Origin of the sequence: Streptoalloteichus tenebrarius, from assembly GCF_024171885.1 — a bacterium.
Classification (GTDB): Bacteria; Actinomycetota; Actinomycetes; order Mycobacteriales; family Pseudonocardiaceae; genus Streptoalloteichus; species Streptoalloteichus tenebrarius.
The window spans coordinates 1-57,671 of record NZ_JAMTCP010000017.1 but is presented as its reverse complement, the minus strand read 5'-3'; the positions used below and the strand labels follow the sequence as shown (position 1 = coordinate 57,671).

46 protein-coding genes (1 of these 46 running past the window's edge) are annotated in these 57,671 nt (G+C 73.8%); 22 read left to right on the top strand and 24 right to left on the bottom strand.

Features of this window, described 5'->3' with window-relative positions:
* The 4 genes from LX15_RS16035 to LX15_RS16020 form a co-directional block, all read right to left on the bottom strand.
* Positions 1 to 967 carry the 5' portion of a globin domain-containing protein gene (locus tag LX15_RS16035; protein ID WP_253670395.1) on the bottom strand. Its footprint begins 281 nt before the window's first position, so 967 of the gene's 1,248 nt are visible here — the first part of the coding sequence; its start codon is at positions 965 to 967; its stop codon lies beyond the left edge, outside the window.
* A gap of 339 nt (positions 968 to 1,306) precedes the next feature.
* Complete coding sequence (locus tag LX15_RS16030; RefSeq protein WP_253670394.1) at positions 1,307 to 1,741, bottom strand: RrF2 family transcriptional regulator; 435 nt, start codon at positions 1,739 to 1,741, stop codon at positions 1,307 to 1,309.
* A 106-nt stretch (positions 1,742 to 1,847) separates the two neighbouring features.
* Complete coding sequence (locus LX15_RS16025) at positions 1,848 to 3,236, bottom strand: NAD-dependent malic enzyme (protein WP_253670393.1); 1,389 nt, start codon at positions 3,234 to 3,236, stop codon at positions 1,848 to 1,850.
* A gap of 123 nt (positions 3,237 to 3,359) precedes the next feature.
* Positions 3,360 to 3,545, bottom strand: a complete 186-nt coding sequence (locus LX15_RS16020) for a hypothetical protein (RefSeq protein WP_253670392.1) — start codon at positions 3,543 to 3,545, stop codon at positions 3,360 to 3,362.
* A 153-nt stretch (positions 3,546 to 3,698) separates the two neighbouring features.
* Between LX15_RS16020 and LX15_RS16015 the strand changes: the two genes are divergently transcribed.
* Positions 3,699 to 5,990, top strand: coding sequence for a helicase-associated domain-containing protein (locus LX15_RS16015; protein ID WP_253670391.1), 2,292 nt, complete (start codon positions 3,699 to 3,701; stop codon positions 5,988 to 5,990).
* Positions 5,991 to 6,717: 727 nt separating this feature from the next.
* Here the strand turns inward: LX15_RS16015 and LX15_RS16010 are convergent.
* Genes LX15_RS16010 through LX15_RS15995 form a run of 4 tightly spaced genes read right to left on the bottom strand, consistent with a single transcriptional unit; the run spans position 6,718 to position 11,826 of the window.
* On the bottom strand, positions 6,718 to 7,314 hold the full coding sequence (locus tag LX15_RS16010; protein WP_253670390.1) for a GTP-binding protein: 597 nt from the start codon (positions 7,312 to 7,314) through the stop codon (positions 6,718 to 6,720).
* Positions 7,295 to 7,942, bottom strand: a complete 648-nt coding sequence (locus LX15_RS16005) for a DUF742 domain-containing protein (protein WP_253670389.1) — start codon at positions 7,940 to 7,942, stop codon at positions 7,295 to 7,297. The genes LX15_RS16010 and LX15_RS16005 overlap by 20 nt, the downstream gene beginning before the upstream one ends.
* A gap of 27 nt (positions 7,943 to 7,969) precedes the next feature.
* Complete coding sequence (locus tag LX15_RS16000; protein WP_073480102.1) at positions 7,970 to 8,392, bottom strand: roadblock/LC7 domain-containing protein; 423 nt, start codon at positions 8,390 to 8,392, stop codon at positions 7,970 to 7,972.
* Positions 8,389 to 11,826 (bottom strand): sensor histidine kinase, encoded by a 3,438-nt coding sequence (locus tag LX15_RS15995; protein ID WP_253670388.1) that lies wholly within the window; start codon positions 11,824 to 11,826, stop codon positions 8,389 to 8,391. Before LX15_RS15995 ends, LX15_RS16000 begins: the two co-directional genes overlap by 4 nt.
* Positions 11,827 to 12,264: 438 nt before the next feature.
* On the opposite strand from LX15_RS15995, the gene LX15_RS15990 reads away from it, so the two are divergent.
* Positions 12,265 to 13,299, top strand: a complete 1,035-nt coding sequence (locus tag LX15_RS15990; protein WP_253670387.1) for an ABC transporter substrate-binding protein — start codon at positions 12,265 to 12,267, stop codon at positions 13,297 to 13,299.
* A gap of 264 nt (positions 13,300 to 13,563) precedes the next feature.
* On the opposite strand, the gene LX15_RS15985 is transcribed toward LX15_RS15990, so the two are convergent.
* Entirely contained in the window at positions 13,564 to 14,730 is a 1,167-nt protein-coding gene (locus LX15_RS15985) for a 4-hydroxybenzoate 3-monooxygenase (protein WP_308213475.1), read from the bottom strand.
* A gap of 221 nt (positions 14,731 to 14,951) precedes the next feature.
* On the opposite strand from LX15_RS15985, the gene LX15_RS15980 reads away from it, so the two are divergent.
* Genes LX15_RS15980 through LX15_RS15965 form a run of 4 tightly spaced genes read left to right on the top strand, consistent with a single transcriptional unit; the run spans position 14,952 to position 18,547 of the window.
* Entirely contained in the window at positions 14,952 to 15,974 is a 1,023-nt protein-coding gene (locus LX15_RS15980; protein ID WP_253670386.1) for an ABC transporter substrate-binding protein, read from the top strand.
* A gap of 11 nt (positions 15,975 to 15,985) precedes the next feature.
* Complete coding sequence (locus tag LX15_RS15975) at positions 15,986 to 16,753, top strand: ABC transporter permease (RefSeq protein ID WP_253670385.1); 768 nt, start codon at positions 15,986 to 15,988, stop codon at positions 16,751 to 16,753.
* Positions 16,750 to 17,538 (top strand): ABC transporter permease, encoded by a 789-nt coding sequence (locus LX15_RS15970; RefSeq protein WP_253670384.1) that lies wholly within the window; start codon positions 16,750 to 16,752, stop codon positions 17,536 to 17,538. Before LX15_RS15975 ends, LX15_RS15970 begins: the two co-directional genes overlap by 4 nt.
* 10 nt (positions 17,539 to 17,548) lie before the next feature.
* Positions 17,549 to 18,547: an ABC transporter ATP-binding protein gene (locus LX15_RS15965; protein WP_301304697.1), complete on the top strand. Its 999-nt coding sequence runs from the start codon at positions 17,549 to 17,551 to the stop codon at positions 18,545 to 18,547.
* Positions 18,548 to 18,775: 228 nt separating this feature from the next.
* Here LX15_RS15965 and LX15_RS15960 read toward each other — a convergent pair whose 3' ends face one another.
* Both LX15_RS15960 and LX15_RS33145 read right to left on the bottom strand, forming a co-directional pair.
* Positions 18,776 to 19,381 carry a response regulator transcription factor gene (locus LX15_RS15960; RefSeq protein WP_253670382.1) on the bottom strand — a complete coding sequence of 202 codons (606 nt, stop codon included), beginning with the start codon at positions 19,379 to 19,381 and terminating at the stop codon, positions 18,776 to 18,778.
* A complete protein-coding gene (locus tag LX15_RS33145) occupies positions 19,378 to 20,538 on the bottom strand; it encodes a sensor histidine kinase (protein ID WP_253670381.1) in 1,161 nt (386 codons plus the stop codon). The genes LX15_RS15960 and LX15_RS33145 overlap by 4 nt, the downstream gene beginning before the upstream one ends.
* Before the next feature lie 140 nt (positions 20,539 to 20,678).
* On the opposite strand from LX15_RS33145, the gene LX15_RS15950 reads away from it, so the two are divergent.
* Together LX15_RS15950 and LX15_RS15945 are read left to right on the top strand one after the other, a co-directional pair.
* A complete protein-coding gene (locus LX15_RS15950; protein WP_253670380.1) occupies positions 20,679 to 21,617 on the top strand; it encodes an ABC transporter ATP-binding protein in 939 nt (312 codons plus the stop codon).
* The gene (locus LX15_RS15945) at positions 21,614 to 22,378 is read left to right on the top strand and encodes an ABC transporter permease (protein ID WP_253670379.1); all 765 of its coding nucleotides are present in this window, start codon (positions 21,614 to 21,616) and stop codon (positions 22,376 to 22,378) included. The genes LX15_RS15950 and LX15_RS15945 overlap by 4 nt, the downstream gene beginning before the upstream one ends.
* Before the next feature lie 461 nt (positions 22,379 to 22,839).
* On the opposite strand, the gene LX15_RS15940 is transcribed toward LX15_RS15945, so the two are convergent.
* The 3 genes from LX15_RS15940 to LX15_RS15930 form a co-directional block, all read right to left on the bottom strand.
* Positions 22,840 to 25,668, bottom strand: a complete 2,829-nt coding sequence (locus LX15_RS15940) for an FAD-binding and (Fe-S)-binding domain-containing protein (RefSeq protein WP_253670378.1) — start codon at positions 25,666 to 25,668, stop codon at positions 22,840 to 22,842.
* 144 nt (positions 25,669 to 25,812) lie between these two features.
* Positions 25,813 to 26,421: an LppU/SCO3897 family protein gene (locus LX15_RS15935; protein ID WP_443729319.1), complete on the bottom strand. Its 609-nt coding sequence runs from the start codon at positions 26,419 to 26,421 to the stop codon at positions 25,813 to 25,815.
* Positions 26,422 to 26,669: 248 nt separating this feature from the next.
* Positions 26,670 to 27,170, bottom strand: coding sequence for an LppU/SCO3897 family protein (locus LX15_RS15930; RefSeq protein ID WP_253670376.1), 501 nt, complete (start codon positions 27,168 to 27,170; stop codon positions 26,670 to 26,672).
* Positions 27,171 to 27,424: 254 nt separating this feature from the next.
* Between LX15_RS15930 and LX15_RS15925 the strand changes: the two genes are divergently transcribed.
* Entirely contained in the window at positions 27,425 to 29,086 is a 1,662-nt protein-coding gene (locus LX15_RS15925; protein ID WP_253670375.1) for a DNA repair helicase XPB, read from the top strand.
* 195 nt (positions 29,087 to 29,281) lie between these two features.
* Complete coding sequence (locus LX15_RS15920; protein WP_372502733.1) at positions 29,282 to 29,572, top strand: PspC domain-containing protein; 291 nt, start codon at positions 29,282 to 29,284, stop codon at positions 29,570 to 29,572.
* Here LX15_RS15920 and LX15_RS15915 read toward each other — a convergent pair.
* From LX15_RS15915 to LX15_RS15885, 6 genes are all read right to left on the bottom strand, one after another.
* The gene (locus LX15_RS15915; protein WP_253670374.1) at positions 29,533 to 31,161 is read right to left on the bottom strand and encodes a beta-N-acetylhexosaminidase; all 1,629 of its coding nucleotides are present in this window, start codon (positions 31,159 to 31,161) and stop codon (positions 29,533 to 29,535) included. The genes LX15_RS15920 and LX15_RS15915 overlap by 40 nt on opposite strands.
* A gap of 1 nt (position 31,162) precedes the next feature.
* Positions 31,163 to 32,011, bottom strand: a complete 849-nt coding sequence (locus tag LX15_RS15910) for a carbohydrate ABC transporter permease (protein ID WP_253670373.1) — start codon at positions 32,009 to 32,011, stop codon at positions 31,163 to 31,165.
* Positions 32,008 to 32,937, bottom strand: coding sequence for a carbohydrate ABC transporter permease (locus LX15_RS15905; RefSeq protein WP_253670372.1), 930 nt, complete (start codon positions 32,935 to 32,937; stop codon positions 32,008 to 32,010). Before LX15_RS15905 ends, LX15_RS15910 begins: the two co-directional genes overlap by 4 nt.
* Positions 32,934 to 34,241 (bottom strand): extracellular solute-binding protein, encoded by a 1,308-nt coding sequence (locus LX15_RS15900; RefSeq protein WP_253670371.1) that lies wholly within the window; start codon positions 34,239 to 34,241, stop codon positions 32,934 to 32,936. The genes LX15_RS15905 and LX15_RS15900 overlap by 4 nt, the downstream gene beginning before the upstream one ends.
* An 814-nt stretch (positions 34,242 to 35,055) precedes the next feature.
* On the bottom strand, positions 35,056 to 35,715 hold the full coding sequence (locus LX15_RS15890) for an O-methyltransferase (RefSeq protein WP_253670370.1): 660 nt from the start codon (positions 35,713 to 35,715) through the stop codon (positions 35,056 to 35,058).
* Positions 35,716 to 35,724: 9 nt separating this feature from the next.
* The gene (locus tag LX15_RS15885; RefSeq protein WP_253670369.1) at positions 35,725 to 36,423 is read right to left on the bottom strand and encodes a copper homeostasis protein CutC; all 699 of its coding nucleotides are present in this window, start codon (positions 36,421 to 36,423) and stop codon (positions 35,725 to 35,727) included.
* Between the two features lie 281 nt (positions 36,424 to 36,704).
* Here LX15_RS15885 and LX15_RS15880 point away from each other — a divergent pair, with 281 nt between their 5' ends.
* From LX15_RS15880 to LX15_RS15855, 6 genes are all read left to right on the top strand, one after another.
* Positions 36,705 to 37,859, top strand: a complete 1,155-nt coding sequence (locus LX15_RS15880) for a C1 family peptidase (RefSeq protein ID WP_253670368.1) — start codon at positions 36,705 to 36,707, stop codon at positions 37,857 to 37,859.
* An 86-nt stretch (positions 37,860 to 37,945) separates the two neighbouring features.
* Entirely contained in the window at positions 37,946 to 38,449 is a 504-nt protein-coding gene (locus LX15_RS15875) for a hypothetical protein (RefSeq protein ID WP_253670367.1), read from the top strand.
* A gap of 473 nt (positions 38,450 to 38,922) precedes the next feature.
* Positions 38,923 to 39,555, top strand: coding sequence for an NADH-quinone oxidoreductase subunit E (locus LX15_RS15870; RefSeq protein ID WP_253670366.1), 633 nt, complete (start codon positions 38,923 to 38,925; stop codon positions 39,553 to 39,555).
* A 14-nt stretch (positions 39,556 to 39,569) separates the two neighbouring features.
* Positions 39,570 to 40,181, top strand: a complete 612-nt coding sequence (locus LX15_RS15865; protein ID WP_253670365.1) for an RNA polymerase sigma factor — start codon at positions 39,570 to 39,572, stop codon at positions 40,179 to 40,181.
* Positions 40,178 to 40,639, top strand: coding sequence for a carboxypeptidase regulatory-like domain-containing protein (locus LX15_RS15860; RefSeq protein WP_253670364.1), 462 nt, complete (start codon positions 40,178 to 40,180; stop codon positions 40,637 to 40,639). Before LX15_RS15865 ends, LX15_RS15860 begins: the two co-directional genes overlap by 4 nt.
* A gap of 185 nt (positions 40,640 to 40,824) precedes the next feature.
* Positions 40,825 to 43,536 (top strand): CHAT domain-containing protein, encoded by a 2,712-nt coding sequence (locus LX15_RS15855; RefSeq protein ID WP_253670363.1) that lies wholly within the window; start codon positions 40,825 to 40,827, stop codon positions 43,534 to 43,536.
* Positions 43,537 to 43,750: 214 nt separating this feature from the next.
* On the opposite strand, the gene groL is transcribed toward LX15_RS15855, so the two are convergent.
* The 4 genes from groL to LX15_RS15835 form a co-directional block, all read right to left on the bottom strand.
* Positions 43,751 to 45,370 (bottom strand): chaperonin GroEL, encoded by a 1,620-nt coding sequence (groL, locus tag LX15_RS15850; protein ID WP_253670362.1) that lies wholly within the window; start codon positions 45,368 to 45,370, stop codon positions 43,751 to 43,753.
* 171 nt (positions 45,371 to 45,541) lie between these two features.
* A complete protein-coding gene (locus LX15_RS15845) occupies positions 45,542 to 46,810 on the bottom strand; it encodes a serine/threonine-protein kinase (RefSeq protein WP_253670361.1) in 1,269 nt (422 codons plus the stop codon).
* Between the two features lie 340 nt (positions 46,811 to 47,150).
* A complete protein-coding gene (locus tag LX15_RS15840; protein WP_253670360.1) occupies positions 47,151 to 47,354 on the bottom strand; it encodes a cold-shock protein in 204 nt (67 codons plus the stop codon).
* 111 nt (positions 47,355 to 47,465) lie between these two features.
* The gene (locus tag LX15_RS15835) at positions 47,466 to 48,149 is read right to left on the bottom strand and encodes a TIGR00266 family protein (RefSeq protein ID WP_253670359.1); all 684 of its coding nucleotides are present in this window, start codon (positions 48,147 to 48,149) and stop codon (positions 47,466 to 47,468) included.
* A gap of 89 nt (positions 48,150 to 48,238) precedes the next feature.
* On the opposite strand from LX15_RS15835, the gene moeA reads away from it, so the two are divergent.
* The 6 genes from moeA (at position 48,239) to LX15_RS15805 (ending at position 56,456) form a co-directional block, all read left to right on the top strand.
* The gene (gene moeA / locus LX15_RS15830) at positions 48,239 to 49,468 is read left to right on the top strand and encodes a molybdopterin molybdotransferase MoeA (protein WP_253670358.1); all 1,230 of its coding nucleotides are present in this window, start codon (positions 48,239 to 48,241) and stop codon (positions 49,466 to 49,468) included.
* 253 nt (positions 49,469 to 49,721) lie between these two features.
* Entirely contained in the window at positions 49,722 to 51,602 is a 1,881-nt protein-coding gene (locus LX15_RS15825; protein ID WP_253670357.1) for a M48 family metalloprotease, read from the top strand.
* 96 nt (positions 51,603 to 51,698) lie between these two features.
* Entirely contained in the window at positions 51,699 to 51,971 is a 273-nt protein-coding gene (locus LX15_RS15820) for a GlsB/YeaQ/YmgE family stress response membrane protein (RefSeq protein WP_253670356.1), read from the top strand.
* A 465-nt stretch (positions 51,972 to 52,436) separates the two neighbouring features.
* Positions 52,437 to 53,192, top strand: a complete 756-nt coding sequence (locus tag LX15_RS15815; protein WP_253670355.1) for a phosphatidylserine decarboxylase — start codon at positions 52,437 to 52,439, stop codon at positions 53,190 to 53,192.
* Positions 53,193 to 53,195: 3 nt separating this feature from the next.
* The gene (locus LX15_RS15810) at positions 53,196 to 54,110 is read left to right on the top strand and encodes a CDP-alcohol phosphatidyltransferase family protein (RefSeq protein ID WP_253670354.1); all 915 of its coding nucleotides are present in this window, start codon (positions 53,196 to 53,198) and stop codon (positions 54,108 to 54,110) included.
* 93 nt (positions 54,111 to 54,203) lie between these two features.
* A complete protein-coding gene (locus LX15_RS15805) occupies positions 54,204 to 56,456 on the top strand; it encodes an AAA family ATPase (protein ID WP_253670353.1) in 2,253 nt (750 codons plus the stop codon).
* Positions 56,457 to 57,671: the final 1,215 nt, after the last annotated feature.

The following is a 57,671-nucleotide window of genomic DNA, read 5'->3' as shown; positions in this document are numbered from 1 at the left end:
GCCGGGAGAGCCCGGTCGCGGTGGCGAGCAGTTCGGCCGCGAGCGGGTGGCTGGCCGGGGACCGGTCGGCGTGGGCCACGACGATCTCGCGGGCACTGCCGTGGGTGGCCAGCTCGTCGAGGACGGCCGCGGCGGGCGTGATCCCGATGCCGGCCGTGACCAGCAGGAGCGGGCTGTCGTCCTGGGGCAGGACGACGTCACCGAAGGGAGGTGAGACCAGGAGTCGGTCCCCGACGCGCACGTGGTCGTGCAGGTGGGTCGAGACGAGCCCCGCCGGGCGCTGGCCGTCCTCGCGGTGCCGCTTGACCGTGATCCGCAGCGGACCACGGCCGGGCGCGGAGCTGACCGTGTACTGCCGGATCTGACGGCTGTTGTCCGGCAACCGCACGGCGACGCTCACGTACTGGCCCGTCCGGTGCTGGATCGGCCGCCCGTCCTCGGGCTCCAGCCAGAACGACTCGACGTCGGCCGTCTCCGCCTGGCGGCGCACCACGCGGTGCGGGTGGAAGGGGCGTTCGAAGCCACTGCCGGCACGCTCGTACAGCCGGGCCTCCTCGGCGACCAGCATGCAGGCGAACGCCCAGTACACCTCGTCCCACGCGGCGGCGACCTCGGGGGTGACGGCGTCGCCGAGCACCTCGGCGACGGCGGCCATCAGGTGCCGGCCGACGACGACGTACTGGTTGGGGGCGATGCCGACGGAGGCGTGCTTGTGGGCGATCCGGGACAGCAGGGCGCCGAGCGGCAGCGGCCGCAGCCCGGCGATGTGCCCGGCGAAGGCCACGACCGCGCCGGCCAGTGCCTGCCGCTGCTCGCCGTTGGCCTGGCTCCCCCGGTTGAACAGGTCGAGCAGCTCGGGGTGCGCGGCGAACATGCGCTCGTAGAACCGCGCGGTGATCTCCTCACCGTGCGCCGCGACGACGTCGGCCGTGGCCCGCACGACGCGGGCGGACTCCTCGGACAGCAACGGAACTCCTCACATCTCAACGTTGTCGATCAACTGGTGTTCGCATCAGCACATGCGACACCACAAGCACAGTTCCGGGGGCGGGGCGGGGCGGGGCGGGGGTGGGGGGAGGGGGAGGGGGGAGCCCCCCGGGGGGAGGGAGGGAAAGGGTGACGGGGTGCTGCGGGACAGGAGAAGGGGGGCGGCGGGGCCGTGTCCTCAGTGGACTTTGGGCGGGGTCGGCGCCGGCGGTGGTTCGGGGGCGGTTGATCGGCGGGGCGGGGCGCGCGGGTGGTGTGGTTGGCCGCCGGCGCGAAGAGCGGGGCCGGGTGGCGGGGTGGGTTCTCGCGGGGCGGGCGCTCATCGCGGTGGTGGTGGGGCGAGCTGGAGCGGGACGCTCGTGCCGGCGATGAGGTCGGAGATCGTGACCGCGTCGAGTGCGGCGAGGAACGCGTTCTGGGCGGCGCGGAGGGCGCGGCGGAGGCGGCAGTCGCCGCGGAACGGGCAGGGTGGCTGGTCGCAGTCGACCAGTTCGCCCGTGCCTTCGAGTTCGCGGACCAGCCAGCCGACCGTGGTGGCGCCCGCGCCGGCCGCCAGTTCGAGTCCGCCGGCGCGGCCGCGCACGGTCTCCAGGACGCCGAGTTGCCCCAAGCGGTGCACGGCCTTGGCGACGTGGTGGCGGGGGGCGTGCACCGCCTGGGCGACGTCGTCGACGGTGAGGCGGGGGCCTTCGCTTCGTGCGCCGAGCAGGACGACCGCGCGGAGCGCCAGATCGGTGAAGCGGGCCAGGTGCACAGCCGGAGCCTACGAAAAGCTGACTCGGCGATGCATCTTTATGGCCGTGTGAGAACGCCCACCGAGGGGTGGGCGTTCTCAGCGTTCTCGGCGTTCTCGGCGGGGGTCAGGCCTCGCGGACCGCCGCGGCGCGGACCGCCTCCGCGACCGCGCTGGCCACGTGCGGGTCGAAGACGCTGGGCACGATGAACGAGGCGTTGAGCTTCTCGGTGTCGACGACGTCGGCGATGGCGTTCGCGGCGGCGACGAGCATGTCGTCGGTGATCCGGTGGGCGTGCGCGTCGAGCAGGCCGCGGAAGACGCCGGGGAAGGCCAGGACGTTGTTGATCTGGTTCGGGTAGTCGCTGCGCCCGGTGGCGACGACCGCGGCGTGCTTCTGCGCCTCGAGCGGGTCGATCTCCGGGTCCGGGTTGGCCAGCGCGAACACGATCGACCGCTCGGCCATGGTGGCGACCTGGTCGGCTCCGAAGAGGTTCGGGGCCGAGACACCGATGAAGACGTCCGCGCCGACGAGCGCCTTGTGCAGGTCGCCGGTCAGGCCCTGCTTGTTGGTGTTGGCGGCGATCCACTGGCGGTTGGGGTCGAGGTCGTCCCGCCCGCCGTGCACGACGCCGCCGATGTCGACCGCGACCACGTCGCCCGGCTGCTGCTTGAGCAGCAGCCGGATGATGGCCGAGCCGGCCGCGCCGACGCCGCAGACGACGATGCGGCAGTCGGCGATGTCCTTGCCGACCACGCGCAGGGCGTTGCGGAGGGCGGCGACCACGACGATCGCGGTGCCGTGCTGGTCGTCGTGGAAGACCGGGATGTCGAGCTTCTCCCGGAGCCGGGCCTCGATCTCGAAGCAGCGGGGCGCCGCGATGTCCTCGAGGTTGATGCCGCCGTAGCCGGGGGCGATCAGCTCCACGGCGCGGATGATCTCCTCGGTGTCCTGGGTGTCCAGGACCACCGGCCACGCGTCGACGCCGGCGAACTTCTTGAACAGCGCGGCCTTGCCCTCCATCACGGGCAGGGCGGCGGCCGGGCCGATGTTGCCCAGGCCGAGGACGGCGGAGCCGTCGGTGACCACGGCCACGGTGTTGCGCTTGATGGTGAGGCGGCGGGCGTCCTCGGGGTTGGCCGCGATGGCCTGGCAGACGCGCGCCACGCCGGGTGTGTAGGCGCGGGACAGGTCGTCCCGGTTCCGGAGCGCGACCTTGGAGTTGACCTCGATCTTGCCGCCGAGGTGCATCAGGAAGGTGCGGTCGGAGACCTTGCGCACCCGGACGCCGGGCAGGGCGACCAGGGCGTCCTGGATGTCCTGGGCGTGGTTGGCCGACAGGGCGTTGCAGGTGATGTCGACCACGATGCGGTCGCTGTGCGACTCGACGACGTCGAAGGCGGTGAGGACGCCGCCCACCCGCCCCACCGCGCTGGCCAGCTCACCCGCCGCGCTCGCGGACGGGGCCGCCTCCAGTCGAATGGTGATGGAGTACCCGGGGCCGGGGACCGGCATCGCACCCTCCTACGCGTCCTTGCTGCTCAGGCGTGGGAAGAGCCTAGTCCCCGACCTCGGGTGGATCGAACCCGACTCCGCGGTTCCCGATACGGAACGGAAGAGTTCTTCCGCGAAGCGGATTCAGCGGTTGATCTTGGTGACCGGGTGCCGGTAGGGCAGCTTGTCGCTGGGCAACGGGAAGGTGACCTCCCCGAACGGGGACAGCGCGCCCTGGAGCGGGCTGGCCAGCTCGGTGACCGGGTGCTCGCCGTTGGGCAGGTCCGGCCAGGACGGGTCGGTGCGCTCGGTGCGCCGGGCCTTCGCCACGCGTTCCTCCTCGAAGCGTTCGGGCCTCGTCGGACGGGCCCAATCCTCACTCGGCGCGAACCACGGCGAACCCGCCGGTCGCGCCCCGTCCAGTGTGCCTGACGCCCGGGCGTGGACCCGACCGGAGGTGACGGCGGATACCGTGGTGGGGATATGCCCGGCATCTCACTCGCCGACTGGCTGCGCGCGCGGGACGACTCCGCGCTCGCGGCCATGCTCCGCGCACGCCCCGACCTGGCCACTCCTCCCCCGGCCGACACCTCCGTGCTGGCCACCCGCGCCGGGATCCGCAGTTCGGTCGCCAGGGCCTGCGAGGGCCTCGACGCGTTCACGCTGGCGGTCCTCGACGCGCTGCTCGTGCTCGACGCCGACCAGGAGCCGACCACGCTGTTGTCGGTGGGCCGCCTCCTCGGCAGGGGCGTGCCCGCGGCCCGGGTCCGGCAGGCCCTGGCGACGCTGCGGGAGCACGCGCTCGTCTGGGGCCCGGACTCGGAGTTGTCCGTGGTGCCGGCGGCGCGGGAGGCTGCGGGGCCGTTCCCCGGCGGTCTCGGCCGGCCCGATCCCCGTCTCGACGAGGTGGACCTCGACGCGGCGCTGGCCGAGCTGGACGAGGCGGAGCGCCGGCTGGTGGACAAGCTCGCCGCGGGGCCGCCCGTGGGCAGGACGAGGGACGCCGGCCAGGTCGTGTCGCTGGAGCGGGCGGCCACTCCCGTGCAGCGGCTGCTGGCCAGGGGCCTGTTGCTGCGCAGGGACAACGAGACCGTGGAGTTGCCCAGACAGGTCGCGCTCGCCGTGCGCGGCGACCGTCCACTGGGGACGGTCGAGGTGGAACCGCCCTCACCGGGGCCGGTCTCCCATGATCCGTCCACAGTGGATTCGACGGCCGCGCACGCGGCGCTGGACCTGGTGCGGGACGTGGAGAACCTGCTCCGCCTGTGGTCCGAGGACCCTCCTCCCGTGCTGCGCTCCGGCGGGCTCGGCGTCCGCGACCTCCGTCGCCTGGCCAGGGACCTCGACGTCGACGAGCGCCGCGCCGCGCTGCTGGTCGAGGTGGTGGTGGGCGCGGGCCTGGTGGCCGACAGCGACGGGGTGGAGCCGCGGTGGACGCCGACCACGCTGGCCGACTCCTGGGAGGTGGCCGTGCCGGAGCAGCGCTGGGTCGCGCTCGCCACGGCCTGGCTCGACCTGCCCCGGCTGCCCGGCCTGGTGGGGCTGCGCGACGAGCGCGAGCGGCTGATCAACCCGTTGTCGGACGAGCTGCGCCGTCCGCCGGCGCCCAGGGAGCGGCGTCGGGTCCTCGCGGTGCTCGCCGAGCTGCCGCCCGGCACCGCGACCGCCGGTCCGGACGCGCTGGCCGCCGTCCTGGCCTGGCGGGCGCCGCGCCGGGGCGGTCGCCTGCGGGACGACCTGGTGCGCTGGACCCTCGACGAGGGCGCCGCGCTCGGCGTGGTGGCGCTCGGGGCGCTGACGACGGCCGGGCGCGCCCTGGTGGCCGAGGACGGGGGCGACGGGCAGGGCGGCGCCGTCGAGGCGGCGCGGCGGATGGCGGAGGCGTTGCCGGCGCCCGTCGACCACGTGCTGGTGCAGCCCGACCTGACCGTGGTGGCGCCCGGACCGCTGGAGCCGGAGCTGGCGAGCGAGATCTCGCTGGTCGCGGACGTGGAGTCCACCGGGGGCGCCACGGTCTACCGGATCGGCGAGGCGAGCGTGCGCCGGGCGCTGGACGCCGGCCGGACCGCGGCCGAGCTGCACGAGTTGTTCCGCACCCGGTCCAGGACCCCGGTGCCGCAGTCGCTGAGCTACCTCGTCGACGACGTCGCCCGCCGGCACGGCCGACTCAGGGGCGGCGCCGCCGGCTCGTTCCTCCGGTGCGACGACCCGGTGTTGCTCACCGAGGTGCTGGCGCACCCGGTGGCCGCCTCGCTGGAGCTGCGCAGGATCGCCCCGACGGTCGTGGTCAGCCCGCTGGCCCTCGTCGAGGTCCTCGACGGCCTCCGGGGGGCGGGTTTCGCCCCGGCCGCCGAGGGTCCGGACGGGCGGGTGCTCGACCTGCGGCCCAGCGGTCGGCGCGTCCCGGCGCGTCCCCGTCCGGCCCGGCCGGTCGGCCTGCCGTCCCGTCCCAGCGACGAGCAGCTCACGGTGCTGGTCCGGCAGATGCGGGCGGGCGATCGCGCGGCGGCGGCCCCGAGGGGGGCCGCGGTGCGGGGCGCCGGGACGCCGGCTGGCGCCTCCGCGACGCTCGCGCTCCTCCAGGGGGCGGCCCGGGACGGGCGGAAGGTCTGGTTGGGCTTCGTCGACTCGCACGGCGTCGCCTCACACCGGATCGTCCGGCCGGTCAACGTGGCCGGTGGTGTGCTGGAGGGCTTCGACGACACCCAGGGGGCGCTGCGGCGTTACCCGATCCACCGCATCACGACGGCCGCGCTCCTGGAGGACGGCGACTGAGGTCCGCGGACTGAAGGCGGACTGAAGGCGGAGACCAGGGCGGGCGCCCGCCGTGCGGCGCGGGGACCTTTCCGCGAGAACGCCACGTGTGGCCGAATTCGGCGCGGCGTCACGACAATCCCGACCCGAGGTTCACCGCCGACCGGCTCTCCCCCACTCGGGTCCTCTCCCCGATTTCCCACCGTTCGAGGGACGGCGCACGCCCCGTTTCCGTCGGTGCCGCGTGAGACGTTGGAAGTGGGGGGTTCCCCAATACCTGAACTCTGAAGTGGACAAAAGACTGTGTCGGCCAGTGTCGGCCGAGTGTCGGTCGAGCGCCCTCGGTGATCTTGTGTGGGACCCGGCGTCGATTCACGAGATGGCGGGGCGGTGAACGCCTCGCGGGTGGCCGGGAAATTCGTCGCCCAGCGAACAACCCCGGTCGCCCAGCGAACAACCCCGGTCGCCCAGCGAACAACCCCGGTCGCGCGGGCGAACAATCCCGGTCGCGCTGGAACCGCGTCGAAGCCGACGACCCGCCCTCGCCCTCGAACCGCGGCGCGGCAACACAGGCGAACCGCGGCACCGCGACACGGCGGAGCCCGAGCAGAGCGTTCCCGTGCGGGCTCAGCGCGGGCTCAGCGCGGGCTCAGCGGAAGAAGGAAGAAACCGCTGAGGAGCGAGGCGGGACAGGCCGCCCTCGGGCCGGCCCGGCACAGGGGCGGCCCGAGGGCGGCGGAGCCCGGCGTCAGCCCGCCTTGGCGGTCATCCAGCGCCGCATCGCGTGCTCCACCAGCGTGATCAGCGTCTGCTTGGTGGACTCGCGGCTGCGGGCGTCGCAGGTGACGATCGGCACCGACTCGTCGATCGTGAGCGCCTCGCGGACGTCCTCGATGCGGTGGTGCAGCAGCCCGTCGAAGCAGTTCACGCCGACGATGTAGGGCAGGCCGCGGTCGTCGAAGAAGTCGATGGAGGCGAACGCGTCGGCGAGCCGGCGGGTGTCCACGAGGACCACCGCGCCGATCGCGCCCTTGACCAGGTCGTCCCACATGAACCAGAAGCGGTGCTGGCCGGGGGTGCCGAACAGGTACAGGATGAGGTCGCTGTCGAGCGAGACGCGACCGAAGTCCATGGCCACCGTGGTGGTGACCTTGCCCGGTGTGGCGGTCAGGTCGTCGACCCCCACGCTGGCCTCGGTCATCACCGCCTCGGTGGTCAGCGGAACGATCTCGGAGACCGAGCCGACGAAGGTCGTCTTGCCGACGCCGAAGCCACCGGCCACGACGATCTTGGCCGAGGTGGTCGCTTGCCGGGTGTCCGGCCGGTTAGAGCCTGCGGAGCCCACTGAGCACCCTCTCCAGGAACGCGAGGGACGGCCGGTCCCCACTCACGACGCCGCCCTCGTGGATCATCACCAAGCCGAGACCAGCCATGTCGCCGATGAGGACCCGTACCACCCCGAGCGGGAGCCTCAGATGCGCGGCGATCTCGGCCACCGAACGGGTCTCCACGCACAACCCGCAGATGGACCGGTGCTCGGCGAGCACCGCGGCCTCGCGGTCCAGACCCCGGTCGCTGGTCGACACCAGGGCCTCGATCGCCAGGTCGTAGTCGGGCCGGGTCCGGCCCCTGGTCCTGGCGTAGGGCCGGACCAGGGACCCGGACTCCTCGGCCGGGTCGACGGCCGGACTCACCGCCGACCACTCGTTGACCGGCTGTTCGCCGGACTCGGTGGGCGGGTAGTCGGGCACGCTGGTGCCGAACAGGTCGGCCCCGGGGCCGCCGAACAGCCCCCCGCCGTACCCGTCCAGCGTGGACGGCGCGGACGGCAGGCCGTCCTCGCGCGCGAGCTCGGTCTCGTGCGCCGCCTCGTCGGACTGGTCCGCCTCGCCGTAGCCGTCGAAACGGAAGCCGCTCGCCGCCCAGTCGCGGTAGTCGAAGCGACCGTCGCTGAAGTCCGGACCGGTGTTCATCCCACCGTCACCCCCACCAACCCCACGTCATCGACGCACCCCGCCCTGAAGCTGGGCGCGCAGCTCCGGTGTCAACTGTTGGCCGACACGCTCCACCAACAACGTCATCTCGTAGGCCACCAGGCCGATGTCGCAGTTGGGCGCGGCGAGCACGGCCAGGCAGGACCCGTCACTGATGGACATCAGGAACAGGTACCCCCGTTCCATCTCGACCACCGTCTGCGCGACGTTTCCCGCCTCGAAGCACCGGGCGGCGCCCTGGGTGAGGCTCACCAGGCCGGAGGCCACGGCGGAAAGCTGTTCGGCCCGGTCAAGCGGCAGCCCCTGGGAGCCGGCGAGCAGCAGCCCGTCCGCGGACACCACGACGGCGTGCGCGACGCCGGGGACCCTGCGGACGAAGTCCGTGATCAACCAACCGAAGCTGCCAGGCTGCTGGACGGACGCGGTCACTCCTGCTCCTCGTCATGACGGCTCTGGGACGGGCTGGCGGTCTCTCCGCCCGCGGTCGCGGGCGGGCCGTCGAGCCGGTGGCGGCCTCGACGCAGACCGTGCTGGAAGCTCGACAACCGGCCTCGCACCGCGTCGGCGGAGCGGGGCGGCGTCGGCAGCAGCGGCTTGCTGGGCTGCTGCTTGGGGGCTGCGGAGCCCGGCACGAGGTGTGCCTTGGGCACCCGCTTGGGCAGGCCGGCCGAGGTCACCTCGTCCGTGGTCGGGTTGAGCAGCGCCTTGGCCGCCGCCCAGCCCTCGTCGCCGGAGCCCCAGCTCGACGCGGTGGTCGACCGGCCGGCGTCGGCCGACGCGGTCGTGGGCAACTGCTGGCCGGGGCGCGGCCGACCCAGCCGGGTGCTGGGTCGGGCTGGCGCGGCGGGGGCGTCGCCCGAGGGCTCCGCCGGCTTGCGCGGCGTGCGCTTGGGCAACGGCTCGGCGGGTTGTGCGGCGCCGAGCGGGTCGGCCGACGCGGCGGGCGTCGACCGGGTGATCGGACCGAGCGGGTCGGACCTCAGCGTGTCCTGCGGCCTCGGGGGCTCCCCCTCGGCCGGCAGCTCGTCGGCGACGCTCTGGAACCACTGGGTGAGCACCGCCTCGTAGATGGGCAGCCGCTCGGTCGGCGCGTCCACGTCGTGCTCGGCCTCCTTGGCGGTCTCGTCGGTCGCGGCGGTCCCGCCCGCCGCGGCGCCGGGCTCGGCGCTCGCGGCCCGCGTCGGGGCCTGACCGGGCGCGGGGGCCGGCTCGACAGCGTCGAGCGTGGCGGTCTCGGCCGCCCAGAACAAGCTTCCCGGCTCGGGTTTCCTGGCCGCCGCCGGCGGCGGGCCGCAGCGGCCGCCCTCGCCGGTCGGGACGTCCTGGCCGTTGTCGGCGAGTTCGAGCTCCAGCTCGGGACGCGCGTCGGGGGCGGGGACGGCGGGTCGCCGCTCCGCCGGAGCCGTCGGAGTCGCCGGGGCCGCCGGGGCGACGTGTGGCACCGCCGCGGGGTCGTCCTCGCCGTCGGCGGGGGCGACGCGCACCGAGAGGTCGAACCGGGGCTCCTGGGCCGTCGGCTGCTCGCCGGTCCCGTGGTCGGCCTCCGGGGCGGGGGACGACGCGGCCGGCTCGGGCACCGGGGCGAACCCGGTCGCGGTGGCCGTCGGCGCCGCGGGGGCCGGGGCGGACGGGGCGCCGGCGGGCGGCGGGGACGGCGGCAGGGTCCCGGTCGCCCCCAGGGGCGGGAAGGTGGAGCCGGGGCCGGAGGGCATCGAGCCGGGGCCGGAGTCGGGCCGCATCTCCACGATCAGCTCGCGGGGCACGACCACGAGCGCGATGAGGCCGCCCTCCAGCTCCTCCGAGCGGAGCCGGACCTTGACCTCGTGCCGCTTGGCCAGCCGCGCGACCACGTACAGGCCCATGCGGCGGGAGACGCCGACGTCGACGCGCGGCGGGTTGGCCAGCCGCTCGTTGGCCTCGGCCAGGTCCTCCTCGGACATGCCCACGCCGCGGTCGGTGATCTCGATGACCAGCTCGCCGCCCCTGCTGCGGGCGGTGCGCACGCTGACCCGGGAGTTCGGGTCGGAGAACGCGGTGGCGTTGTCGAGCAGCTCGGCGACGAGGTGGACGAGGTCGTTGACGGCGCGGCCCTGGACCGCCAGGTCCGGGGTGGGGGCGACGTCGACGCGGGCGTACTGCTCGACCTCGGACACGGCGGCGCCGATGACGTCGCTGACCGGGACCGGCCGGCTGAGCCGGCGGGTCAGGTCGGTGCCGGCGAGGACCAGGAGGTTCTCGGAGTTGCGCCGCATGCGGGTGGCGAGGTGGTCCAGCTCGAACAGGTGGCCGAGCTGGTCGGGGTCCTGCTCGTCCTGCTCCAGCCGGTCGATGAGGTTGAGCTGCCGCTCGACCAGCGCCTGGCTGCGGCGGGAGAGGTTGACGAACATCGCGTTGACGTTCGCCCGCAGCATGGCCTGCTCGGACGCCAGGCGCACCGCGGCCTCGTGCACGTCGTCGAACGCGCGGGCCACCTGGCCGATCTCCTCGGTGGTGTGCACGGCGACCGGGTCGACCTTGACCTCGGGGATCTCCTTGTCGCTGTCCCGCATGGCGCGGATGACCTCGGGCAGCCGCTTGCGCGCGACGTCGAGGGCGGAGACCCGCAGGACCTTCAGCGGGTGCAGCATCGAGCGGCCGATGACCAGGGTCAGCAGGACCGCGAGCACCAGGGCGGCGAGGATGATGGCCGAGTTGCGCAGCGCGCGGGCCCTGGCGTCGTCGGCGAGGGACTGGGCGGTCTCCCGCAGCTCGGTGGCCAGCGCCCGCTCGACGTCGCGGATGAACGCGGTCGTGCTGGCGGAGGCCGCCTCCCACGCCTCGGCCTGGATCTGGGGCTTGGCGTTCTGCTCGGCCAGGACCGTGGCGCTCTGCTTGATGCGCTGCCGCTGGTCGACGTCCAGGCCGCTGACGGTGTCGTTGTAGCGGACCTGCTGGGCCGGGGTGGCGGCGTTGGTGAACTCGGCCAGCGCGGCCTCGAACCGGGCGTCGGCGCTGCGCACCATCGTCAGCTCGGCCGGCTGGAACTTGTCGCGCACCGAGGCGACGAGCAGCAGCACGTGCTGCTGGGCCACCTGCTCCTTGGCGCGGCCGATCGCGTCGGCGGCCCTGGCGACCTGGGCGATCGCGGTGCCGGAGGTCGCGTTGGCCGCGGCGTGGTTGGCCTGGAGGAGCCCGTCGATGATGTCGGTGTAGCGGGTGATGACCGCGGAGTCGGGGTAGTTGGTGTTGACCGCCGCCTGGCGCAGCGCCTTGAGGGTGCCCAGCCGGTCCATGGCGCGCTGGAAGGGCTCCTTGACCGCGCTGTGGGTCTCGTCGAGCGTCACGGCGACCTTGCTGACGTTGGCCAGCGCCGCGTCGACCCGGGAGATCTGGGCCTCCATCTGCGGCCGGTCCTTGGGCGCCTGGTTGGCGTTGCGGCGGGCCGCGTAGGTCGCGACGAGGGTGCGCTCCCGCTGGAGCTCCTGGACCAGCTCGGCGGCCTTCTCCGCCAGCTCGACGTGCTTGACGTACTTGCTGAACTGGTCGGCGCCGTCGATGTCCTGGTTGACGTGGATGACGCCGAGCACCAGCGCGGTGATGGTCGGCACCAGGAGGACGGCGATCATCTTCGTCCGCAGGTGCCAGTTGCGCAGGCGCCACCGCACGCGCTTGGGCGGACGTCTCTCGCCGGTCGTCCCGGTCGTCTCCTCGGGTGAGGACTCGTCGTCGCCGGCGCCGGCGGCGCCGGTCTCGGCGGGGTCGGCTGTGCCGGTGTCGGAGGCGGCGAACGCCTCCTCGTGGTCCTCGAGCGGCCGCGCCGGGCCCTGACCGGCGCTGCCCGAAGGGGTGGTGTCCTGACGGGCCACGGTTAACAGGTCCTCCACGTCGCACCGCCGCCGAGCACGGCGGTGCGGTTGAAAAGGGCCGGACCCTGTGCGGGGCCGGCGGAGCCGGGCGAGGGCGCCCGGAACGGCGGGGGGCAGCCGGGGGCGCGGACGGGTCCGCGCGCGGCGGCCGGGGGCGACGGGACGCGCCCTGTTGCGGGCCGCGTGGGCCCGCCCGATCCTGGGGCGGGCGGGGCGGCCACGGCCACAGCCCTCGGATCAGTCATTCCACTCCCTGGTCTGTTCCCCGTGGCGCCCGACACCCCAGTGCGGCGGAGTGTACTCACATCGAGCAACACCATCGGGTGACCGTCCGCCATTAGGCGGCACGAAGAGTGGGCCGTTGTCGGTCCAAATCGATCTGTTGTGAAGCCCCCACGCGTGATTAGGGTGACACCGCCACTCTCGGCGTACAGGACACTACGTGGAGTGAACAAAATGACGAGTTCGCCCTTCCGTGGGCAGGACGGCATTGCGCCGGTGTTCCCCCGAGTGCGACGGATCGCGACGTTGCTCACCACCGCGACCCTCGCGTTCACCGTCAGCGCGTGCGGGTTGTTAGGCGGCGGGTCGGCGGAACCCGGCGGCCCGAGCGACAAGGGACTGGAGCGGGCGAAGGTGGTCCTGGGCGCGCTGCCGGTGGCGGACGTGGCGCCGCTGCACATCGCCAAGGACAAGGGCTACTTCGCCGCCGAGGGCCTGGAGGTCGACATCCGGCCCGTGCCCAGCGGCCCCGAGGCGGTGACCCAGCTCGTGGGCGGCGCGCTCGACATCGCGTTCAGCACCTACCCGCCCTTCTACACCGCCACCGCCAGGGGCACCGGCAACCTGCGGATCGTGGCCGAGGCGCTCTCCGCCAAGGAGGGCACGGCGGTGCTCATGGCCACGCCCAACTCGCCGGTCAAGAAGCCGACCGACCTCGCGGGCCGCAAGGTGGCGGTGACGAGCAAGGGCAGCATCTCCGACGTCAGCGTGATGGCCGCGGCCAAGGTGCACGGCGTCGAGCCGTCCAGCATCACCTTCGTGGACATGCCGTTCCCGAACATGGAGGCGGCGATGGACCAGGGCAGCGTGGACGCGGCGCTGTTGGCCGAGCCGTTCATCACCAAGGCGTCCAAGAACATCGGCGCCCGCGAGGTGTTCGACACCGCGTCCGGTCCGACCGCGGGCCTGCCGCTGTCCGGGTACGGGGCGCGCGCGGACTTCGTCGAGCGGAACCCGAAGACGATCGCGGCCTTCCAGCGCGCGCTGTCCAGGGCGCAGGGCGAGGCCGAGGCGGACCGCCAGCAGGTCGAGGCGCAGCTCCAGAAGTACGCCAACATCGACGCCGAGACCGCGCGGCTGATGAAGCTGGGCAGCTACCCGACCACGCTGGAGGTCAACCGGCTCCAGCGGGTGCCGGACCTGTTGTTCGACTTCGGCGTGATCAAGAAGAGGGTCGAGGCCAAGGACCTCATCGTGCAGCCCCGGTGACGCGGGACGCGCGTCGGACGCCTCCGCCGGGGTGAGGTGGGCCGACCGCGCGAACGCGTCGCCGTGGCGGACCGGAGGTGGACGCGGCGGACTTTCGTCCCTGGCCGCCCCGCGCGGCCTCGGGTGAGAATCACCGCCGCCCGTTGGGGCACGACACGGGAGGCGTCCGGCCGTCACGCGCCGTCGGCCGGGCGCCCCCGCGCCCCACGCCGGTCACACCGGGGGCGCGAGGACCGCGCCGCCGGTGTGACGCGGGCGTCGCCCTCAGTCCTGCCCCAGGTAGTTCTCCGCGAAGACCGCCGCCGCGGCGGGTGAGGTGAGGAGGTGTTCCAGCCTGGCCACCGCCAGCCGCTGCCGGAACGAGCTGCCCGCGTCCCGCGAGGCGTGGATCACCTCGGTCATCCACTGGCAGAACTCCTGGCTCCGCCACACGCGCCGCAGGCAGGTCGCGGAGTAGTCGTGCAACAGCGCGTCGGACCCCTCGTAGTGCGCGACGAGCGCCTCGGCGAGCCGTTCCGCGTCGTGGGCGGCCAGGTTCATGCCCTTGCCGCCGACCGGCGTGATGATGTGCGCCGCGTCGCCGGCCAGGTAGAGCCGGCCGTAGCTCATCGGCTCGACGACGAAGCTGCGCATGTCGAGCACGCGCTTCTCGATGATCGGCCCCTCGGTGAGGGTCCAGTCCTCGTCGCGCAGGGCGAGCCGCTTGTGCAGCTCGGCCCAGACGCGCTCGTCGGGCCAGTTGTCGACGCTGTCGCCGACCGGGCACTGGAGGTAGAAGCGGCTCACCGTGCTGCTGCGCAGCATGTGGCCGGCGAAGCCGTCGGGGTGCAGGGCGTAGATGATCGCCTTGGTCGAGGGAGGGGCCTCGGCGAGGACGCTCAGCCAGCCGATGCCGTGCTCGTGGCTGTGCTCGGTCAGCGCGCCGGCGGGGACGCTGGCCCTGCTCACGCCGTGGAACCCGTCGCAGCCGGCGACGAAGTCGCAGTCCAGGCGCGTGGTCTCGCCGGTGGCCCCGTCGACGTAGGTCACCCACGGCCGGTCGGTGTCGAGGCCGTGCGGGCGCACGTCCGCCGCCTGGAAACGCAGGTCGCCCCCGGCGTCCAGGAACGCCGCGACCAGGTCGGTGACGAGTTCCTGCTGGGGGTAGACGTAGTGCCGCCGGCCGCCGTGGGCGGCCGAGTAGTTGATCTCGTGTCGCCGCCCGTCAATACGGAATTCACACGTCGTATGCGCGTCCGCCATTCGGAGGAGGCGATCCGCCAGCCCGAAGCGCCGCAGCATTTCCACGACTCTCGGCTCGATCAACCCGGCGCGGGCGCGTTGTTCCACGTGCGCGCGCGTATGGCGCTCGAGAACGACACAATCGACACCCGCTTTTCGCAACAAGTTGGCCACGATCAGCCCGGCCGGCCCGGCGCCGATCACCGCCACCCTGGTCCTGCCCACTCGAACCGGCCCGGCTGCCGCACCCGTGACCAGCGAGGAGTCCACGAGATCTTGAGACCGCACATACGGAAGGTATACGAACTTGCCCTATAGGATGTCTCCCGACCTCGTTACTTGAAGTGACAACTAGTGACTTTTAGTAATTCGGTCGTCCGCTGAATAACGGTGCACAACGCACAACCCATCCCCCAGGGAGTGCTGAAGAAATGCTGCGACGCTCCGGCTCCCCCGGTCGCCGGTCCCGCCAACCGCGTAGGTTCCTGAGCACGGCGGCCGCCGCCCTGCTCGCCGTCTCCCTCTCCGGGTGCAGCCTGCTCGGCGGGTCCGAGACGGCCTCGGGCGGCAACGACAAGGTCGAGAAGGCCAAGATCACGCTCGGCGTGATGAAGGCGATCGACGTCGCCCCGGTGCACCTGGCCATCAAGGAGGGCTACTTCAGGGCCGAGGGCCTCGAGGTCGAGCTCAAGACGATCAACGGTGGCGCCGACGCCGTGCCCCTGCTGTCCACCGGGGGCCTGGACATCTCCTTCGGCAACTGGATCTCCTTCTTCCAGGCCCACGCCAAGAAGGCCCTCGACCTGCGGATCGTCGGCGACGCCTACCAGGCCCGCCCCGGCATGTTCATGGTGCTGACCCGCCCCGGCAGCGGCATCGACGGGCCGAAGCAGCTCGCCGGCAAGACCGTCGCCGTGAACACCAGGAACAACGTCAACGAGCTGACGCTGCGGTCGGTCCTGGAGGCCAACGACGTCAAGTCCGACCAGGTCAAGTTCACGGAGATGGGCTTCCCCGACATGCCGGCGGCCCTGGCGAACAAGAGCGTCGACGCCGCGTCGGTGATCGAGCCGTACGCGACCCAGGCGCAGCGCAAGACGGGCGCCGCCGTCGTCATGGACTCGATGACCGGCCCGACCGCCGAGCTGCCGATCGCCGGCTACGTCAGCAGCGCCAAGTTCGCGCAGGAGAACCCGAAGACGGTCAAGGCGTTCCAGCGCGCGCTGAAGAAGGCCCAGGCCGAGGCGCAGGCCGACCGCAAGAAGGTCGAGGCGCAGCTCGTCGAGCAGCTCAAGATGGAGGAGGACGACGCCAAGCTCGTCAACCTCGGCACCTACCCGACGACGCTGGAGGCCAGCCGCCTCCAGCGGGTCGCCGACCTGATGAAGAACTACGGCGTGCTCACCGAGCCGCTGGACGTCAAGCCGCTGATCGTGGACGAAGCGACGAACTGAGCGAAGGGGCCATGCGGAGAACAGTTCGCGGGCTGGTCGGGCTGGTCGGCTTCCTCGCCGTGGGCGAGGTCGTCGGCCGGTCCGGCATCGCGCCCCCGGGGTACCTGCCCCCGTCGTCACTCGTCCTGACCCGGCTGGTCGAGCTGCTCGCCACCCGGTCGTTCGTCCTCGACCTGATCGCCACCGTGCTGGCGTGGGCGATCGCGCTGGGCATCGCGATCGCCGTCGCGGTGCCCGCCGGCCTGCTGCTCGGCACCGTGCCGGCGCTGCGGCACTGCGCCAGGTCGGTCATCGAGTTCCTGCGGCCCATCCCGTCCGTGGCGCTGATCCCGCTGGCGATCATGGTGTTCGGCATCGGCCCGGACACCAAGATCTTCCTGGCCGTGTACGCGGCGGTGTGGCCGATCCTGTTCAACACGATCTACGCGATGGACGAGGTGGACCCGCAGTTGGTCGACACCGCGCGGTCCTTCGGCCTCGGGCGCTGGCCCGTCCTGACCAGGGTGTCGCTGCCCAGCGCGGCGCCGTTCGTGGCCACCGGCATCCGGCTGTCGGCCTCGGTGGCGCTGGTCGTCGTGGTCAGCGTCGAGTTCCTGGCCGGCGGCAGCGGCGGCCTCGGCCGGTTCGTCCTGGAGTCCAGCAGCGGCAGCGGCCGGATGGACCTGGTGTTCGCCGGCATCGCCGTGGCCGGGATCGTCGGCTACCTGGTGAACGCCGGGCTGGAGTGGGCGCAGCGCAAGGCGTTCGTGTGGAGCGCCGCCACCGGGGAGGCGTCGTGAACGCCAAACTGAAGCAGTTCCTGCAACGCTGGGGCGTCTTCGCCGCGCTGGTGGTCGTCTGGGAGCTGGCCACCCGCGCCGCGGTCAGCCCGTTCTTCCCCACGCCGCTCACCATCCTGCGCACCATGCGGGACCAGTGGCTCTCCGGCCCCGCCTCCCGGCTGTTCCTGAGCGACGAGGTGTTTGGGGACGTGCTGCCCAGCGTCGGGCGGATGCTCGGCGGGTGGGCGTTGGCCTGCGTGATCGGCGTGGCCGTCGGCGTCGCGCTGGGCCGGTCCAGGGTGGCCATGGACTACGTCGGGCCGTTGCTGGCCTTCGCCAGGGCGATCCCGCCGCCCATGCTGGTGCCGGTCTTCCTGGTGCTGCTGTCGATCGGCACGCCGATGCAGCTCGCCACGATCATCTTCGGCACGCTGTGGCCGGTCGTGCTCAACGCCGTGGACGGCGCGCGGGCGGTGGACTCGGTCAAGGTGGAGACCGCGCGGGTCTTCCGGCTGCCGCGGCACCAGTGGCTGCTCGGCGTCGTGGTTCCCTCGGCGCTGCCGAAGATCTTCGCGGGGGTGCGGGTGAGCCTGTCCCTCGCGTTGATCCTGATGGTGATCTCGGAGCTGGTCGGCGCCACCAACGGCATCGGCTACCAGCTCATCTACGCGCAGCGGCAGTTCGACCTGCCCACGATGTGGGCGGGGATCGTGCTGCTGGGCGTGCTCGGGTACCTGTTCAACACGCTGCTGCTCGCCGGGGAGCGCCGGGCCCTGTCCTGGCAGCCGGCTGGGAGGGGATGACGTGCCGACCATGCTCGAGGTGACCGGGCTCGGCCACCGCTACCGCTCGAAGGACGGTGAGCACATCGCCCTCGACGGCCTGTCGTTCGACGTGAACGCGGGTGAGCTGGTGTGCATCGTGGGCCCGTCCGGCTGCGGCAAGTCGACGCTGCTGCGCTCGATCTCCGGGCTGATCCGCCCGACCAGCGGCCAGGTGCGGCTCCACGGCGACGTCGTCGACGGCGTTCCCTCGGACCTGGCGGTGGTGTTCCAGGACTACAGCCGCTCGCTGTTCCCGTGGCTGTCGGTGCAGCGCAACGTGGAGTTCCCGCTCAAGAAGTCGCTGGACAAGGCGGAGCGCCGCGAACGGGCGCGGCAGGCGCTGGAGCAGGTGGGGCTGGCCGGGGCCGCCGGCAAGTACCCGTGGCAGCTCTCCGGCGGCATGCAGCAGCGGGTCGCCATCGCCAGGGCGCTGGCCTACCGGCCGGCGCTGCTGCTGATGGACGAGCCGTTCGCGTCCGTGGACGCGCAGACCCGGTTCGACCTGGAGGACCTGCTGCTGAGGGTCCGTCGGGAGTACGACACGACGATCCTGCTGGTCACGCACGACATCGACGAGAGCGTGTACCTCGGGGACCGGGTCGTGGTGCTGTCGAAGTCCCCGGCCAGGGTGGTGCGGACGCTCGACGTCGACCTCCCGGCGCAGCGCGACCAGATCACGACGCGGGAGTCCGAGGCGTTCGTGGCGCTGCGTTCCGAGGTGGCGCGGCTGCTGCACGGCCAGCCGGCCGGGGACGCCCCGACCGGCAACGGGCGGCCCTCCGCGGGCAGGGCCCCGGCGAAGGGCAAGACGGGGACGGCCTCCTCGGCCGGCTCCACGGCGGCCTCCTCGGCCGGATCCTCGTCGGGTTCTTCGGAGAAGGCCGCGTCCGCGAAGGCGCAGCCCTCCCGCAACGGCCAGGCCGCCAACCGCAACCGGGGCAAGGGCAACGGCGCCAAGTCCCGCCGGCGTGGCAGGGCCCGCCGCTAGGGCTGACCGCGCCTGGTGACGTGACGCGCGCCCGCGTGCCACGGCTGGCATCCACCCAGCCGTCCGGCACGCGGGCGCGCCGCTGTCCAGACCCGGCGACGGCCGACGCCAGCCACGACCGGCCGGGTCGGCTGGGGACGATCAGTGCCGGCCGGGGTCGGTCAGTGCCGGCCCGGGTCGGTCAGTGCCAGCCGGGGTCGGTCAGTGCCGGCCGGGGGTCGGCCGGGGTCACAGCCAGCCCAGTTCCCAGGCCCGGCGGGCCGCCTCGAACCGCGTCTCGGCGTCCAGTTTGGACATCGCCGACGAGAGGTAGTTGCGCACCGTTCCCGCCGACAGGTTCAGTTTCCGCGCGATGGCCGACACCGCCGCTCCGTCACGGGCCTCGCGCAGCACGTCCAGCTCCCTCGGGGTCAGGGGGCACTCCCCGACGAGCAGCGCCTCGGTGGCCAGCCCCGGGTCGACGTAGCGACGGCCGGCGTGCGCCTGGCGCACCACGTCCGCCAGGGACTGCGCCTGCGCCGTCTTCGGCACGAACCCCAGCACGCCCGCCGACAACGCCCGGCGCAGCACACCGGGCCGCGCGTGGCGGGTGACGATGACGACCCGGGTGTCCGGCAGCTCCGCGCGCAGCGCCTCGGCCAGGCTGACCCCGTCCATGCCGGGCATCTCCAGGTCGAGGACGGCCACGTCGGGGCGCAGCGCCCGCGCCGCCGACAACGCCGCCGGGCCGTCGGCCACCTGCGCCACGACGTCGATGTCCGGTTCCAGCGCGAGCAACGCCGCGACCGCGCCCCGGATCAGGTGCTCGTCGTCGACGAGCAGGAGCCGGATCACGCGGCCGCTCCCCCGCCGGCCGGCACGGCCGCCCACACCCGGAACCGCCCGCCCGGCTCCGGCGCGGCGCGGAACCGCCCGCCCACGGCCTCCAGCCGGGCCGCCAGCCCGGCCAGCCCGGTGCCGTCGCCGGCCACCCCGGTCGCCCCGTCGTTCACCACGACCAACCGCACCTCCTCCTCGCTGGTCTCGAAGCCGATCGAACACTCGGTGGCCTGCGCGTGCCGGAGCACGTTGGTGATCGCCTCCCTGAGCACCGTGCCGAGCACGGCCTGCCGCTCGGGGTCCACGCCGTGCGGCTCGCCGGTGATCCGGCAGTGGATGCCGGCCGCGTGCAGCAGCGACCGGACACCGGTCAGCTCGGTGGCCAGGTCGGCGCGGCGGTAGCCCCGCACCACCTCGCGGACCTCCCGCAGCGCGTCCTGCGCGGTGTCGCGCACCTCGGTCATGGCCTCCCGCGCGGCGGCGGCGTCGGGCAGCCGGGTGGCCAGCTCGGCCTTGAGCGCGATGACCTCCAGGCTGTGGCCGAGGATGTCGTGCAGGTCGGCCGCGAACCGCAGCCGCTCCGTGACCACGGCCAGCTCGGCCTCGGTGGCCCTGGCGCGGTCGAGCTGGAGGCCGACGTCCCACAACCAGACCTGCATCGGCGCGGGCCAGACCATCATGGCGGCGAAGAGCAGGACGGGCACGAGGAGGGCGGGGCGGAACCCCCCGACCTGGGACAACGCGAGGGTCGACACCACCATCACGGCACCCTGGACCCACCGCTGCACGCGGGGCAGCAACGCGGCGACCGCGCCCGCCGTCGCCAGGGGCGGGACGCTCCACGCGAGGAGCGGGTGGGTGTCGACCGCGACGGCGGCTCCCCAGAGCGCCAACGAGTACCCCTGCGTGACCAGGATTCCCCGGTCCCGCCAGTGCGCGTGGCCGTAGCCGTTCATGCCGCGCATCAGCAGCCAGCCGTGCAGCAGCGTGAACACGAGGAGCAGCGGGAGGAACACCGCCCAGCCGGGGGACGCCTTCGTCGCCTGGACCACCGCCAGCACCGGAGCCAGGGGAATGAGGAGGGCGTACGCCAGCAGCGACCACCTGGTGAACGCCCGCAGCCCCCGCAGGCGGTCGGGCGGTCCGGTCGAGCTCGTCGTTGTCCCACGCACGACCGGGCACGCTACCCAGCGGCTTCACTCGTTCGGGTGCACCCATGACAGATGTCATCGGTGGCGCCGGGTGTTCCGCACGGCGGATCGGTGCGCACGGGCACTGGGGAGGGGCGCGGTGGCCGGACAGCATCGTCACCGTGACGGAGTTGGTGATCGAGACGACCGGGTTGCGCTGCCGGTACGGCTCGTTCGAGGCGGTGCGGGGCGTCGACCTCGCGGTGCGTCGGGGCGAGCTGTTCGCGTTGCTGGGCACCAACGGCGCGGGCAAGACGACCACGATGGAGACGCTGGAGGGCCACCGGGCGGCCAGCGCGGGCACCGTGCGGGTCCTCGGGATGGACCCGGTGGTCGACAAGGCCCGGCTGCGGCCCCGGGTCGGGATCATGCTTCAGGAGAGCGGCTTCGCCGGGGAGCTGACCGTGGCCGAGACCGTGGAGCTGTGGCGCTCGGTGACCACGGGCGGCGCCGGCGACCGGCGGGGCCGGTTCGACGTGCTGGACGCGCTCGACCTCGCCCACCGGTCCGGGGTGATGGTCAAGCAGCTCTCCGGCGGCGAGAAGCGCCGCCTCGACCTGGCGCTGGCCGTGCTGACCCGGCCGGAGCTGCTGTTCCTCGACGAGCCGACGACCGGGCTGGACCCGGAGTCCCGCCGGCGCACCTGGGACCTGGTCCGGGCGCTGCGGGGCGAGGGAACCACGGTGCTGCTCACCACGCACTACCTGGAGGAGGCCGAGGAGCTGGCCGACCGGCTCGCGATCATGCACCGGGGCGTGGTGGCGGTCGAGGGCACGTTGGGCGACGTGCTGGCCACCGAGCCCTCCCGCATCTCGTTCCTGGTGCCGGACGGGCTGTCCGTGGCCGACCTGCCGGGCCTCCCCTCGGTGCTGTCGCGCGAGGTGGTCGACGGCCGGGTGGAGCTGAGCACCGCCGACCTCCAGCAGGACCTGGGCGTGCTGGTCGGGTGGGCGAACGCGCGGGGAGTCCGGCTGCCGCGGCTGCGGGCCAGCCAGGCGTCGCTGGAGGACGTGTTCCACAACGTGCGGGGAATGGTCGAGCGGGCGGGAGTGGCGGCATGAACCTGGCACACGCGATGGCGTTGGGGCGCACCGAGTTCCGGTTGCTGCGACGCAACAAGCTGGTCGCCAGCATCGCGGTGGCCATGCCGCTGGTGGTCGGCCTCGCGCTGGTGACCAACGGGGGCAGCTTCGGCGAGCAGGGCTGGGGCATGGCAGCGGCGGTCCAGGTGCTCCAGATCCTGTTGATGACGGTGTACCTGACGGTCACGACCGCGCTCACCGCGCGGCGGCAGGACCTGTTCCTCAAGCGGCTGCGCAGCGGCGAGCTGTCCGACGTGACGATCCTGGTCGGCCTCGTCGGTCCGGCGGTGCTGTTGGCGGTCGTCCAGGTCGTGCTGCTGCTGGGCGCCACGGTGGCCGTCGACGCCACTCCCCCGCGCAACCCGCTGCTGGTCGCGGCGGCGGTGGTGCTCGGAGCCGTGATGTTCGCGGCGGCCGGGATGGCCACGACGGTGTTCACGCCGAACCCGGAGACCGCGCAGATCACGACGATGCCGGTGTTCCTCGGCGCGATGCTGGCGGTGTTCGTCTCGATGATCACCAGGACCGAGACCGTGCGGTGGGTGCTGCTGGCGATCCCCGGCGGAGGGATCACCGAGTTGATCAGGACGGGCTGGGTGGGCGCCCGGTGGGACGGCACGCGGGTGGGGTTCGCGGAGCAGCTCGCCTCGGCGCTGCCGGCGCTGGGCGCGTCCGTCCTGTGGTCGGCGGTGGCGGTCCTCGCGGCGTGGCGGTGGTTCCGCTGGGAGCCCCGACGCTGACGACGGCGACCGGACGGGAAGGTGGGGAGGGGTCCTCGGACCCCTCCCCACGCTTCGTGCGGGACCGCCCGCGTGGAACCGCACCCGTGTGGGAGCACCCCGTGCGGGAGCGCCTGCCGCGCGAGTCCGGGCCGGCCGTCTGGCCAACGGTGCGACGGCGAGCACGACGGAGGCCGCCTACCGCGCCCAGGTCGGCCACTCGGACTGGTGACTTCGCTGTCTTTCCACCCGGCGGAGTGATCGACCGCCCCCGGGTTCTGTCAGACCTCCGTGAGACGTTGGGAGTGGGGGTTTCGCTTCTCCCCCCATACCCTTGGGGTGGGGATAAGACTGTTGTGCCGCACGTGCCGTGCCGCATGCGATGCGGCGCGGGGCGGTTGCGGCGCTCGTCGCGCTTGGCGGGGCGGGACAGGTCGGGGCGGGGCGGGGCCAGTCGGGTGGGAGGCAGCGGCAGCGAGAGTTCACCGCCCGGCCTCTCTGTCCACTTCGGACTGTTCGGTTTCGCCGAGCAGCGCGGCTCTCAGGGCTTCGGCGGTGTGGACGACCCGGCGGCCCGCCAGTTGTTCGATCTGGGTGCGGCAACTGAAGCCGTCCGCGACCACCGTCGCGTCGGGGGCCCGGTCGAGGGCGGGCAGCAGCTCGTGGGCGGCGACCTTCGTCGAGACCTCGTAGTGGCCGCGCTCGAAGCCGAAGTTGCCCGCGAGCCCGCAGCAGCCGGTGTTGAGCAGGTCCGCCGAGTACCCGGCCCCGCGCAGCAGGCCCACGTCCACGGCCGCGCCGGTGGTCGCGCGTTGGTGGCAGTGCTGTTGCACCAGCACCGGCGGGGACGGAACGCGTTCCGCGCCCGCCCGGCCCGGCAGGACGCCCTCCGCGCCGACCAGCTCGGCGAAACCCCGGGTCGCCTCCGCCACCCGCCGCGCCCGCTCGTCGTCGGGCAGCAGGTCGAGCAGGTCGGTGCGCAGCAGCGTGGTGCAGCTCGGTTCCAGCCCGACCAGGGGCGCGCCGTCGGCCAGGAGTGGGTCGAGCGCGGCCACGGTCCGGCGGGCGACCCGGCGCGCGATCCCGAGCTGGCCGGTGCTGACCCAGGTCAGCCCGCAGCAGAGGGAGCCGTCGGGCACCACGACCTCGAAACCGGCGGCCTCCAGCACCTCGACGGCGGCCCTGCCGACCCGGGGGACGAACGCGTTGGTGAAGGTGTCGACCCACAGGACGACCCGGCGCCCGGTCGGGCGGACCGGGGGCCGGCGGCGCCACCAGCGGCGGAACGGCTCGTCGGCGAAGCGGGGCAGCGGGCGTTCCGGCGCGAGGCCGCCGGCCCGTGTGATCAGGGGCGCCAGCCGTGAGCCGGTCACCGCGTTGACCGCGCCGGGGGCGGCGGAGGCCAGCCGCGCCCACAGCGGCAGCCAGCCCATGGACCAGTGGGACAGCGGACGGGGCCGCCAGCGGTAGTGGTGGTGCAGGAACTCCGACTTGTAGCTGGCCATGTCGACGCCGACCGGGCAGTCGACCAGGCACCCCTTGCAGGACAGGCACAGGTCGAGGGCCTCGCGGACCTCCGGCGACCGCCAGCCCCCCGTGACCAGCTCGCCGCGCAGCATCTCCCCGAGGACCCGGGCCCGTCCCCGCGTCGAGTCCTTCTCGTCGTGGGTGGCGCGGTAGCTCGGGCACATGACCCCGCCGTGGTCGGTGCGGCACTTGCCGACGCCGACGCAGCGGCGCACCGCGCGGCGCAGGTCGCCCTGGTCGTGGCGGAGGGCGAGCAGGGTCGTGACCGGTCGGGTCGGGGTGACGCGCAGGTCGGCGTCCAGCGGCCGTGGGCGGACGACGACGCCGGGGTTCATCCGGTCGTCGGGGTCCCAGTACCCCTTGAACGCGGCGAACGCGGCGAGGACGCGCTCGCCGTACATGCGGGGCAGCAGTTCGGAGCGGGCCTGACCGTCGCCGTGCTCGCCGGACAGGGAGCCGCCGTGCGCGACGACCAGGTCGGCGGCCTCCTCCATGAACGCGCGGAACCCGCGGCGGCCGGGCGCGGTCAGCAGGTCGAAGTCGATCCGGGTGTGCAGGCAGCCCTCGCCGAAGTGCCCGTACACCAGGCCGCTCCTGCCGTGCCTGGCCATCAGGTCGTCCATGTCCCGCAGGTAGTCGGCCAGGGCGTGCGGGGGGACGGCGGCGTCCTCCCACCCCGGCCACGCCTCGCTGTCGTCGGGCAGGCGGGTGGCCAGCCCCGCGCCCTCCTCCCTGATCCGCCACACGGCGCGTTGGGCGGCGGGGTCGGTGACGACGACGGCGTCGAGGGCGCCGGCGTCCCTGGCGGCCGTGGCCAGGGCCCTGGCGGTGGCGTCGTCGGCGGCCTCCAGCAGCAGCCAGGCCCGGCCGGCGGGCAGCACGCCGTCGGGGACGGCGCCCGGTCGCAGGGACCGCAGTGTCTCCGCGAGTCGGTGGTCCATGCCCTCGCAGGTCAGGGGGCGGGGTTCGAGCACGGTGGGCACGGAGGCGGCGGCCGCGACCGCGTCGGGGTAGCCAGCCACGACCAGTCTCGGGGCGGTTGGGGCCTCGACCAGGCGGAGGGTCGCGCCGAGCACGAGGCCGCAGGTGCCCTCGGCGCCGACGAGCGCCCTGGCGAGGTCGCGGCCGTTCTCCGGCAGCAGCCGGTCGAGGGCGTAGCCGGACACCTGCCGACCGAACCGGCCCAGCTCGGTGCGGATCTCGGCGAGGTGGGCGCGGACCAGGGACTCCAGTTCGGCGGGCAGCGCGCCCCTGCCGACGACGCGCCGGTCGCCGTCGTAGCGCAGGACGTCCAGCTCGACGACGGCGTCGGAGGTGCGGCCCCAGGCGATCGAGTGCGAGCCGCAGGCGTCGTTGCCGATCATGCCGCCGATCGTGCAGCGGGCGTGGGTGGACGGGTCGGGGCCGACGCGCAGGCCGTGCCGGGCGGCGGCCCGGTTCACCTCGTCCAGGACCGCGCCAGGTTCGACCACGGCGACGCCGGCCTCGGGGTCCACCTCCAGCACGCGGTTGACGTGCCGGGACAGGTCGAGGACGACGCCCTCGCCGATGGCGTTGCCGGCGACGCTGGTGCCTCCGCCGCGCGGGGTGAGGGGCGCTCCGTGTTCGCGGCACACCGCGACGGCCGCCACCACGTCGTCGACGTCCCGGGGGAAGACCACGCCGCGCGGCACGCGGCGGTAGTTCGAGGCGTCCGCGGAGTACTCCGCGCGTCGTCGGGTGGAGAAGTCCACCTCGCCGCGCACCGCCGCCCGCAGGTCCCGCTCCAGTCGATCTCCGCGCACGTCCCCAGCCTGCCCCACGCGGCCGTGGGCTGGCGAAGCTCTGTCCGTCGCCGTCGCCGTCACCGGCGGCGCCCGCGCCTGCCGGCGTCCCACCCCGGTGGTGTTCTCGCCTGCCGGCGCCTGCCCCGGTGGGGTCCTGCGCGGTCAGCGCACCTCAGCCATGCAGTAGGTGGTCGGGGGCTCCACGTAGGTCAGCGCGGTGCCGTCGCCGCAGGCGGCCCGGTCCGCGACAGGGAGCACCTTCACCACCCTGACGTCGGCGCGTCCGCCGTCGCAGGGCACGCGTTCCACGTCGCTGTCGTCCCTGACGCCGTCGCTGACGTGGTAGCAGGCCCCCTCGACGAGGTTCAGCGTCATGCACGCCTTGAACCCCCTGCCCAGGGGTCGGCGTTCCCAGTACTCGCTGTAGTCCTCGTCCGGGCACCTGTCGGCGCTGGAGTCCAGCACCTTGGCGACCTTGAGCCGCGCCTGCGGGGAGTCGCAGGGGAAGTGCCGCAGCGAGGCGTCGTCGCCGGGGTTGACGATGTCGACGCAGTCTCCGACGGCGGGGCGCTTCCCGGCGGCGTTCCTGGCGGGCGCCGTCGAGCTCGCGGAGGCCTCCCGGTCGGCCGCCTCCATGGCCCTGGCGGTGGCCAGCCCGGCCGCGACGACCGCGCCCACCAGCAGCACCGCGCCGACGCCGAGGCCGACCCACAGGGCGGTGCGGCGCTTCGCGGGCGGCGGCGGGGGCGGCGGCGGGGGCATGGGCGGCATCGGCACGGGCGGCATCGGTACGGGGCCAACCCCGGGCGGGGCCGACGACCCCGAGGTCGGCCCGGGGGCCGCCCCCGGGCCGTCCTGGTCCGGCTGGGGCGGGGTGACGCTCATCATGTCCTCTCCACAGGTGCGCCCCGGGCGGGGCGGAAACGTCAGTCGCGGCGGGGCTGGCGACCAGGGCGGCGACAATCGTCCGCCTTCGGTGGCCCGTTCTCCCGCTGATTTCGCCGAACAGCGGCGAATGGTCACGGTTTGAGGAAACAGAGCGTGGCGGCGGGCTCGGTGAACACCCGGGCGAACCCCTGGGGCGCGGTGCACAGGGCGCGGTCCGCCCGCCCCTCGACGACCCGGCCGACGCGCACGGTCCACTCGCCGTCGCAGCCGATCCGGCTCAGCTCGGCGTACCTGCTGCCGTCGCCGCCCGCGAAGCAGTCGCCCTCCCTGGCGTTGGGCATGAGGCAGAGCGTGTGGTCGGCCAGCCGGCTGTGCTCCTGGCTGATCCAGTCGTAGTCGCCGGTCGGGCAGGACGCGTCGGCGGCGGCGATGACCTTGGCGACGCGGTACCGGGAGCCGGTGGCCGAGCAGTCCAGCACCACGACGCCCCGGCCGGTGAGGTCGACGCAGTCGCCGACGCCGAGCCGCTGGGCCCCCTCGGCCGAGAAGTGCAGGACCAGCACGGCGCCGACTCCCGACAGCACGAGGACGAGCCCCAGCAGGACGGCGAGCCGGGTGACGCGGGCAGACATTGCCACCTTCCGGGAACAACGCTGAGAACGACACGGAAAACGACGCGGCGCGTGGGGATCACGACCGGGCCAACGCGTGGTGACGCCCAGCCTAATTTCGTCTCCGGCGGCGTTCCCACGCGTTCCGTTTTCGATTCCCGACCGTGATCCGCGGGCCGCGCGGCGCGACCGGCCGGTCACCGCCGGTGATCACTCTGCTCCGGATGGAAGACTGGAACCCGCCGCCGAGTGCGTCGAGGGAGTGTCGAGAACCCGTGACCGACGGACCACTGATCGTCCAGAGCGACAAGACCCTGCTGCTGGAGGTCGACCACGAGCTGGCCGACGAGGCCCGCACCGCGATCGCGCCGTTCGCCGAGCTGGAGCGGGCGCCCGAGCACGTGCACATGTACCGGGTGACCCCGCTGGCCCTGTGGAACGCGCGCGCCGCGGGGCACGACGCCGAGCAGGTGGTCGACGCGCTGGTCCGGTTCTCCCGCTACCCAGTCCCGCAGCCCCTGCTGGTCGACGTCGTCGACACCATGGGCCGGTTCGGCCGGTTGCAGCTCATGAACCACCCCGCGCACGGCCTGGTGATGGCCTCGCTGGACCGCGCGGTGCTGGAGGAGGTGCTGCGCAACAAGAAGATCAGCCCGATGCTGGGCGCCCGGCTGGACGAGGACACCGTCCTGGTGCACCCGAGCGAGCGGGGCCGGCTCAAGCAGGCCCTGCTGAAGGTGGGCTGGCCGGCCGAGGACCTCGCCGGCTACGTCGACGGCGAGCACCACCCCATCGCGCTCGCCGAGGACGGCTGGCAGCTCAGGGACTACCAGCGCCAGGCGGCCGAGGCGTTCTGGGCGGGCGGCTCCGGGGTGGTCGTGCTGCCCTGCGGCGCGGGCAAGACGCTGGTCGGCGCGGCGGCCATGGCGCGGGCGCAGGCGACCACGCTGATCCTGGTGACGAACACGGTCGCCGGCCGGCAGTGGAAGCGGGAGCTGGTGGCCAGGACCTCGCTGACCGAGGACGAGGTGGGCGAGTACTCCGGCGAGAAGAAGGAGATCCGGCCGGTCACCATCGCCACCTACCAGGTGATCACGCGGCGGACGAAGGGCGAGTACCGGCACCTGGAGCTGTTCGACTCCAGGGACTGGGGCCTGGTGATCTACGACGAGGTGCACCTGCTGCCGGCCCCGGTGTTCCGGATGACCGCCGACCTCCAGTCGCGGCGGCGGCTGGGCCTGACCGCGACGCTGGTGCGCGAGGACGGCCGCGAGGGCGACGTGTTCTCGCTGATCGGGCCGAAGCGCTACGACGCGCCGTGGCGGGACATCGAGGCGCAGGGCTGGATCGCCCCCGCCGACTGCGTCGAGGTCCGGGTGACGTTGACCGACGCCGAGCGCCTCGCCTACGCCACCTCGGACCCGGAGGAGCGGTACAAGGTCTGCGCGACCGCGCGGACCAAGCTGCCGGTGGTCAGGGCCATCCTGGACCGCCACGCCGGCGAGCCCACCCTCGTGATCGGCGCCTACCTGGAGCAGTTGGAGGAGCTGGGCGCGGCGCTGGACGCCCCGGTGGTGCAGGGCTCCACGCGCAACAAGGAGCGCGAGGCCCTGTTCGACGCGTTCCGCAGGGGTGAGCTGCGCACGCTGGTGGTCTCCAAGGTCGCCAACTTCTCCATCGACCTGCCGGAGGCGTCGGTCGCGGTGCAGGTCTCGGGCACGTTCGGGTCCCGGCAGGAGGAGGCGCAGCGCCTGGGTCGGCTGCTGCGGCCGAAGGGTGACGGCCGCCAGGCGCACTTCTACTCGGTGGTGTCCCGCGACACGCTCGACACGGACTACGCCGCGCACCGGCAGCGGTTCCTGGCCGAGCAGGGGTACGCCTATCGGATCATGGACGCCGACGACCTCCTCGGCCCCGCCCTCCCCGAGATCGGCTGAGTCTCGGGACCGGCTGAGTCTCAGGACCGGCTGAGTCTCGGGACCGGCCGAGTCTCGGGACCGGCTGAGTCTCGGGACCCGCTGGGCCCCCGAGGTCGGCTGGGGGCGGCCCCGGGGCCGCTCCGGGTGGGTTCCGGGTCGGGACCGGGGTGGTCCCCGATGCCGCGCGGGGTGCCGCCGGGCGAGGCTGGTGCCATGTTCGAGAACACGACTTTCGAGAGCGCGGCGCGGCGGGTCGGCGGCAAGGTCGGCGAGTTCGGCGAGACGGTGCGGGACGGGATGGACAACGCCGGCAGGGCCGTCCGCCGGTTCCGCCGCAGCCGCACCGACCGGATGCTCGGCGGGGTGTGCGGGGGCGCGGCCACGAGGCTGGGGGTGGACGCCGCGTTGCTGCGGATCCTGCTCGTGGCCGCGACCCTGTTCGGTTTCGGCGCGGGCGGCCTGCTCTACGTCGCGTGCTGGCTGCTGGTCCCCGAGGAGGACTGAGCGCGGGCCCTGGGCCGTCCCGGCACGCCGGGGCGGGTCTGCCACGGCAGCGGACCCGTCAGGGGGCGGTACTCCACGCCGAGCGCGTCCAGCCGGGGCAGGTGGTGCTCGGCGAGGCGGCGCTCGAAGTCGGCGAGGTCCCTGGCCTCCCTGGGGCTCCACACCACCTCGGCGAACGCGACCAGGCGGGGGAAGGCCGCGTAGTCGACCCTGCGGGGCGAGTCGAGGTGCTCGGTCCACACCTGGGCCTGCGAGCCGAGGACGCGGTGCGCGGTGGCCGCGTCGAGGCCCGCGGGCAGCGGGTCGTAGCGGTAGAAGTCCTGCAACGTGCTCAGGAAGCCCACCGGGACGGGTTCGTCCGGGTGCTCCGACTGCCGGTGGTCGAGGTAGACGTGCTGTTCGGGGCACATGACGACGTCGTAGCCCTCGGCGGCGGCCATGGCTCCGGCCTCCTCGCCGCGCCACGACGCCACGATGGCCCCCTCGGGCATGGCGCCCTCCGCCATCTCGTCCCAGCCGAGGACGCGCCGCCCGTGGTCGGCCAGCCGCTCGGCCATCTGCCGCAGGAACCAGCCGTGCAGCTCGGTGACGTCGGCCAGGCCCAGTTCGGCCGCGCGGCGCCGGGCCTCGGGGCTGCGCTGCCACTGGACGGTGGGCACCTCGTCGCCGCCGATGCACACCACCGGCGACGGGAAGACGTCGACGACCTCGTCGAAGACGTTCTGGAAGAACTTGACGGTGGAGTCCGACATGTTCAGGACGTTCTCGCTGACGCCCCACAGCGGCCACACGTCCAGCCGTTCCCCGGTGTTGCCCAGCTCGGGGTAGGCGGCGAGCGCGGCCTGCACGTGGCCGGGGACGTCGATCTCCGGGACGACGGTGACGCCGCGTTCCGCCGCGTAGGCGACGATCTCGTGCAGGTCGGCCTGGGTGTAGAAGCCGCCGTGCGGTCTGCCGTCGTGGCTGTCGTCGCGGCGCCAGCCCACCCGCGAGCCGTGCCGCCACGCGCCCACCTCGGTCAGCCGGGGGTAGCGCTTGATCTCCATGCGCCAGCCCTGGTCGTCGGTGAGGTGCAGGTGCAGCACGTTGAGCTTGTGCGCGGCGAGCAGGTCGACGAACCGCAGCAGCGCGTTCTTGGGCATGAAGTGCCGGGCGACGTCGAGCAGGCAGCCGCGCCAGCCGAACCTCGGCCGGTCGACGACGACGCCGCAGGGCAGGCTCCACCCTCCACTGTGGACGTTGGCGGCCCTGAAGGCGTCCGGTCCGAGGAGCTGCCGCACCGTCTGCGCGGCGTAGAACGCGCCGGCGGCGTCGGCCGCGGTCACCCTGACGACCTCGGGGGTGATCTCCAGCCGGTAGCCCTCCGCCTCCCGCACGACGCCCTGGTCGACCCGCAGCTCGATCCGGGCGTCCACAGTGGAGGGAGGAAGGGCGAGCCCGGTGGCGGCGCCGAGGACCTGGCGCAGCCACCGCGCGGCCGAGGCGGCCCCCGCGTCGGCGGCGAGGGTCGTTCCGGCGTCCAGGACGAACCGCCCCGGGGCGGGGGTGACCCCCACCGGCCGGGGGACCAGGCAGTCGAACGTGGTCATGTCAACCCTTCACGGCTCCGGCCAGCCCGGACACCAGGCGGCGTTGGACGAGGACGAAGAACACCAGCACCGGGATGGTCATCAGGGTCGATCCGGCCATGATGGCGCCCCAGTCGTTCTGGTCCGGCTTGAAGAACACCAGGATCGCCAGCGGCAGGGTCTGGCTCTCCTCGACGGTGACGAACGTCTTGGCGAACAGGAAGTCGTTCCAGGCGTGGATGAAGGACAGCACGCTGCTGGCGACCAGGCCCGGCGCGACGATCGGGAACAGGACCTGCCAGGTGAAGCGGAACCGGCTGGCCCCGTCGAGCGCGGCGGCCTCCTCCAGCTCCACCGGCACGGCGGCCACGAACCCCCTGAGCATCCAGACGGCGAAGGGCAGGCTGAACGCCAGGTGCACCAGCACGAGGGAGCCGAGGTGGTTCACGCCGAACACGGGGGCGGTCTCCCCCACGATCCGCATGACGAAGAACAGCGGGATGGTCAGCGCCTCGACCGGGACCATCTGCGCCACGAGCAGCATGACGAGCAGGACCGTCCTGCCCCTGAACCGGAAGCGGGTCAGCGCCACCGCCGCCAGGAACGACAGGACCAGCGACAGCGCCACCACGACGAGCGCGACGACCACGCTGTTGAGGAAGAACCGGCCGAACCCGGAGACGGTCAGCACCCGGTGGAAGTTGTCCCAGGTCGGCGCGAGGGTCCACGGCCTGGGGTTGGCCGACAGCACCTCGCCCTCGGGTTTGAGGGCGGTGAGCACCATCCAGTAGAGCGGGAACGCGACGACGCCGGCGATGACCACCGTCAGGACCTCGGCCGCCGCGCGGCCGGGACGACGCAACCACCTCATGCCAGCTCCTCCCCCCGGCGACGCAGGGCGCGGAGGTAGAACAGGGTGACGACGAGCAGCACCACGGTCATCACCACGCCGATCGCCGAGCCCAGCCCGTAGTCCGACGCCGCGAACGCCTGCTGGTAGGCGTAGACGTTGAGCACCAGGTTCTGCCCGGCGACGCCACCACCGCCGGTCATCACGTAGATCTGCGTGAACAGCTTGAAGTCCCAGATGATCGACTGGATGGTGGCCACCGCGATGAGCGGGCGGAGTAGGGGAAGGACCACGCTGCGCGTGGCGCGCCAGGTCGACGCGCCGTCCAGCGTGGCGGCCTCCAGCACCTCGGCGGGGATCGCCCGGATCCCGGCGTAGAGGGTGACCATGACGAACGGGAACGAACACCAGATCACCTCGCCCGCGACCAGGGCGAACGCCACGAGCTTGTCGTACGTCCAAGAGTAACCGGCCATGTCGTGGATACCGAGGCCGACGAGGACCTCGTTGACCAGGCCGAGGTCGGCGTCGAACAGGAACAGCCAGACCGTGGAGCCGGCCACCGCCGGGGTCGCCCACGCGCCGAGCGCGGCGAGGAACAGCAGGGTCCTGGGCACCGCCCGCACGCGGGAGGCCAGCACCGCGAGCGCCCCGCCGACGAGCAGGGTGCCGGCCACGCACGCCGCGGCGAAGGCCACGGTCTGCCCGAGCACCCCCCAGAACTGGGGTTCGGAGAACAGCCGCTGGTAGTTGTCGAAGCCGATGAAGGTCAGCGGCGCCCCCGCGCTGGCCTGCTCCTGCCCGTAGTCGTAGAACGAGATCAGGACGAGCTGGTACATCGGGTAGCCCAGCAGCCCGACCAGCACCAGCGCGGCGGGGGCGAGGTAGCGGGCCGCGGCGAGCGCGTCCCCCCTGCGGGTCGTCGTCATGCCGTCGCCCGCGCTCATGACCGGAAGGCCGCGTTCATGCGCTCCGCCGCCGCCCTCGTCGCCTCGGGCGCGGTCTTCGCGCCGGTGGCGATCTCCTGGACCGCGGTCGGCAGCACGGCCTGCGCGTCGATCTTCGCCCACGCCGGGGTGGCCGGCACGAACCGCGTGCCGGCGGCCAGGGTGTCGACGAACGGCCGCTGGAACGGCTGGCCCTCGGCGACCTCGCGCTGGAGGTCGGTGAACGTGGGCAGGTTCCCCATGGCCTCGAACATCTTCCGCTGGTACTTCTTGCCGGCCAACAGCTTCGTGAACGCGACCGCGAGGGTCCGGCGTTCGGTGCCGCGCAGCACCCCGAGGAGGTTGCCGCCGGCGAACGCGGGGGCGACCGAGCCTTCCCGCTCGCCCGGCAGCGGCACGACCGCGTACTTCCCGGCCGCGACGCCGGCGTCCACGGCCTTGCGGTTGAAGTCGCCGCCGACGGTCATCGCGGCCTTGCCGGCGGCGAACGCCTGCACGGAGGAGGAGCCGGTCATCTGCGCGCACTGCGCGGGCGGGCACACGTCGTCGCGCAGCAGCTCGGCGTAGCGGGAGATGCCGGCCCTCGCCGGCTCTTGGTCCACAGTGGACACCCAGTTCGCGCCGTCCCTGCGGGCGAGGTCGCCGCCCGCCGACCAGAGGAACGGCAGCATCGCGTAGGTGTACTTGCCGCCGACGGAGATGCCGTAGAGGTCGGGGCGGCGCTCCCTGATCCGGCGCGCGGTCTCCACCAGCTCGGCGGCGCTGCGCGGTGGGCGCAGGCCCAGCTCCTCGAAGACGTCGGTGCGGTAGTACAGCGCCCTGACTCCGACGTACCACGGGGTGGCGTAGGTCTTCCCGTCCACTCTGGCCGTGTCGAGGACGGACGGGGTGAGGTCCCTGGCCTCGGTCCACGACGCCAGGTCGGCGCCGAGGTCGGCGAAGCCGCCGGCGGCGACGTACCCGGCGAGGTCGGTGTTGCCGAACTCGGCGACGTCGGGCGCGCTCCTCGGGTCGTTGAAGGCGGCCTTGAACCGCTCCGCCCTGCTGTCGACCTGCACGTACTGCACGTCGACGCGGACGCCGGGGTGGGCGGACTCGAACTCGGCCGCCGCCTCGCGCACCACCGCCTCCTTGGGCGCGCGGTTGGCCTCGTCGAACAGCCAGACCCGCAGGGTCCCCGTGGCGTGGTCCGGGCTGTTGGCGGCGCCGCCGACCGGTTTCGACTGCACCGGGGCGCAGCCGACCGCGACGGCCGCGCCGAGCACGGCCGCCACGGCGCCCACCAGCCCTCGTCCGACCCGCATCCTCACCTCCGTTGCGCGATGTGCAACGCGCGTTTCGTTCTGGGCAATGTTTGGGGGATGGTAGGTCGCCTGTGGCCACCACCACAAGGTCTGGACCACTGCGGAAACGAGGGGCCGGCGCCCCCGGAGACGCGTGATGCCCCGTGCGACGTCCCTGAGTTCTGGGGGCCGTCGCAACTCTGGGGGGCCGTCGCAACGCCCCGACGATTCGGGAACGCGATGGACGTCCAGGTTCGGGCGGACAGGACGAAGGCCCAGGGGCCGAGAAAGCTCGCCAGGGAGCGGGAGTCCTATCTCGCCTTGGTGGAACGGGGACTCACCAACCGGCAGGTCCGTGCCAAGGTCGGCGGGAACGAGCGCAGGGGCCGGGGGTGGCGTCACGGGCGACCCGAGGACCTTCCGGGGTGCCCTGGTCAAGGCCATGCGCCACCGTGCCGCCCACCTCAGGCGGTCTCTGACCTGGGACCAGGGGGCGGAGATGGGTTTGCGCGATCAGCTCTCCCTGGCCACCGGCATCCCGGCCTTCTTCCGCGATCCGCGTTCACCCTGGCGGCGCGGCGCGGCTCGGCTCGAACGAGAACACGAACGGTGTGCCGCGCCAGCACTTCCCCAAGGGCGCCGATCTGTCGGTCCACGGCCGTCACACGCCCGGCCGGGTGGCCGCCGAACTCAACGGGCGTTCACGCGAGACGCTCGGCGGGGAAACCCCAGCCGAGCGTCTCGCTGAGCTGCCCCTGGCCGAAGCCAGGTGATCAACGGTGATGCGACGACCCCTTGAATTCGTCGGGCGCCAGGGGCGTCACGTGGGGGTCGGTCAGAGCTTGCGGGCCAACGTCAGCCCGTCGGCGATCGGGAGCATGACCAGCTCGACCCTCGGGTCGGCCAGGGCGTGCTCGTTGAACTCCTGGATCGCGCGGACCACCTCGTCCTCCGGCTCCTCCTGGAGCACCCGGCCGCCGGAGAACACGTTGTCCACCAGGATCACGCCGCCCTGGCGGGTGCGCGGCACGAGCTCCTCCCAGTAGTCGACGTAGCCGGTCTTGTCGGCGTCGATGAACGACAGGTCGACCGTGGGCTCGGCCGGCAGCGACCGCAGGGTCTCCACGGCCGGGGCCAACCGCAGCTCCACCCGGTCGTCGAGCCCGGCCATCGACCAGTAGCGCCGGGCGACGGAGGTGAACTCCTCGCTGACGTCGCAACAGAGCAGACGACCCCCGGGAGCCAGCCCCCTGGCGATGCAGATGGACGAGTAGCCGGTGAACGTGCCCACCTCCACCGCGGAGCGGACGCCGAGCAGCCTCGTGAGCAGGGTGAGGAACGTGCCCTGCTCCGGCGCGATCTGCATCGCGAACCGCTCGGGCAGCCGCAGGGCGGTCTCGTCGGCGAGGTCCCGCAGGAGCTGGTCCGGCGGGGTCCCGTGGGCGACCAGGTACTCGTGCAGCTCCGGGCTGAGCCCCTCGGAAATCTTGCTCATTGCGGCAGGCTACGCCGGCACGCCCCCGTTGATCATCGTCCGAAGTGACGCAACCTTGGCCACCTCCACGGGGCTGTCCCAGCCCGCCGCACGGACCATTCCTCCCACGTGGAAGCCGAGGACGCCGGCCGCGCGCAGCGGCGCGACGTGCTCGCTCCGCAGGCCCCCTCCGACGAGCAGCTCGACCCCGTTCTCGCGGCGGGCCGCCCGGTCCAGGAGCGCGTCGATGCCCGCCTCGACGCCCAGCGGGCTGCCGGCGGTCAGCACGGCGTCGCAGCCGAGGCCGACGGCCGCGGCCCAGGCGAGGTCCCGGTCGGCGGCGTGGTCCAGCGCCCGGTGGAAGGTCCACCGGCACCCCTCCAGCTCGGCCAGCAGGGCCGCGCAGGCGGCCACGTCGACCGCGCCGCCGCCGTCCAGGAAACCCAGGACGAACTCCTCGGCGCCGGCCGCCCTCAGCTCGGCCGCCCTGCGCCGCAGCCCCTCCAGGTCGGCGGGAGCGAACCCGGCCGCGTCCCGCAGCATCACCCTGACCGGCAGGTCGGTGCTGGCGAGCACCTCGCGCACGGTGCTGGTCCTCGGGGTGAGCCCGTCGGCGGCGATGTCCGACACCAGCTCCAACCGGTCCGCGCCGCCCTCCTGGGCGGCCACGGCGTCCGCCGCGTCCAGTGCGATGACCTCCAGCAGCGGACCGCGCTCACGTCCTGACATGGTCTAGACCATACGGGGCGAGCGGTCCCCGGCCCAGCCCTCCTCCCCCGCGTCACCCGCCCGGCGCGTCGGGCCGACAGCCGGCGAGCGGGGGCCGTCTCCGGACGTGCCACCGCCCCGCCCCGGCCCCCTCCAGCCGTACTTCTGACGAACCCCCCGACGAATCGACGTATCTGCGCCGCCGTCCGGCCCTCTGGATTAGGCGACGAGGGGGCGCGACGCGCGGGGACGGGCGAGGACCGGTCCCCGCGCCCATCCCGTGTTCACAGTGGGGAGGAACCATGCCCGACGACCAGGGACCCGGGCGGCTCGCCGCCGTCCGGGACGCGCTCGCCCGACTCGGAGAGCCGTGGCGCGCCGGGGAGACCAGTCTCAGCCGGCTTCCCGACGAGGCGATCCGCGCCCGCCTCGGCGTTCCCCCGCCCCGCCCCGACCAGCTCGCCGCCAGGGTCGGCCAACCGGCCGCGATGGCCAAGGCCGCCATCGCGGCGGGCGCGCCCAGGGCCGCCGCGCCAACGGCGGACTCCCCGCCGCCCGCCCAACCCCGCCGTTTCGACCTGCGCGACGTCGACGGCCACGACTACGTGACCCCGGTGCGCAACCAGGGACGCGCGGGCTCCTGCGTCGCCTTCGGCGTCGTCGCCGCCATGGAGTCGACCGCGCGGTACACGCGCGGCGCGCCCGGCCTGGACCTCGACCTCTCCGAGGGCCACCTGTACTTCGTGCACGCCAGGGCCAGGGGCTACCGCGTCGACACCGGGTCGTGGCCGCACGAGATCTTCGCCGACGCCTCGGACAAGGGCGTGGCGTTCGAGGAGTGCCTCCCCTACGTCGACGACGGGTCCGGCGCGCTCGCCCCGGACTGGGCCGACCGGCTCGCCAGGGCCGTCGACGTCGTCGACCTCACCGGCTCCCCGGCGAGGATGAAGGAGCACATCCGCACCCGGGGCCCCGTCACCGCGTGCATGGTGGTGAACAAGGACTTCCTGTACTACACCGGCGGCGTCTACCGGGCGACCACCGAGGAGTTCGCCGGCGGCCACTGCGTGAACGTCATCGGCTGGGACGACGACCTCGGCTGCTGGATCGGGAAGAACTCCTGGGGCGTCGAGTGGGGCGAGAAGGGGTTCTTCCGCATCGCCTACGGGGAGGCGTACCTGGAGGACTACCCGGACCCCCGCCCCACCGTGCACGGATGCGCGGCGGTGTCGCTGCGGGCGTGGTTGCCGGCCCGGCGCGCGCTGCACCTGTTCACCAGCGCCGACGACGACAACGGCTGGGCTTACCTGGAGCACTTCGGCTGGACGCGTCTGGCCGGCGGGCCGGCCGCCACCGGGGCCAAGCTCACCGCCCTGGCCCACGCCCGCGCCAGCGGGCACCGGGTGACCGCGTTCGTCGACGGGACCGAACTGCGGGACGTGCTCGTGCACGACTGACGAGACCACCAAGACCACAAGGCCGGGAGACCACAAGACCGGGAGACCGCGAGACCGCCGAGCCCCTGCCGAGACGAGGAGACCGCATGTCCACCTCCCCTGCCTTCCCCGCCCGGCCACCCGATCCCGACCGCGGAGCGCCCTCGTGGGGCGTGGCCGACGCGGCCCGCGACGCGCGGCAACCCGCCGACGGCGCGGGGAACGGGGCGCTGGGGGCGTCCCGCCCGCCGAGCGAGCTGCCCAGCGTCCTCCACGCGATGACCACCTCGGCCACGAGCGCCGCCGGTGTCAGCGACGACGGCGACGACGGCGGGCGGGGGCCGCTGCCGCCAGCCGATCCCGACCGCCGGCCCGCCGAGGGGTACGGCCCCGGGTGGATGACGGACCGTGCCATCACCCACCTGTTCTCCTACGACGTCCCGCGCGGGGTGTGGGTGTTCGTGCACGGGGTCGGGTGGCGACGCCTGTCCCCGGCGTCCGACACCGGCCACGCCCACCTCACGGCGCTGGCGACCCTCGCCACCCATGCCAACCTGCCCGTCGCCTACCACGAGGACGCCGAGGGCCGGATCGACCGGCTCCTGCTCTGAGCGCGACCACCAACGGACGCGTCCATCCGGCCGTCACCACGACGCCATTCGCCACATCGCGTAGTGAGGCCACCCGACAGGAATGCGGACAGTAAGGGGAACCGGGCTGATATGTGACCCATCTCACCCATTGTGGTGAGCGGCGGTATCCGATCGCGTCACCAGGGCTCATGTTCGACACACGGGTCCTGCCCCGGGACCTGGTACTCCGATAGGAGCACACCGTGGATCGAGAAGGCACCAGCGGGCACCGCGCGCCCCGCCAGGACCCATCGACGCCGCAGACCCCCCAGCAGGAGGAGCTGGAGCAGCGGACATCGTCAGTCGACACCCTGTCCACATCATCGACAGCGTCCACATCACCAACAGCGTCGACAGTGCCCCCGGCGCCCACAGCGCCCGGCGGGGAGACAGCACCGCCGGCGTCGTCAGCGTCGCCGGCGCCGGCGGTGCCGTTCTCGCCAGTGCCCCGCGTGACGCCACGCCCCGGAGAGGAGCCCGACCCCACCCAGCTCCCGCCCGGCGCCGGACGCGCCCAGCCCAACGGCACGACCGACCCGTCGGACCCCACCCCGCACCACCTCACGCCGACCGGCACGACCGACCCGTCGACGGCCACGCCCCTGGCCGCCACCCAGGGCCTCGTCGCCCCCCTCGGCCAGAGCCGACCTGACGGCGCGGCCGGCACGACCGACCCGTCGACGGCCACGCCCCTGGCCGCCACCCAGGGCCTCGTCGCCCCGCTCGGCCCGCCGCCGGCCACCGGTCAGACCGGGCCCGACGGCACGACCGACCCGTCCTCGCCGCCGCCGTACCGGCACGTGGCGGAGGCCGACGCCGACTCCCCCCGGGGCTTCGTGCCCCCGCGGGGCCGGCTCGGCGCGACCGACCCGTCCGGCCCGACGCCGCGGCACCTGACGGCGGCGAACGGGGCGCCGGCGGGCAACGGCCTGGTCAACCTGTCCGTGAACGTGTCGGTCGAACTGCCGTGGGTGACCTCCGGCGCCGTCGCGCCGTACGGTTACGCCACCGGCCCCGACGGGGCCACACCCTCCGGGGCCCGGCCGGCCGACGCCCCCGATCGACCGGTCCAGGGATCACAGTGACCAGAGTCGCGGAGATGAGGGAGATGAGCCTGTCCACCACGGACGACCCGCCATGGGAAGGCCTGGACGGCGCCGAACGGCACGCGGTGTGCCTCACCGCCGCCAGAGCAGGGGACCGCGCGGCGCTGCACGTGCTGGTCAACGAGCTGACACCGCTGGTGTGGCACGTCGTCCGGGGCCAGGGGCTGAACCGTCCCGCCGCCGAGGACGTCGTCCAGACCGTGTGGCTGGCGCTCCTCCGCAACCTCAACCGGCTCACCGAGCCGCGCGCCCTCGCCGCGTGGTTGATCACGACCGCGCGGCGGGAGGCGGTGCGGGTGCGCTCGGCCGAGCAGACCGGGGCCAGCGCCGCCCCCGCGGAGGTGTTCGACCAGATGCCGTCGACCGACGGCCAACCGGAGGCCGAGGCCGTCCGGGACGACCGGGACCGGCGGCTCTGGTCGGCGTTCCGCCGGCTGCCCCGGCGGTGCCAGGAGCTGCTCCGTCTGACCGTGCTGGCGGGGCGGGCCCGCTACGAGGCGGTGGCGGAGGCGATGGGGATGCCCAGGGGCAGCATCGGGCCGACCAGGGGTCGGTGCCTGGACTCGCTGCGCGCCCTGCTCGACGCGGAAGGAGGATCGCGGTGAACTCGACCAGTGACGACGAGCTGCTCGACCAGCTCGCCCAGGTGCTGGAGCGGGCCGATCCGATGCCGGCCGACCTGCTCGACCGGGTGCGGTTCGCCATCGACCTGGAGTCGTACCTCGACGTGGAGGTGGCCCGGTGGGAGCACGGCTCGGCGCTGGCGGGTGTCCGCAGCAGCGCCGAGCCGGGCTCGGTCACCTTCACCGTCGACGACCTCACGGTGATGGTCAGCTTCCTGCGCACCCAGCGCGGGTACCGGATCGACGGCTGGCTCGCGCCGGCGGGACCGCACACGGTGGAGGTGCGCATCGACGGCCACGGTTCCAGCACGACGACCGCCGACGCCAACGGCCGCTTCGTGCTGCCGGACGTGCCGAGGGGCGTCACCCAGATCCTGGTCCACCTTGCGGACAACGGGAGGTCGGCACGGACCGTCGTCACACCGACCCTGGTGCTCTAGCCGCCGGCTAGCGCCCAGGGACAGGGCCGGGCTCGCGTCGCCGTTCGCTTCACCCGACCGACGCCGCCCGGTTGCTCGTGTGCCACCCGTTCGGACGCGTGTTTACCCCATTGGAGGGCTGCCGAGCGGGCTTTTGGTGTGTTCGGATGGCGGGCGTGGCAAGCCCGAGGCTCCGGACTGGCGGGATGCCCAGTCCCCGAAGCCCGGCTGAGCCGGTCGACGTGCTGCGTCGCGTCGCGCTCCTCCGACGGAAGGCCAGGGACCGGGCGTCGGAGCTGCGGGCGACGGAGGCCGTGCAGCTCATCCGCCAGGCGTTGCGCCTGCTGGACGGGGTGTCGCCGCCGCGGTCGGCCGAGGAGCGGCTGGAGTTCATCACCAGCCGGGCGCGGGTGCTGGTCACCCTGGCCTACGCCGAGGCGGAGGCCAGCACCCTCGCGAACGGGCTGGCCGCGGCCGAACGCGCGCACAAGCTGCTCACCGAGCTGGAGCCGGGTCCGCGCCGGGACGCGTTGGACGGGCTGGTCCGCCAGCAGGAGGCGTTGATCCTGTCCAGGGCCGGCCGCCTCGACCAGGCCGTCGAGGCCGCCGACGAGGCGATCCCGCTGCTGGAGCGTGGCCTGGCCGGGGGTGAGGGCGAGCCGGTGGTGCTGGTCAGGACCCTGATGAACCGGGGCTGGATGCACCTGACCGCCAGCAGGATCGGCCCGGCCCGGCGCGACCTGCGCCGGTCCTCGGCGCTGGCCGAGGAGCTGGGCGAGCGGGTCGTCAGGGCCAAGATCGAGCACAACCTCGGCGACATCGCCCACATGATCGGGGACGTGCCGCAGGCGTTGCGGCACTACGAGGAGACCGAGCGCATCTACCAGGCCGAGCACCCCGGCATGCTCGCCAGGCTGCGGATCGACCAGGCCAGGGCCCTGCTGACGGCGGGGCTGGGCGAGGAGGCCGCCCGGCACCTCGACGAGGCGCTGCCCCGGCTGCGCGCCCAGGGCACGGCCGGCATCGACCTCGCCGACGCGGAGATCACCCGTGCCGCGTCGGCGCTGCTGGAGGGTGACACCGAGGAGGCGCGGCGCTACGCCGGCTCCGCGTACCGCCGGCTGGTCCGGCGCGGCAACCGCCGGTGGGCGGCGATCGCGGCGCTGACCCGGCTGCGGGCCGAGACGGTGGAGGCGCTGGACGGGTTCCGCGCCCCGGTGCGGTTGCCGGGCAGGGCGTTGCAGCTCGCGCACCGGCTGGCGGACCTGGGGCTCACCGACGAGTCCGCGGTCGCGCGGATGCTCGCGGTGCGGGTCAGGTTGGTGCGGGGATCGGTGTCGGCGGCGGCGGACGTGCTCGGCCAGGTGCCCTCGCCCCGCCGCATCACCCCGGTGGACAACCGCATGTTGCTGCGACTGTGCCGCGCGGAGCTGGCCGTGGCCAGGGGCGACAGCCGGCGGGCGCTGGCCGAGGCGGGCAGCGGGCTGGCCGAGCTGAACCGGCTGCGGGACCGGATGGGCGGGCTGGAGCTGTTGAGCGGCACCGCCGTGCACGGCAAGGAGTTGGCCGCGCTCGCGGTCCGGCTGCTGCTGGAGGGCGGCGAGCGGGTGGACGCCCGCCGGCTGTTCGGCTGGCTGGAGCGCACCAGGGCGCAGGTGTACCGGTACGAGCCGCTGCCCAGGATCGACGACCCCGAGTTGGCCGACCGGGTGGCCGAGGCCCGGCACCTGCGGCGCGCCACCCAGCAGGCCCGGCTGGAGGGCCGGGCCACCGACGAGCTGGAGGCCAGGTACAACGCGGTGGCCCGGGAGGTGCTGCGCCGGGGCGGGCGCAGCGGGCAGTGGGGCCGCCCCCGGCCGGTCGCCCGGTTCCGCGACGTCGCGGCCCGGCTCGGCGACCGCGCCATGGTCAGCCTGGCCGCCTCGGGGGACTCGCTGGTCGCGGTGGTCGTGGTGGACGGGCGGGCCAGGCTGGTGCGGCTGGGCAGCGCCAGGGTCGCCACCGAGCTGGCCAGGGAGCTGCACGCCGACCTCAACGCCCTGGCCCCCGACAAGCTCCCCAACGTGCTGGCGCGCACGATCACCGCCTCGGCGCGGCACCGGGCGGAGCGGCTGGACGCGCAGCTCCTCCGCCCCCTGGACGGCGTGGTGGGCGACCGGGAGGTCGTCCTGGTGCCGACCGGCGTGTTCTACGCCGTGCCGTGGGCGGCGCTGCCCTCCCTGCGGGGCCGGCCGTTGTCCGTGGTGCCGTCGGCGACCGCGTGGCTGGCGGCCTGCGGCGACCAGTCGGCCGCGCCGGGAGCCCCTGGGCTCGGCCCGCGACGCGGGCTGGAGTCGGGGGCGCGGCCAGGGGAGTGCGCGTCCAGGACCCCGGACCGTCAGGGCCACGACGTGGTGCTGGTCGGCGGCCCCGGCCTGTCGGCGGGGGTCGCCGAGGTGGGTCGGCTGCGCGGCACCTACCCCGACGCCGCGTTGTTGGACTCGGCCGAGGCCACGGTGGGCGCGGTGCTCTCCGCGTTGGACGGGGCGCGGATGGCGCACCTGGCGGCGCACGGCGCGCACGAGCCGGCCAACGCGTTGTTCTCCCGGCTGGAGCTGACCGACGGCCCGTTGTTCGCCTACGAGACCGCGCGGTTGCGCCGGCCGCCGGCCCATGTCGTGCTCGCCGCGTGCGAGCTGGCGCTCAACCGCATCCGGCCGGGGGACGAGGCGCTCGGGTTCGCCGGCGCCCTGCTCGCCACCGGCGCGCACACGGTCGTGGCCGCGGTGAGCAAGGTCGGCGACCTGGCCGCCGCGAGCACCATGGCCTCCTATCACGGCCGGCTGGCGCGGGGCACGCCGCCCGCGGTGGCGTTGGCCGAGGCCACGGCCGAGGACCCGCTCCGCCGTCCCTTCGTCTGCCTCGGCGCGGGCGCCTGACCGTGTCTGCCCGCGCCTGACCGTGTCTGCCCGCGCCTGACCGTGTCTGCCCGCGCCTGACCGTGCCTGTTCGTGTCTGACCGTGCCTGTTCGTGCCTGTTCGTGCCTGCCCCTCGGCGCCGGCGCGGGCGGCGCGAGGGAGGAACGACGGAGAACAGTGGGGCCCCGACCGGAACGGTCGGGGCCCCACTGAGTGGATCAGGTCGAGCGTGGATCAGAAGTCCATCTCGCCGGCGCCCGGGGCGGCCGGGGCCTTCTCCTTCTCCGGCTTGTCGGCCACGACGGCCTCGGTGGTGAGGAACAGCGCGGCGATCGACGCGGCGTTCTGGAGCGCCGAGCGGGTCACCTTGGCCGGGTCGATGATGCCGGCGCCCACCAGGTCCTTGTACTCGCCGGTGGCGGCGTCCAGGCCCTGGCCCGCGGGCAGGTTCTTCACCTTCTCGGCCACGACGCCGCCCTCGAGGCCGGCGTTCACGGCGATCTGCTTGAGCGGGGCCTCCACGGCGACCTTGACGATGTTGGCGCCGGTCGCCTCGTCGCCGTCCAGCTTCAGGTCGGCGAACGCCTTCTCGGCGGCCTGGAGCAGGGCCACGCCACCACCGGCGACGATGCCCTCCTCGACGGCGGCCTTGGCGTTGCGCACCGCGTCCTCGATGCGGTGCTTGCGCTCCTTGAGCTCGACCTCGGTGGCCGCGCCGACCTTGATCACCGCGACGCCGCCGGCCAGCTTGGCCAGGCGCTCCTGGAGCTTCTCCCGGTCGTAGTCGGAGTCGGACCGCTCGATCTCGGCGCGGATCTCGTTGACCCGGCCGGCGATCTGCTCGGTGTCACCGGCGCCCTCGACGATGGTGGTCTCGTCCTTGGTGACGACCACCTTGCGGGCGCGGCCCAGCAGCGACAGGTCGGCGTTCTCCAGCTTGAGGCCGACCTCCTCGCTGATGACCTGGCCACCGGTCAGGATGGCCATGTCCTGGAGCATCGCCTTGCGGCGGTCGCCGAAGCCGGGGGCCTTGACCGCGACGGACTTGAAGGTGCCGCGGATCTTGTTGACGACCAGGGTGGCCAGGGCCTCGCCCTCGACGTCCTCGGCGATGATCGCCAGCGGCTTGCCGGTCTGCATGACCTTCTCCAGCAGCGGGAGCAGGTCCTTGACCGAGGAGATCTTCGAGCTGAGCAGCAGGACGTACGGGTCCTCCAGGACCGCCTCCATGCGCTCGGCGTCGGTCACGAAGTAGCCCGAGATGTAGCCCTTGTCGAAGCGCATGCCCTCGGTGAGCTCAAGCTCGAGGCCGAAGGCGTTGCTCTCCTCGACGGTGATGACGCCTTCCTTGCCGACCTTGTCCATCGCCTCGGCGATGAGCTCGCCGATGGTGGTGTCGGCGGCGGAGATCGACGCGGTGGCGGCGATCTGCTCCTTGGTCTCGACCTCCTTGGCCGTCTTCAGGAGCTGCTCGGCCACGGCCTCGACGGCCTTCTCGATACCCCGCTTGAGGGCGATCGGGTTGGCACCGGCGGCCACGTTGCGCAGGCCCTCGCGCACCAGCGCCTGGGCGAGCACGGTGGCGGTGGTGGTGCCGTCACCGGCGACGTCGTCGGTCTTCTTCGCGACCTCCTTGACCAGCTCGGCCCCGATCTTCTCCCACGGGTCCTCGAGCTCGATCTCCTTGGCGATGGAGACGCCGTCGTTGGTGATGGTCGGCGCGCCCCACTTCTTCTCGAGCACGACGTTGCGGCCCTTCGGGCCGAGCGTCACCTTGACGGCGTCGGCGAGGGTGTTCATGCCGCGCTCGAGACCGCGGCGGGCGTCCTCGTCGAACGCGATCATCTTGGCCATTGCGGTGTGGTCCTCCGATGGTGGATGACACGTGCTCGGCCAGGCTCGGTGCCCGCGACGGACGACCGACCCGTTGGGGTCCGGCCTCACCGTCCCGACCTCTGGCACTCAGTGGGTCCGAGTGCCAGAACCGTGTCTAGCACTCGACGCCATCGAGTGCAAGCGACCCGCTCAGTGCGTCTGGGTGACCGTCTTGACGTGGGTCGGCAGCGGCTTGCGGCTCGACGTCTGCGTCGGGGCCTGGGTGGTGGTGGTCGACGTGCCGCCGCCCGACCCGCCGTCGTCCCCGTCGCCGCTGGCGAAGACCAGGATCAGCACCACGACGACCGAGAGCGCCGCGACGCCGAGCAGCACCGGCAGCACCCAGCGGCTCCCGCCGCTCCGCGAGCGGAACGCGTCGGACTGCACGGGCATCGGCGGGCGCAGCCGCATCGGCTCGGCCGACGGCGAGGGGCCCCGCTGCGGCGCCATCGCGGGCGGCGTCGGCGGGCCGTAGCTCGGCGGCGCGGCCGGGTAGCCGGTCGGCTGGGCGTGCGACGGCACGGGCTGGGGCGGATGGGCCGCCGGGGCGCCCGGCTTCCGGCGGGCCGGCGGCGTCGTGGACCGCGCGACCGGGGCGAGGGCCGCCCTGGCCGCCGCGACCAGCTCGCTGCACGTGGAGTACCGCTGGTTGGGGTCCTTGGCCATGCCGCGCCGCAGCACGTCGTCGATCGCCGGGGGCAGCTCGACCAGCTTGCTGGCGCTGGGCGGCTCGGCGCCCAGGTGCCCCTGGATCACCTCGGGCACCTGCCCCTGGTAGGGCGGCCGCCCCGTCAGGCAGGCGAACAGCATGCACGCCAACGCGTAGAGGTCGGTGCGGCCGTCGACGGGGTCGCCCCGCAGGTGCTCGGGCGCCGCGTAGGTCGGCGAGCCGAGGAAGTCGCCGGTGCGGGTGCGGTGGCCGGTCGCGCCGCGGCGGGTCAGGCCGAAGTCGGCGAGGTAGACGTGCTCCCCCGAGGACTCCTGGCTGGTCACCAGCACGTTGGCCGGCTTGACGTCCAGGTGCACCAGGCCGCGCCCGTGCAGCATGTCCAGCGCGTCGGCGACCTGTCCGAGCAGGGTGAGCGTGCGGGACGGGACCAGGGGTCCGTCCTTGATCAGGCTGGCCAGGTCGGAGCCGTCGACCAGCCGCATGGCGATGTAGAGCAGGCCGTCGATCTCGCCGAAGTCGTAGAGCGGGACGACGTGCGAGTGGTCGATCGCCGAGGTGTTGCGGGCCTCGTCCACGAACCGCTCGCGGAACTCCGGGTCCTCGGTCAGGTGCTCGCCGATGACCTTCAGGGCGACCTTGCGCCCCAACCGGACGTCCGTGGCCTTGTACATCACGCTCATGCCGCCGCGGCCGAGCACGCCGTCGATGCGGTAGTGGCCGAGACGACGCCCGGTGAGGTCCTCCGACACGCCCCGGAGCCTAACGTTCGCACCCGGGCGGGCGACGGGGGTTCACGACAAACCCCGACCGCGCGACCGACCGGGACGGCCCCGGGGCGCCCCGGCGGCGCGTCCGGAACGCGCGGCGCGGGGCGCGGGGAGACGGGCATTGAGACGGACGTCGAGGCGGGCACGCGGGCGGCCACGGGGAGGGGCACGCGGGCGGTCACGGGGAGGGGCACGGGGGCGGACACGAGGCGGGCACGGGGAGGGACACGGGGGCGGACACGGGAGTGGCCCGGCTCCCTGGGAGCCGGGCCACCCCGAACCGTCGTCGATCACGTCCGCCGGGAGGCGGCGCCGTGCGAGCTCAGACCCGCTTGACCGCGGAGGCCTGGCTACGGCCGTCGCGACCGGCCTGCACCTCGTACTCCACCCGGTCACCCTCGGCGAGGGTGCGGAAGCCCTGCATGTCGATGGCCGAGTAGTGGACGAAGACGTCAGGCCCATCGTCCTGGGCGATGAAGCCGTAGCCCTTCTCCGAGTTGAACCACTTGACCGTGCCCTGAGCCACGGCGTCCTCCTTGGGTATCGTGCAACGGCGCTCGCGGAGCGCCGCATCAAGCAGAGGTCACGCTACCCGAGATCGACTGCCGGAGGCGCGCCCGAAAGGGCTGGGTTTCTGTCAACCGCGGGCGCCAAGACCGTTGGCCTGCAACCAGGTGACGAGTCCGCGGGGGTTGCGCGTCTGGGTCAGCACCTGACCCGGTCCGGCGAAGTCGAACACCAGTCCCTCGCCGCTCTTCAACGACTGCGTCAGGCCCTGGCTCATGGTGCGCAACCGGGACTGGACGGTCTCCGCGTAGGCCACCACGTGCCCGGTGTCGATCGTGACGAACTCACCCGGTTGCAGGTCCACGACGTCGAGCGCGCCGTAACAGGACAGCACCACCGTGCCCTGGCCGGCGGCGTGCATCAGGAACCCGCCCTCGCCCCCGAAGAGGTTGCGGAATCCACCCCACTGGGTCTCCAACTGGATGGTCGCGGAGGAGGCCAGCCAGGAGCCCCTGGTGAGGCACCAGCCGACCCTGCCGTCCAGCTCCAGCACGTGCAGGTCGCCCGGCAGGTTGGCGGCCACGTCGACCCAGCCGCCCTGCGGCGGCGCGGTGAACGTGGACACGAACAGCGACTCGCCGCCGAGCGCGGCGCGCGCCAACGACTTCAGCAGGCCCCCCTGGGCCCTCGCCTCGACCGCGACCCCGTAGCTGGTGGCCATCATCGCGCCGGACTCCACCCTGGCCGGCTCGCCGGGGGCCAGCAGCAGCCGGGCCACGCCGAACGACGGGGTGTGGCGGGTGCGGACCTGCACGTCGTCCTCCCTCGGAAGTGTCGGGTCTCGCCGGGTCCGCAGTGTGGCACGGGAGGGGGCCGGTTCCCAGGGCGCGGGAGGATGCGGGCGTGCAGCGGACACAGGGACCAGCGGTGGGCGTGGCGGAACATCGGGCGCGGGTCGTCGGGTTGGTGGGGGCGACCCCGGTGGTGCGGCGGCCGGTCGCGGACTGCCTCGGCCTCGCGCTGGCCGAGGACCTGGTCTCCCCGATCCCGTTGCCCCCCTTCGACAACTCGGCGATGGACGGCTACGCGGTGCGCGCGGCAGACGTGGCCGCGGCCGCGCCGGACGCGCCCGTGGCGTTGCCGGTGGCCGAGGACGTGCCGGCGGGGCGCACGGACTCGCCGCCGCTGCGTCCCGGCACGGCGCACCGGATCATGACCGGCGCTCCGGTGCCGCCGGGGGCGGACGCGGTGGTGCCGGTGGAGGACACCGACCGGGGCACGGACGTGGTGCGGGTCGTCGCGCCCGCGCGGCTCGGCGCGCACGTCCGGCGGGCCGGGGAGGACGTGCGGGCCGGCGCGGTGGTCCTGCCGGCGGGGACGGAGCTGGGGCCGGCCCAACTCGGGCTCGCCTCGGCGGTGGGGGCCTCGGCGCTGCCGGTGCGCCGCCCGCCCAGGGTGCTGGTGCTGTCCACCGGCTCGGAGCTGGTGGAGCCGGGGCGACCGCTGCGGGGCGGGCAGATCTACGAGTCCAACGGCGTGATGCTGGCCAGCGCGGTGCGGCAGGTCGGCGGCGAGGCGGAGCTGCTCCGGTTCGTGCCCGACGACGTCGCGGCCTTCCACGCCGCGTTGGCGCCGAGGGTGGAGTCCGTCGACCTGGTCCTGACCTCGGGCGGGGTGAGCGCGGGGGCGTACGAGGTGGTCAAGGACGCCCTGTCCGGCCACGGCGTGGAGTTCTACAAGGTGGCGGTGCAGCCGGGCGGCCCGCAGGGGCTGGGGCGGTACCCGACGGCGTCCGGCGGGGTCCCGGTCGTGACACTGCCGGGGAACCCGGTGAGCGCGATGGTGTCGTTCGAGGTCTTCGTGCGCCCCGCGCTCCGGACGGCCATGGGGTTCGCCGAGGTGGAGCGGCCCCGGCGGACGGCGACGCTGATGGAGTCGCTGCGCTCCCCCGCCGAACGCCGGCAGTACCGGCGCGGCCGGTACGACGCGGGCGCGGTGACCGTCGCGCCGGTCGGGGGTCCCGGCTCGCACCTGCTGTCCGCGCTGGCGACGGCGAACTGCCTGTTGGAGATCCCGGAGGAGGTCACGGACCTGCCCGCGGGGTCCGAGGTGAGCGTCCTGCTGCTGCGGTGATCGTCAGGTGGCGCCCGGCGGGCGTGCGGTGGCGGGCGGCGGGCGTGCGGTGGCGGGCGGCGGCGTGCGGTGGTGTTCGGCCGTGTTCGGTCGGTTTCCGCGCGTTTGGCCGCCGCCCGTCCGCCGGCTTTCACTGTGCTGATCTGGGGACTTGCTGTCGGTAACACCCAGGAAGCACACTCGGCGGGCGGTCTGATCGACTGACCGTGGCTTCACACCCCCTCGACACAGTCCGGACCGGAGGTCTGCGGCGTTGCGCTCCCCCTGGCGCGCCGTCCTCGCGCTCACACTGCTCGTCGGTTTCCTCGCGGTGGCCGCGGTGCTCGCGGCCGCGTCGGCCGGTGCGGCGCTCTACGCGATGGCCGACGGCGACGTCGGCATGACCGCGATCCAGCTCCTGGTGGTGTCGGCACTGCTGGGCACGGCGGTGGGCCTGTTCCTGCCGCCGCTGCTGCGCGGACGTCCGAAGGCGCGCGGTCACCTGGTCGACAGGCAGGCCCAGCCCGATCTGTGGCGGCTGATCGACGAGCTGTCCGAGGTGGCGCGGACGCGCCCGCCGGACGAGCTGCGGGTGGTGCCGGGGGTGCGCGTCGCGCTCTGGGAGGACGCGACGCCGCTGGGCCTGGTGCCGGGCCACCGGTGCCTGGAGCTGGGCCTGCCGTTGCTGGGGGGTCTGACCGTCTCCGAGCTGCGGGCCGTGCTCGCGCACGAGCTGGCGCACCTCGGCGGCCGGGAGGGCCTGCTCACCACCGTCACCTACCGCGCGACCGGCGTGGTGGAGCGGATCGTCGCCGACGCCGGCGAGGACTGGCGGCGACGCGTGGTCCAGACGTGGGCCGGGTGGTTCCGCCGGGCCGCCGAGCCGGTCAACCGGCGGCAGGAGCGGGCCGCCGACGAGGCCGCGGTGGCGGCGGCCGGAGTGGACGCGACGCGCAGCGCCGTGCGCAGGATGGCGGCGCTGGAGCGCGCCTGGTCCCACTACGGCCAGCAGTACCTCGCGTTGGCTCCGGTGGCGCGGCGCACCCCGGACGTGCTGCTCGGCTTCCGTTCCTACCTGTCCGCGCCGAGTCGTCGGCGGGAGTGGGAGGGCCTGGCGGACGAGGCGCTCGACGGCGGGCCGTCCGGCCCGTTCGACTGCCACGCCCCGCTGCGGGAGCGGATCGAGGCGATGCGGGGGGATTCCGCGGACGGAGCCCCCGAGCCGGACGACCGTCCGGCGTGGTCGTTGCTCTCCGACCCTGGGCGCAGCGTGCCGGAGCTGGAGGACGCCCTGCTGGTGGATCTCGGCCCGCGCGCGCCGTGGCCGGACCTCGTGCGGGTCGCGGTCGTGCGGAAGGCCGAGGACGCCGCGCGGCGGCTCAGCAGGGCGGTGCTGGACAGCGGCGTGCGGGTGGACGGCCGCGCCGCGCAGACGACGATCGCCGGCGTCCTGCTGGCGGTGCACCGGGGGTTGGGCGCCGACCTGGTGAAGCCCGCGCTGGACCCCGGCCTCGCCCCCGCCGAGGTGCCGGAGGCGTCGCAGTCGCTGCTCGCCGAGCTGCTCAGCGGCGCCGTGACCGCGGCGCTGTGCCGGACGGGGAGGGCAAGGCCCGAGCTGAACTGGGACGGGCCGTGCTGGCTTCGCCTGGCCACCGGTCATGTCGTGGACGTGGAGCGGCTGGTCGGCCCGGCGGTGCGCACCCCGAGGCTCGTGCCGCAGCTCCACCGGCACCTCGTGCGGATCGGGGTGCCGCTGGACTTCGCCGCGCGTCCGGCCGACGCCCCCGAGCCGGAGCTGCTGGCCTGCGCGAACGGCGTGAAGTGCCAGGGCGACCCGCACGACGTGCGCGTGTACGACAGCGGGTTGCTGGTCCTGCCGGCCGGCAGCCCGGCCAGGAAGCCGCTGCCGGAGCTGCGGCGGCGGCCGGGGGCGCGCTGGGTGTGCGGGCACGACGTGGAGTGGGCCCGCCTGGTGCTCCGCCGCTCGGGGTGGGACGTCTGGCTCCAGCTTCGGGGTGGCGACGAGCTGGAGCTGACCAGCACGCGGGACACGGCGCACGACGGCGAGCCGCAGGAGGGCATGGCCCGCCTGTTGGGGGATCGCCTGGAGGTCGAGGACGTGCGGCAGCGGCGGCGGGAGCCGGCGCACCCCTGACGGCCCGCCGCACGGGGTTCGCCGGATCGACGCCGCGCGGCGGCGGGCCGCCGTGCCTGGTCCGACGCCGGCGGCCCAGCCCGTAGCGTGGGGCGCATGGGGCTGTTCTCGTGGATCGTGTTCGGCGCGCTGGCGGGGTGGGCGGCCAACGTGGTCGTCGGCGGGCGTGAGCGCCGGCGCCAGGGGTGCCTGGTCAGCGTGCTCGTCGGCGTGGTGGGCGCCGCCCTCGGCGGCCTGCTCTACACCCTCGCGACGGGCAGGGAGAAGACCTTCGACTGGAGCCTGTCCAGCTTCGCGGTGGCGGTCCTCGGGTCCGTGGTGCTGCTCGCCGTGCTCCGGCTGTTGACCGGCCGCCGTTCCCGGCTCTGAGGCCGGCGTCCACGGGCACCAACAGGCACCAACGGGCACTGACGGGCGGCCGACAGGCCGCGTGGGCCGGGACTCGCCCGGCTCGTCCGTTCGCCGCACCCGAACGGGTGTGACCGGGATTACACTGATTCGCGCGGGAGGGCGAACCCGCTTCCGTCATCTCTTCCCATGTCGACGCTGATGACGGAAACTGGTTCACGCAGGTCCGCCTCCCCCGGTGTCAAGGGCCGTTCGGGGTGACCCGGGACACCGGAGGGGCGTCGAGGTCCGTGGGTCGTCGGGGGACGCACGGACCAGTCGGGGAAAAAGGACCGTTCGCCGTCGGGGGGCGCACGGTCTGCCACACGGGCCGGGAGGGGTGTTCGGGGCACCGCTCCCGGCCCGTTCCACGATTGGCGTACCGTGGGTGGCCGTGCCCGGCCGCTACGTGACCGGGCTCCGCCGACCCCAGGAACGCCGACGACGATGACCTCCGATCACCAGCACGGCGCCGGCAAGACCGGCGCCTTCGCCCATCTGGTCGACCTCGCCCGCACCACGGTCCCGCCGATGAACCCGGCCGGTCGGCCGTTCGTGCTCGCGGGGGCGGTGCTCACGCTGCTGCTGCGCCGGTTCTCCCGGCCGGCCGGCGTGCTCGGCGCCCTCGTCACCGCGTGGTGCGCGTGGTTCTTCCGCGAGCCGCGCCGGGTGACCCCCACCCGGCCCGGGGTGGCGGTGGCGCCCGCCGACGGCACCGTGTCCCACGTCGCCGAGGCCGTGCCGCCCGCCGAGCTGGGCATGGGCGACGAGCCGATGACCAGGGTCAGCGTGTTCCTGTCGATCTTCGACGTGCACGTGCAGCGCATCCCGGTGGACGGGGTCGTGGAGCGCGTCGCGTACCGGCCCGGCAAGTTCCTGTCCGCCGACCTGGACAAGGCCAGCGAGGACAACGAGCGCAACGCCATGGCGCTGCGCACCGCCGACGGCGCGCACCAGCTCGCCGTGGTCCAGATCGCCGGCCTGGTCGCGCGGCGCATCGTGTGCCACGTCCAGGACGGCGACAAGGTGACGGCCGGCGCGACCTACGGCCTCATCCGGTTCGGCTCGCGCGTCGACCTCTACGTCCCGCGCGGCAGCCGGGTCCTGGTGGAGCCGGGCCAGCGCACGATCGGCGGCGAGACCGTGCTCGCCGAGCTCCCGTCAGCGCTCCCGTCGGACGGCGTGGCGCGGGCGGAGGGCTGATCGATGGCGCGGACCGCGCCGGGTGTGCGGCTGCTGCCCAACGCCATCACCATCCTGGCGTTGTGCGCGGGCCTGTCCGCCGTCATGTTCGCGCTCCGAGGGCAGCCCAACGCCGCCATCGCGGCCACCGCGGTGGCGGCGTTGCTCGACGGCCTCGACGGCCGGCTCGCCCGCCTGCTGGACGCCACCAGCAAGATCGGCGCGGAGCTGGACTCGCTGTCGGACAACGTCTCCTTCGGTGTCGCGCCCGCGCTCACGCTGTACGTGTGGGGGCTGCACGACACCCCGAACTACGGCTGGGTCGTCGCGCTGGTCTTCGCGATGTGCATGACCCTGCGCCTGGCGCGGTTCAACACGCTGCTCGTCGACCCCGACCAGCCGCCCTTCGCCAAGGAGTTCTTCGTCGGCGTCCCGGCGCCGGCCGCGGCGCTTCTGGCGTTGATGCCGCTGATGGCGGCGTTGCAGTTCGGCGACGGCTGGTGGAGCTCCGAGCCGGCGGTGGCCGCGTGGATGATCGCCTGCGCCGCGCTGGCGATCAGCAGGGTGCCGACGCTGTCGCTCAAGACGATCAAGGTGTCGCCGAAGGCGGTCGCCCCGCTGCTCGTGCTGGTCGGGGTGCTCGCCGCCGCGGTGATCGTCTACCCGCTCGGCGCGCTGATCGTCGCCATGGCGGTCTACCTCGGCCACGTGCCGTACGCGGTCTACCGGCACCGCTGGCTGGCCCGGCACCCAGAGGCGTGGGACGTCCCGCCGAAGGAGCGCAGGGCGATCCGGCGCCGGCACGGGCGGCGGTTGGCGGTGCGGCCGGCGTTGCGCGGCCGGGTCGCCGCCGGCGCGCTGCGCGGGGTGCGGCTGCCCCGCCGCGACCAGGCCGGCCGTGACGTCCGCGAGGGACGCCGCTCCGAGAACCAGCGCTGAGCGGTCTCCCACCGCGCTGACGACCCCGGGCGCGGGTCGTGCCGCGAGTCCGCGGCGCGACCCGCGCCCGTCGGCTTCCGTAGGCTGCACGGCGTGCCCGGACCGGAGATCACGCTCACCGCTCGGCTCTCACCGTCCGCGTTGGACACCCGACGCGGGGTGGTCCGCCTGCACCCTGAGGTGCTGGACGCGCTCGGCCTGCGGCCGTGGGACGCGGTCCGGCTGACCGGCAGCCGGGTGACGGCCGCCCTGGCCGCCGCGGCCGACCGCGCGGTCCAGCCGGGGGTGCTGCTGGTGGACGACGTCACGCTGTCGAACCTGGGTCTGCGCGAGGGCGCCGAGGTCGTCGTCGCGCCCGTGCCGGTCACGCCGGCCAGGGCGGTCACCGTGTCGGGCTCGCGGTTGGCGATGACGGCGGTGTCCCCCGAGACGCTGCGCCTCGCGTTGACGGGCAAGGTGCTCACCACCGGCGACGCCGTGTCGTTGCTGCCGCAGGACCTCGCGCCGCCGCCGGGCGCCGACGTCTCCGCCGCCCGCAGGGGCCTGTCCGCGGCGATCGGCATGACCTGGACCAACGAGTTGATCACGGTGACCGCCACCGAGCCGGCCGGTCCGGTGGCGGTGCGGCCGTCGACGGTGGTGCAGTGGCGCGGGGGCGCGCGCACCGGGGAGCCCGCCCCCGTGCGTCCCGCGACCCCACCCGTCTCGGCCGAGCCGCCGTCCGCCGTGACCGCCGTACCCGCCGTATCCGTGGAGCCACCGGCCGTCGCCGACCTGGTCGGGGCGCGGGAGGAGGCCCGCCGGCTCGGCGAGTGGCTCGACCTGGCGTTCCGGCACCCGGACCTGCTGACCCGGCTCGGCGCGACCTCGCGGCTCGGGGTGCTGGTGACCGGCCCGTCGGGTGTCGGCAAGGCCACGCTGGTCCGGTCGGTGGCGCGCGCCGTCTCCGCCGAGGTCGTGGAGCTGGTGGCCCCCAGCGTCGCCGCCCTGGAGGCGGGGGCCGCGTCGGAGCGGGTGCACACCGCGGTCGCCAGGGCCGTGGACACGGCGCGCGGCGGCACGCCCTGCGTGCTGTTGGTGTCCGATGTGGACGCCCTCCTGCCCTCGACGTCTCCCCCGCCGCTGGCCACGGTCACGCTGGACGCGCTGCGCGCCGCGCAGGGCACTCCCGGGCTCGCGGTGGTCGCGACCTCCGCGCAGCCCGAGTCGGTCGACCCCCGCCTGCGGGACCCCGAGCTGGTCGACCGGGAGCTGACGCTGGCGCTGCCCGACGGCCGGACGCGGGCCGAACTGCTCAGGGTCCTGCTGAGGGACACGCCCGTCGAGTCCACTGTGGACGTCGAGGAGGTCGCGGAGCGCACCCCGGGGTTCGTCGTCGCCGACCTCGTCGCGCTGCGCAGGGAGGCGGCCGTGCGCGCGGCCCTGCGACACCAGGGCGGCGACCGGTCCGCCGAGCCGGCGATCGCGCGGGAGGACCTGCTCGGCGCGCTGGACACGGTGCGGCCCATCTCGATGTCCACGTCGGACACGCTCCAGGTCGGCGGGATCACCCTGGACGACGTCGGCGACATGGGCGAGGTGAAGCAGGCGCTCACCGAGGCCGTCCTGTGGCCGCTGCGCTACCCGGACTCCTTCGCCCGGCTCGGCGTCCAGCCGCCCAGGGGCGTGCTGCTCTACGGCCCGCCCGGCTGCGGCAAGACCTTCCTCGTGCGGGCGCTCGCCGGCACCGGCCGGCTCAACGTGCTCTCGGTGAAGGGCGCGGAGCTGTTGGACAAGTGGGTGGGCGAGTCCGAACGGGCGGTGCGGGAACTGTTCCGGCGGGCCGCGCAGGCCGCGCCGACGCTGGTCTTCCTGGACGAGGTGGACGCCCTGGCACCGCGCAGAGGTCAGTCGTCCGACTCCGGCGTGGCCGACCGAGTGGTCGCCGCGCTGCTCACCGAGCTGGACGGCGTCGAGCCGTTGCGGGACGTCGTGGTGCTCGCCGCGACCAACCGCCCGGAGCTGGTCGACCCCGCCCTGCTCCGGCCGGGACGCCTGGAGCGCCTCGTCTACGTGCCGCCGCCCGACGCCGCCGCGCGCGCCGAGATCCTGCGCTCCTCGGCCAGGAACACCCCGCTGGCCGAGGACGTCGACCTCGACGCCCTCGCGGCGGACCTGGACGGGTACTCGGCGGCCGACTGCGCGGCGCTGGTGCGGGAGGCGGCGCTGACGGCGATGCGGGAGTCCCTGGCGGCCGCCGAGGTCACCTCGGCCCACCTGGCCAGCGCCAGGGAGCGGGTGCGCCCCTCGCTCGACCCGGCCCAGCTCGCCGCCCTGGCCTCCTACGCCGAGTCCCGCCGGCTCTGACACCCGCCGGCTCTGACACCCGGCAGCCCTGCACCCGAGGACCCTGACGCCTGCGCCCCTGACACCTGGGACTCTGTCGCAGGGCGGTCGTGTGGTGGGGCGGTCGTGTGGTGGGGCGGTCGTATCGCCCGACGACCGTGTCGCGCGCCGGTCCTGTCGCGCGGCGCTCTCGCGCCAGCGGCTCTGTTCGTCTGGCGTCTGGCGTCTCTGACGCTGGGCAGTCCAGTCGCACGGCGCTGGGGCACCCCGGCGATCTGACGCCCGAGGTCATGGCCGGCACCGACGCTCCCTGACCGGGGTCGGCCGGTGTCGTCCGAGAACGGCGTCGCGAACTCGTGGCCTTCGGTCGGTCAGGCGTACCGCATCAACCTGCGCGGCACGAGGTCGCGGTCGCGATCCGCCTCGTCGCTCCGGCTTCGAACCGGCGGCACTCGCAGAGGTTGTGATCTGAGGTCGGTCTCGCAGCTTCGGTTCCGAGCCGGCGGCACTCGCAAAGGTCGTGTTCTGGGGATGGCCTCGTCGCTCCGGCTTCGAGCCGGCGGCCACTCGCAGAGGACGTGAACTGGGGACGGCCTCGCCGCTGCGGCTCGAAGCCGGCGGCACTCGCAAAGGTCGTGAGCTGCGGTCGGTCTCGTCGGGTTCCGAACTGACGGCCACTCGCAGAGATCGTGTTCTGGGGACGGCCTCGCCGCTCCAGTTCCAAGCTGACGGCCGCCCACAGTGGTCGTGAACTGCGGTTCGTCTCGCCGCTCCGGCTCAAAGCCCGCAGCCACCCACAGAGGTTGTGATCTGAGGTCGGTCTCGCCGCCACGGCTCAAAGCCAGCGGCCACCCACAGAGATCGTGATCCGCGGTCGGTCTCGTCGGGTTCCGAGCTGACGGCCACCCGCAAAAGTCGTGAACTGCGGTCGGTCTCGTCGCTGCGGCTCCAAGCCGGCGGCACTCGCAAAGGTCGTGTTCTGGGGTCGGTCTCGTCGGGTTTCGAGCTGACGGCCACTCGCAGAGGTTGTGATCTGGGGATGGCCCCGTCGCTCCGGTTGCGAGCTGACGGCCACTCACAGAGGACGTGTTCTGGGGACGGCCTCGTCGCTCCGGCTTCGGACCGGCGGCACTCGCAAAGGTCGTGAACTGCGGTCGGTCTCGCCGCTCCGGTTTCGAGCCGGCGGCCCTCGCAGAGATCGTGATCTGGGGACGGTCTCGCCGCTCCGGTTCTGGG

Excerpts from the sequence above, each read along its gene's own strand:
- LX15_RS16025 (WP_253670393.1), bottom strand. The coding sequence starts at position 3,236 with ATGCCGGTCCCCGGCCCCGGGTACTCCATCACCATTCGACTGGAGGCG.
- LX15_RS16015 (WP_253670391.1), top strand. The coding sequence starts at position 3,699 with ATGCCCGGCATCTCACTCGCCGACTGGCTGCGCGCGCGGGACGACTCC.
- LX15_RS16005 (WP_253670389.1), bottom strand. The coding sequence starts at position 7,942 with ATGAACACCGGTCCGGACTTCAGCGACGGTCGCTTCGACTACCGCGAC.
- LX15_RS15990 (WP_253670387.1), top strand. The coding sequence starts at position 12,265 with ATGACGAGTTCGCCCTTCCGTGGGCAGGACGGCATTGCGCCGGTGTTC.
- LX15_RS15980 (WP_253670386.1), top strand. The coding sequence starts at position 14,952 with ATGCTGCGACGCTCCGGCTCCCCCGGTCGCCGGTCCCGCCAACCGCGT.
- LX15_RS15975 (WP_253670385.1), top strand. The coding sequence starts at position 15,986 with ATGCGGAGAACAGTTCGCGGGCTGGTCGGGCTGGTCGGCTTCCTCGCC.
- LX15_RS15965 (WP_301304697.1), top strand. The coding sequence starts at position 17,549 with ATGCTCGAGGTGACCGGGCTCGGCCACCGCTACCGCTCGAAGGACGGT.
- LX15_RS15945 (WP_253670379.1), top strand. The coding sequence starts at position 21,614 with ATGAACCTGGCACACGCGATGGCGTTGGGGCGCACCGAGTTCCGGTTG.
- LX15_RS15935 (WP_443729319.1), bottom strand. The coding sequence starts at position 26,421 with ATGCCGCCCATGCCCCCGCCGCCGCCCCCGCCGCCGCCCGCGAAGCGC.
- LX15_RS15930 (WP_253670376.1), bottom strand. The coding sequence starts at position 27,170 with ATGTCTGCCCGCGTCACCCGGCTCGCCGTCCTGCTGGGGCTCGTCCTC.
- LX15_RS15920 (WP_372502733.1), top strand. The coding sequence starts at position 29,282 with ATGTTCGAGAACACGACTTTCGAGAGCGCGGCGCGGCGGGTCGGCGGC.
- LX15_RS15915 (WP_253670374.1), bottom strand. The coding sequence starts at position 31,161 with ATGACCACGTTCGACTGCCTGGTCCCCCGGCCGGTGGGGGTCACCCCC.
- LX15_RS15910 (WP_253670373.1), bottom strand. The coding sequence starts at position 32,011 with ATGAGGTGGTTGCGTCGTCCCGGCCGCGCGGCGGCCGAGGTCCTGACG.
- LX15_RS15905 (WP_253670372.1), bottom strand. The coding sequence starts at position 32,937 with ATGAGCGCGGGCGACGGCATGACGACGACCCGCAGGGGGGACGCGCTC.
- LX15_RS15900 (WP_253670371.1), bottom strand. The coding sequence starts at position 34,241 with ATGCGGGTCGGACGAGGGCTGGTGGGCGCCGTGGCGGCCGTGCTCGGC.
- LX15_RS15890 (WP_253670370.1), bottom strand. The coding sequence starts at position 35,715 with ATGAGCAAGATTTCCGAGGGGCTCAGCCCGGAGCTGCACGAGTACCTG.
- LX15_RS15885 (WP_253670369.1), bottom strand. The coding sequence starts at position 36,423 with ATGTCAGGACGTGAGCGCGGTCCGCTGCTGGAGGTCATCGCACTGGAC.
- LX15_RS15880 (WP_253670368.1), top strand. The coding sequence starts at position 36,705 with ATGCCCGACGACCAGGGACCCGGGCGGCTCGCCGCCGTCCGGGACGCG.
- LX15_RS15875 (WP_253670367.1), top strand. The coding sequence starts at position 37,946 with ATGTCCACCTCCCCTGCCTTCCCCGCCCGGCCACCCGATCCCGACCGC.
- LX15_RS15865 (WP_253670365.1), top strand. The coding sequence starts at position 39,570 with ATGAGGGAGATGAGCCTGTCCACCACGGACGACCCGCCATGGGAAGGC.
- LX15_RS15855 (WP_253670363.1), top strand. The coding sequence starts at position 40,825 with ATGCCCAGTCCCCGAAGCCCGGCTGAGCCGGTCGACGTGCTGCGTCGC.
- groL (WP_253670362.1), bottom strand. The coding sequence starts at position 45,370 with ATGGCCAAGATGATCGCGTTCGACGAGGACGCCCGCCGCGGTCTCGAG.
- LX15_RS15820 (WP_253670356.1), top strand. The coding sequence starts at position 51,699 with ATGGGGCTGTTCTCGTGGATCGTGTTCGGCGCGCTGGCGGGGTGGGCG.
- LX15_RS15815 (WP_253670355.1), top strand. The coding sequence starts at position 52,437 with ATGACCTCCGATCACCAGCACGGCGCCGGCAAGACCGGCGCCTTCGCC.
- LX15_RS15810 (WP_253670354.1), top strand. The coding sequence starts at position 53,196 with ATGGCGCGGACCGCGCCGGGTGTGCGGCTGCTGCCCAACGCCATCACC.